Annotated in this window: 50 protein-coding genes and 2 pseudogenes (1 of these 52 cut by a window edge); 35 read left to right on the top strand and 17 right to left on the bottom strand. The window is 73.4% G+C overall.

From position 1 onward, the window contains the following. The 3 genes from ACFXGI_RS00260 to ACFXGI_RS00250 form a co-directional block, all read left to right on the top strand. Nucleotides 1–333: the 3' portion of a thiolase domain-containing protein gene (locus tag ACFXGI_RS00260; protein ID WP_384700940.1), read on the top strand. 843 nt of this gene lie to the left of the window's left edge; 333 of the gene's 1176 nt are visible here — the last part of the coding sequence; its start codon lies off the left edge, out of view; its stop codon occupies nt 331–333. Between the two features lie 245 nt (nt 334–578). Further along, complete coding sequence (locus ACFXGI_RS00255; protein ID WP_384701799.1) at nt 579–809, top strand: DUF397 domain-containing protein; 231 nt, start codon at nt 579–581, stop codon at nt 807–809. A 125-nt stretch (nt 810–934) separates the two neighbouring features. Then, complete coding sequence (locus ACFXGI_RS00250; protein WP_384700937.1) at nt 935–1444, top strand: hypothetical protein; 510 nt, start codon at nt 935–937, stop codon at nt 1442–1444. Nucleotides 1445–1665: 221 nt separating this feature from the next. Here the strand turns inward: ACFXGI_RS00250 and ACFXGI_RS00245 are convergent, their stop codons facing one another. Next, nucleotides 1666–2865, bottom strand: a complete 1200-nt coding sequence (locus ACFXGI_RS00245; RefSeq protein ID WP_384700935.1) for a low temperature requirement protein A — start codon at nt 2863–2865, stop codon at nt 1666–1668. A 26-nt stretch (nt 2866–2891) separates the two neighbouring features. Here ACFXGI_RS00245 and ACFXGI_RS00240 point away from each other — a divergent pair, with 26 nt between their 5' ends. The 5 genes from ACFXGI_RS00240 to ACFXGI_RS00220 all read left to right on the top strand — a co-directional run bounded on the left by ACFXGI_RS00240 (nt 2892) and on the right by ACFXGI_RS00220 (nt 7696). After that, a complete protein-coding gene (locus ACFXGI_RS00240; protein WP_384700932.1) occupies nt 2892–3296 on the top strand; it encodes an ACT domain-containing protein in 405 nt (134 codons plus the stop codon). Nucleotides 3297–3422: 126 nt separating this feature from the next. After that, nucleotides 3423–6260 carry an ATP-binding protein gene (locus ACFXGI_RS00235; RefSeq protein WP_384700929.1) on the top strand — a complete coding sequence of 946 codons (2838 nt, stop codon included), beginning with the start codon at nt 3423–3425 and terminating at the stop codon, nt 6258–6260. Nucleotides 6261–6294: 34 nt separating this feature from the next. Continuing rightward, nucleotides 6295–6498, top strand: a complete 204-nt coding sequence (locus ACFXGI_RS00230; protein ID WP_384700926.1) for a maleylpyruvate isomerase N-terminal domain-containing protein — start codon at nt 6295–6297, stop codon at nt 6496–6498. Nucleotides 6499–6624: 126 nt separating this feature from the next. Next, entirely contained in the window at nt 6625–6957 is a 333-nt protein-coding gene (locus ACFXGI_RS00225) for a hypothetical protein (protein ID WP_384700923.1), read from the top strand. A 238-nt stretch (nt 6958–7195) separates the two neighbouring features. Further along, on the top strand, nt 7196–7696 hold the full coding sequence (locus ACFXGI_RS00220; RefSeq protein WP_030865043.1) for a hypothetical protein: 501 nt from the start codon (nt 7196–7198) through the stop codon (nt 7694–7696). 32 nt (nt 7697–7728) lie between these two features. Here the strand turns inward: ACFXGI_RS00220 and kstD are convergent, their stop codons facing one another. Together kstD and ACFXGI_RS00210 are read right to left on the bottom strand one after the other, a co-directional pair. Further along, entirely contained in the window at nt 7729–9528 is a 1800-nt protein-coding gene (gene kstD / locus ACFXGI_RS00215) for a 3-oxosteroid 1-dehydrogenase (protein WP_384700919.1), read from the bottom strand. A gap of 204 nt (nt 9529–9732) precedes the next feature. Next, nucleotides 9733–10857: an aminoglycoside phosphotransferase family protein gene (locus tag ACFXGI_RS00210; protein ID WP_384700915.1), complete on the bottom strand. Its 1125-nt coding sequence runs from the start codon at nt 10855–10857 to the stop codon at nt 9733–9735. A gap of 230 nt (nt 10858–11087) precedes the next feature. On the opposite strand from ACFXGI_RS00210, the gene ACFXGI_RS00205 reads away from it, so the two are divergent. Beyond that, complete coding sequence (locus ACFXGI_RS00205) at nt 11088–12569, top strand: hypothetical protein (RefSeq protein WP_384700912.1); 1482 nt, start codon at nt 11088–11090, stop codon at nt 12567–12569. 105 nt (nt 12570–12674) lie between these two features. Here ACFXGI_RS00205 and ACFXGI_RS00200 read toward each other — a convergent pair whose 3' ends face one another. Further along, on the bottom strand, nt 12675–14117 hold the full coding sequence (locus ACFXGI_RS00200; RefSeq protein ID WP_384700909.1) for a PP2C family protein-serine/threonine phosphatase: 1443 nt from the start codon (nt 14115–14117) through the stop codon (nt 12675–12677). A 516-nt stretch (nt 14118–14633) separates the two neighbouring features. Between ACFXGI_RS00200 and ACFXGI_RS00195 the strand changes: the two genes are divergently transcribed. The 4 genes from ACFXGI_RS00195 to ACFXGI_RS00180 all read left to right on the top strand — a co-directional run bounded on the left by ACFXGI_RS00195 (nt 14634) and on the right by ACFXGI_RS00180 (nt 21045). Further along, nucleotides 14634–16865: a molybdopterin cofactor-binding domain-containing protein gene (locus ACFXGI_RS00195; protein ID WP_384700906.1), complete on the top strand. Its 2232-nt coding sequence runs from the start codon at nt 14634–14636 to the stop codon at nt 16863–16865. A gap of 28 nt (nt 16866–16893) precedes the next feature. Further along, a complete protein-coding gene (locus ACFXGI_RS00190; protein ID WP_384700903.1) occupies nt 16894–17349 on the top strand; it encodes a (2Fe-2S)-binding protein in 456 nt (151 codons plus the stop codon). A 204-nt stretch (nt 17350–17553) separates the two neighbouring features. Next, entirely contained in the window at nt 17554–19053 is a 1500-nt protein-coding gene (locus ACFXGI_RS00185; RefSeq protein WP_384700900.1) for a helix-turn-helix domain-containing protein, read from the top strand. A gap of 51 nt (nt 19054–19104) precedes the next feature. Further along, nucleotides 19105–21045: an APC family permease gene (locus tag ACFXGI_RS00180; protein WP_384700897.1), complete on the top strand. Its 1941-nt coding sequence runs from the start codon at nt 19105–19107 to the stop codon at nt 21043–21045. Here the strand turns inward: ACFXGI_RS00180 and ACFXGI_RS00175 are convergent. Further along, on the bottom strand, nt 20963–22225 hold the full coding sequence (locus ACFXGI_RS00175) for a helix-turn-helix domain-containing protein (RefSeq protein WP_384700894.1): 1263 nt from the start codon (nt 22223–22225) through the stop codon (nt 20963–20965). The two genes, ACFXGI_RS00180 and ACFXGI_RS00175, sit on opposite strands and share 83 nt — an antisense overlap. 155 nt (nt 22226–22380) lie before the next feature. On the opposite strand from ACFXGI_RS00175, the gene ACFXGI_RS00170 reads away from it, so the two are divergent. The 8 genes and pseudogenes from ACFXGI_RS00170 (at nt 22381) to ACFXGI_RS00135 (ending at nt 30185) form a co-directional block, all read left to right on the top strand. Beyond that, nucleotides 22381–22944: a TetR/AcrR family transcriptional regulator gene (locus tag ACFXGI_RS00170; protein ID WP_384700891.1), complete on the top strand. Its 564-nt coding sequence runs from the start codon at nt 22381–22383 to the stop codon at nt 22942–22944. A 123-nt stretch (nt 22945–23067) separates the two neighbouring features. Next, nucleotides 23068–23295 (top strand): annotated as a pseudogene (locus ACFXGI_RS00165) (helix-turn-helix domain-containing protein); the annotation flags it as partial. A gap of 281 nt (nt 23296–23576) precedes the next feature. Continuing rightward, a complete protein-coding gene (locus ACFXGI_RS00160; protein ID WP_384700888.1) occupies nt 23577–23996 on the top strand; it encodes a hypothetical protein in 420 nt (139 codons plus the stop codon). Then, on the top strand, nt 23993–24784 hold the full coding sequence (locus ACFXGI_RS00155; RefSeq protein ID WP_384700885.1) for a transcriptional regulator: 792 nt from the start codon (nt 23993–23995) through the stop codon (nt 24782–24784). Before ACFXGI_RS00160 ends, ACFXGI_RS00155 begins: the two co-directional genes overlap by 4 nt. 80 nt (nt 24785–24864) lie before the next feature. Next, a complete protein-coding gene (locus tag ACFXGI_RS00150; RefSeq protein ID WP_384700882.1) occupies nt 24865–25311 on the top strand; it encodes a roadblock/LC7 domain-containing protein in 447 nt (148 codons plus the stop codon). An 87-nt stretch (nt 25312–25398) separates the two neighbouring features. Then, nucleotides 25399–25773, top strand: a complete 375-nt coding sequence (locus tag ACFXGI_RS00145; protein WP_030157853.1) for a hypothetical protein — start codon at nt 25399–25401, stop codon at nt 25771–25773. Between the two features lie 178 nt (nt 25774–25951). After that, nucleotides 25952–29542: a CDP-glycerol glycerophosphotransferase family protein gene (locus ACFXGI_RS00140; protein ID WP_384700878.1), complete on the top strand. Its 3591-nt coding sequence runs from the start codon at nt 25952–25954 to the stop codon at nt 29540–29542. Nucleotides 29543–29699: 157 nt separating this feature from the next. Next, nucleotides 29700–30185 carry a VOC family protein gene (locus tag ACFXGI_RS00135; protein ID WP_384700875.1) on the top strand — a complete coding sequence of 162 codons (486 nt, stop codon included), beginning with the start codon at nt 29700–29702 and terminating at the stop codon, nt 30183–30185. Between the two features lie 6 nt (nt 30186–30191). On the opposite strand, the gene ACFXGI_RS00130 is transcribed toward ACFXGI_RS00135, so the two are convergent. Beyond that, complete coding sequence (locus tag ACFXGI_RS00130; protein WP_384700872.1) at nt 30192–30938, bottom strand: NAD-dependent deacetylase; 747 nt, start codon at nt 30936–30938, stop codon at nt 30192–30194. A gap of 176 nt (nt 30939–31114) precedes the next feature. On the opposite strand from ACFXGI_RS00130, the gene ACFXGI_RS00125 reads away from it, so the two are divergent. Next, complete coding sequence (locus tag ACFXGI_RS00125) at nt 31115–31546, top strand: hypothetical protein (RefSeq protein ID WP_384700868.1); 432 nt, start codon at nt 31115–31117, stop codon at nt 31544–31546. Between the two features lie 32 nt (nt 31547–31578). Next, on the top strand, nt 31579–32430 hold the full coding sequence (locus ACFXGI_RS00120) for a GNAT family N-acetyltransferase (protein WP_384700865.1): 852 nt from the start codon (nt 31579–31581) through the stop codon (nt 32428–32430). Between the two features lie 106 nt (nt 32431–32536). Here ACFXGI_RS00120 and ACFXGI_RS00115 read toward each other — a convergent pair whose 3' ends face one another. The 3 genes from ACFXGI_RS00115 to ACFXGI_RS00105 form a co-directional block, all read right to left on the bottom strand. Further along, the gene (locus ACFXGI_RS00115; RefSeq protein ID WP_384700861.1) at nt 32537–32980 is read right to left on the bottom strand and encodes an SSI family serine proteinase inhibitor; all 444 of its coding nucleotides are present in this window, start codon (nt 32978–32980) and stop codon (nt 32537–32539) included. Nucleotides 32981–33297: 317 nt separating this feature from the next. Next, nucleotides 33298–33759: a Crp/Fnr family transcriptional regulator gene (locus tag ACFXGI_RS00110; protein ID WP_384700857.1), complete on the bottom strand. Its 462-nt coding sequence runs from the start codon at nt 33757–33759 to the stop codon at nt 33298–33300. A gap of 173 nt (nt 33760–33932) precedes the next feature. Next, nucleotides 33933–34235, bottom strand: a complete 303-nt coding sequence (locus tag ACFXGI_RS00105) for a hypothetical protein (protein WP_030864982.1) — start codon at nt 34233–34235, stop codon at nt 33933–33935. Nucleotides 34236–34477: 242 nt separating this feature from the next. On the opposite strand from ACFXGI_RS00105, the gene ACFXGI_RS00100 reads away from it, so the two are divergent. Together ACFXGI_RS00100 and ACFXGI_RS00095 are read left to right on the top strand one after the other, a co-directional pair. Next, a complete protein-coding gene (locus ACFXGI_RS00100) occupies nt 34478–36412 on the top strand; it encodes a glycoside hydrolase family 5 protein (protein WP_384700854.1) in 1935 nt (644 codons plus the stop codon). 440 nt (nt 36413–36852) lie between these two features. Continuing rightward, nucleotides 36853–39585 (top strand): annotated as a pseudogene (locus ACFXGI_RS00095) (DNRLRE domain-containing protein). Between the two features lie 66 nt (nt 39586–39651). Here ACFXGI_RS00095 and ACFXGI_RS00090 read toward each other — a convergent pair. Then, nucleotides 39652–40059 carry a DUF3224 domain-containing protein gene (locus ACFXGI_RS00090; protein WP_384700851.1) on the bottom strand — a complete coding sequence of 136 codons (408 nt, stop codon included), beginning with the start codon at nt 40057–40059 and terminating at the stop codon, nt 39652–39654. A gap of 138 nt (nt 40060–40197) precedes the next feature. Here ACFXGI_RS00090 and ACFXGI_RS00085 point away from each other — a divergent pair, with 138 nt between their 5' ends. Next, the gene (locus tag ACFXGI_RS00085; protein ID WP_384700848.1) at nt 40198–41187 is read left to right on the top strand and encodes a helix-turn-helix transcriptional regulator; all 990 of its coding nucleotides are present in this window, start codon (nt 40198–40200) and stop codon (nt 41185–41187) included. Here the strand turns inward: ACFXGI_RS00085 and ACFXGI_RS00080 are convergent. Together ACFXGI_RS00080 and ACFXGI_RS00075 are read right to left on the bottom strand one after the other, a co-directional pair. After that, nucleotides 41184–42056, bottom strand: a complete 873-nt coding sequence (locus tag ACFXGI_RS00080) for a GNAT family N-acetyltransferase (RefSeq protein WP_384700845.1) — start codon at nt 42054–42056, stop codon at nt 41184–41186. The genes ACFXGI_RS00085 and ACFXGI_RS00080 overlap by 4 nt on opposite strands. 58 nt (nt 42057–42114) lie before the next feature. Further along, nucleotides 42115–42576, bottom strand: coding sequence for a hypothetical protein (locus ACFXGI_RS00075; protein ID WP_384700842.1), 462 nt, complete (start codon nt 42574–42576; stop codon nt 42115–42117). Nucleotides 42577–42673: 97 nt separating this feature from the next. Here ACFXGI_RS00075 and ACFXGI_RS00070 point away from each other — a divergent pair, with 97 nt between their 5' ends. Beyond that, nucleotides 42674–43009, top strand: a complete 336-nt coding sequence (locus ACFXGI_RS00070; protein WP_384700839.1) for a hypothetical protein — start codon at nt 42674–42676, stop codon at nt 43007–43009. A 12-nt stretch (nt 43010–43021) separates the two neighbouring features. Here ACFXGI_RS00070 and ACFXGI_RS00065 read toward each other — a convergent pair whose 3' ends face one another. Both ACFXGI_RS00065 and ACFXGI_RS00060 read right to left on the bottom strand, forming a co-directional pair. After that, complete coding sequence (locus ACFXGI_RS00065) at nt 43022–43861, bottom strand: MerR family transcriptional regulator (RefSeq protein ID WP_384701796.1); 840 nt, start codon at nt 43859–43861, stop codon at nt 43022–43024. A gap of 62 nt (nt 43862–43923) precedes the next feature. Continuing rightward, nucleotides 43924–44364, bottom strand: coding sequence for a hypothetical protein (locus tag ACFXGI_RS00060; RefSeq protein ID WP_384700836.1), 441 nt, complete (start codon nt 44362–44364; stop codon nt 43924–43926). Between the two features lie 422 nt (nt 44365–44786). Here ACFXGI_RS00060 and ACFXGI_RS00055 point away from each other — a divergent pair, with 422 nt between their 5' ends. Beyond that, nucleotides 44787–45533 (top strand): peptidoglycan-binding protein, encoded by a 747-nt coding sequence (locus ACFXGI_RS00055; RefSeq protein ID WP_384700833.1) that lies wholly within the window; start codon nt 44787–44789, stop codon nt 45531–45533. Between the two features lie 26 nt (nt 45534–45559). Here the strand turns inward: ACFXGI_RS00055 and ACFXGI_RS00050 are convergent, their stop codons facing one another. Beyond that, entirely contained in the window at nt 45560–46303 is a 744-nt protein-coding gene (locus tag ACFXGI_RS00050) for an SDR family NAD(P)-dependent oxidoreductase (protein WP_384700829.1), read from the bottom strand. Between the two features lie 166 nt (nt 46304–46469). Between ACFXGI_RS00050 and ACFXGI_RS00045 the strand changes: the two genes are divergently transcribed. Then, nucleotides 46470–47546 carry an RNA ligase (ATP) gene (locus tag ACFXGI_RS00045; protein WP_384700826.1) on the top strand — a complete coding sequence of 359 codons (1077 nt, stop codon included), beginning with the start codon at nt 46470–46472 and terminating at the stop codon, nt 47544–47546. Nucleotides 47547–47583: 37 nt separating this feature from the next. Continuing rightward, nucleotides 47584–48174: an HD domain-containing protein gene (locus ACFXGI_RS00040; RefSeq protein WP_384700823.1), complete on the top strand. Its 591-nt coding sequence runs from the start codon at nt 47584–47586 to the stop codon at nt 48172–48174. 48 nt (nt 48175–48222) lie between these two features. Here ACFXGI_RS00040 and ACFXGI_RS00035 read toward each other — a convergent pair whose 3' ends face one another. Further along, entirely contained in the window at nt 48223–48960 is a 738-nt protein-coding gene (locus tag ACFXGI_RS00035; protein WP_384700821.1) for an SDR family oxidoreductase, read from the bottom strand. Between the two features lie 130 nt (nt 48961–49090). Here ACFXGI_RS00035 and ACFXGI_RS00030 point away from each other — a divergent pair, with 130 nt between their 5' ends. Beyond that, on the top strand, nt 49091–49966 hold the full coding sequence (locus tag ACFXGI_RS00030) for a LysR family transcriptional regulator (protein ID WP_384700818.1): 876 nt from the start codon (nt 49091–49093) through the stop codon (nt 49964–49966). A gap of 2 nt (nt 49967–49968) precedes the next feature. Here the strand turns inward: ACFXGI_RS00030 and ACFXGI_RS00025 are convergent, their stop codons facing one another. Next, nucleotides 49969–51279 carry an ROK family protein gene (locus tag ACFXGI_RS00025; RefSeq protein ID WP_384700815.1) on the bottom strand — a complete coding sequence of 437 codons (1311 nt, stop codon included), beginning with the start codon at nt 51277–51279 and terminating at the stop codon, nt 49969–49971. Nucleotides 51280–51523: 244 nt separating this feature from the next. Between ACFXGI_RS00025 and ACFXGI_RS00020 the strand changes: the two genes are divergently transcribed. From ACFXGI_RS00020 to ACFXGI_RS00005, 4 genes are read left to right on the top strand one after another with little or no spacing between them, the layout of a single operon-like run. Then, nucleotides 51524–52840: an ABC transporter substrate-binding protein gene (locus ACFXGI_RS00020; protein WP_384700812.1), complete on the top strand. Its 1317-nt coding sequence runs from the start codon at nt 51524–51526 to the stop codon at nt 52838–52840. A 37-nt stretch (nt 52841–52877) separates the two neighbouring features. Beyond that, the gene (locus tag ACFXGI_RS00015) at nt 52878–53816 is read left to right on the top strand and encodes a carbohydrate ABC transporter permease (protein WP_384701793.1); all 939 of its coding nucleotides are present in this window, start codon (nt 52878–52880) and stop codon (nt 53814–53816) included. Beyond that, nucleotides 53809–54681: a carbohydrate ABC transporter permease gene (locus ACFXGI_RS00010; RefSeq protein WP_384700809.1), complete on the top strand. Its 873-nt coding sequence runs from the start codon at nt 53809–53811 to the stop codon at nt 54679–54681. The genes ACFXGI_RS00015 and ACFXGI_RS00010 overlap by 8 nt, the downstream gene beginning before the upstream one ends. A 22-nt stretch (nt 54682–54703) precedes the next feature. Further along, nucleotides 54704–56023, top strand: a complete 1320-nt coding sequence (locus ACFXGI_RS00005; protein ID WP_384700806.1) for a GH1 family beta-glucosidase — start codon at nt 54704–54706, stop codon at nt 56021–56023. Nucleotides 56024–56071 lie beyond the last annotated feature (48 nt).

The following is a 56071-nucleotide window of genomic DNA, read 5'->3' as shown; positions in this document are numbered from 1 at the left end:
GCGGTGGAGATGTACGTGCCGTTCTCCTGGTACGAGCCGATGTGGCTGGAGAACCTCGGCTTCGCGGCGGAGGGCGAGGGCTGGAAGCTCACCGAGGCGGGGGTCACCGAACTCGACGGAGACCTCCCGGTGAACCCCTCGGGCGGGGTGCTGTCCACCAACCCCATCGGTGCCTCCGGCATGATCCGCTTCGCGGAGGCGGCGCTGCAGGTCCGCGGCCTGGCCGGCGAACACCAGGTCCCGGACGCCCGCCGGGCCATGGGCCACGCGTACGGCGGCGGCGCCCAGTTCTTCGCGATGTGGCTGGTGGGAGCGGAGTCACCCGCCTCCTGAGCGGACTTCCTGACCGGACGCCCTGACCGGATTTCCTGAGCGGATTTCCTGAGCGGACCCGGGCCGCCGGGCGCGAGGGGCGGCGGGCGCCCGGCGGGCACGCGGTGGCGCGCGGTGTGGTGCCGCCGTGCCGGACCGGCCACGGGTGACTCACCGTGGCCTGTGCGGCACCCGCCGCGATGGCTACTCTGGCCCCCGGACGACGTACCGGGAGTACCGGGAGGAGCACGCACGTGGCCGAGAGCATGACTTCACAGCCTCTGGCAGCCGGCTGGGGCAAGCCGGAACTCGATCTCAGCGGGGCGGACTGGCAGTCGAGCAGCCGGGGATCGGGCGACGTCCAGATCGCCTTCGTCGAGGGGTTCATCGCGATGCGCAACAGTGAACGCCCCGAGAGCCCCTCGCTCATCTTCGCGCCGGACGAGTGGCGCAAGTTCGTACTGGGCGCGAGGGGCGGCGAGTTCGACCTGACGTAGCCGATGGCCCGCGGGTGCGGGGGCGAGGGGGCGGAGGCCGCGGGCGGCGCGACGCCGAATCCCCTTGCACCCCGCGGGGCGCCCCTGCATCATGGGCGCCATGGTGATCATCCGCCGAAAGGGCGATGCCGCGTAGACGGCCCGGCGCGCTGCGCGCCCTGCAGGGACCGTTCGAAGGGCGCCGCCCGCCCGCCTGGGCGCGGGAACTGCCCCCCGTGGACCGGTTGTCGCCGGCCGCGAGTGCCGGCGTTCAATGGGCTCTGTACGAGCAGAGCACGAGTTGCACCGATCTCGCGTACCTCTTGCGCCGGTACCGCGCCTTCCTGAACCGGCCCGGCGGCCGGTTGCGGCTGGTCGCCTCGCGGGTGCCGGCCTGCCCCTGCTGCGCGCTCGACGACGTGGCCGAGGTCCGGGACAGGCTGGGCGAGGTCTACCGGAGGCTGCCGCCGCAGGCCCGCACGGCGCTGGGCCGCGTCCTGTGCGCCTTGGACGCGGAGTTCCGGCGCCGCACCCTCCCGGACCCGGATCCGCCACCCGGCCACTGGGCCGACTGGATCGAGTACGTCGACGACTGGGCTCGGTGGCGCGGCATCCCGTACGCCTGGTGGCACCGCCGGATCTACGAGCACACCTGACCGGGCGGCCCGCGGGGGCTAGGGAGTGTCGTCGAAGTGGCGTCGGCCGCCCGGGAGGGCGGGGCCGGCGGGGTCTGGTGCGTGCGATCGCAGGGCGGAGGAGGGAATCGACGCGGTGGGGGCACCTCCCAGCGGTAGCTGGGGGATGTCGATGACCGACGACAACGCGGCGAGCGTGCGTGCCAGGCCCCGCCGGCCAGACGGGACTTTGACGACACGACCTAGGGCGTCGTCGGTCGAGCCGGTGCCGGCGTCCGGGGAAGCCGGTCCACCAGCACCCGCGGCACCGCCGCCGCCAGCACCAGCAGCCACACCAGCTGGACGGCCGCCGCATCCCGGGCCAGCGCCGCCGTCACCAGTACGGCGGCCAGCGACGGCCCCACCAGCAGCAGGCCCTCCCGCGTGCGGCGACCCGAGCCGATCGCCGCCACCCCCGCGAGCGCCAGGTACACCGCGAGGCTCCCGCAGAGCAGCCACCGCACCGACCCGGGAACCGGGTGGTCCGTGTACTCCACCGCGTTGCCGAGCGCCGCCGCCAGCGCGGCCACCGAGCCCGCGGCGAAGCAGTGCAGCGGCAGGACCAGCCGTACGGGAAGGACGTCCCACGCCAGCAGCGGCACCCCGTCCGCCCCGTGCCGCAGCGACAGCGACCACAGCAGGAGCAGCAGCAGGAACGCGCCGACGCCGACCCCGTACAGCGCCGCGTCCCACTCCACCTGCGAGGCGGCCGCCACCACCTGGGCCACCGCCTCGCCCAGCACGATCAGCTGGAACAGGCCCAGCCGCTCTCCGAGGTGAGGCGCGTCCATCAGCGCCGCCACCGGCTTGGGCGAAGCCCGCCGCCTGCTCGCCGCCTGCTCGGCGTACTGCGCCTCCACCCGGGCGGACAGCCGCTTGCCGGACACCGTGAACATCACCGCCAGGTCGATGGCCAGCCCCAGCGCCCACAGCACGTACCGGGCCGTCCCGTCGAACCACATCGACACGATCCACGGCGTCAGCCCCAGCCCCAGCTGTGTGATCGGCAGGTCCGGCACGTACTCGCCGCGCCGCTCCCACGCCTTGCCGGCCAGCGACCGCACCAGGATGTAGGCGAGGGCGAACGCCCCCGCCCGGTCCTCCCGTACACCGTGGACCGAGGCCGCCATCACCGCCATGCCGAACATCCCGGCCAGCACCGTCCACGTGCGGATCTCCTCGCCGCTGACGTTCCCGTAGACCGTGAACAGCATCCAGCCCGTCCAGAACGCCAGGAACATCACCGCGTACAGCGCCACGTCGCCCGGGCCGGGGCTGCCGTGCAGGAGGTGCGCCAGCTGGGCGACGCCCGCCACCGCCGTCAGATCGAAGAACAGCTCCAGCCAGGAGGCGTGCCGTTCGCCCGGCGCCGGCGTCGGCGCCGCAGGCACGGAATCGGTCATACCGGGATGATAGGTAGGGTGGCGGTATGAGCGGCGAGAGCGACCTGAGGAAACTGCTGAGCGGCATGCGCCCCGAGCTGCACGAGGGGCGGTACGCCTTCTGCACGGTCCCCGCGGCCACGGCGCCCCCGGCGGGAACCGCCCCCGTCGCCACCGTCCTGGAGCCCGAGGGGCTCACCCTCGTCCTGCGCCAGGAGGAAGCCGACGCCGCCGGACTCGCCTACGACTACACCGCCGGGTGGATCACCCTGCGCATCCACTCCGCCCTCGACGCCGTCGGCCTCACCGGAGCCTTCGCCGCCGAGCTCGCCGCGCACGGACTCAGCTGCAACGTCATCGCCGGGTACCACCACGACCACCTCTTCGTGCCCGCGGAGCGGGCGGCCGAGGCCGTGGCCGTACTGGAAGAACTGGCAATCCGTTCGATGTGATTGAGACACCGGTAAACGGCCCGGGTGAACGATCCCGAAGATTCCGATCTTTCTCTGCCGAACGCCTTCGCGCGTGCGTGCGCGGGCGTACTCTGATGCCCCCAACCGGCCTGGGGGGTACCAGCCATGACGGAACGCCCGACCCGCAGACGGCGCAAACTGTTCGAACGCGAGGCCGAACTCACCACCGTGGACGAGGCCCTGGAGCACCTCGGCGGCGCCGGTACCGGCACCGGCGCGGGCGGCGCGCTGCTCGCCTTCTCCGGACCCGCCGGCCTCGGCAAGACCACCCTCCTCGCGGAAGTGCGCCGCCGCGCCCTCGCCCGCGACTGCACCCTGCTGGCCGCCCGCGGCGGCGAACAGGAGCAGAGCCAGCCCTTCCACGTCGCCCGCCAGCTCATCCAGCCCCACCTGGCGGGCCGCCCCGAGGAAGAACTGCGCGCCGCCCTCGGCAGCTGGTACTCCATCGTCGGCCCCGCGCTCGGCCTGTGCGCCCCCGAACAGGGCGCCCCACCCGACCCCCAGGGCCTGCGCGACGGACTCGACTGGGTCCTCACCCACCTCACCGTGCAGCGCGCCCCCGTCGCCCTCGTCCTCGACGACGCCCACTGGGCCGACCCGGAATCCCTCTCCTGGCTCGCCGCCTTCGCCCCGCGCGCCGAGCACCTCCCGCTGCTCCTCGTCGTCGCGTACCGCCCCGACGAACTCCCGGCCCACGCAGATGCCTTCCGTACGCTGCCCGGCCGCGCCGGACACCGCCCGCTGGCCCTCGCACCGCTGACCGAGGCCGCCGTGTCCACCCTGGTCCGCGAGGCCGTCGGAGACCACGCCGACGACGCCTTCTGCCGGGAGGCCTGGGCCGTCACCACCGGCAACCCCTTCGAGGCCGTCGAGCTCACCGCCAAGGTCCGCGACAAGGGCCTCGACCCCACCTCGGTCAGCGCCCCGCTGCTGCGCGACCTGGCCGCCGCCCAGCGCGGCAGCGGCCTCGTCGCCCGCTTCGAGCGGCTCGGCCCGTCCACCGTCCGCTTCGGCTGGGCCTGCGCCGTCCTCGGCACCGCCATCCCGCAGGAACTCGCCGCCCGCGTCGCCGGGCTCGGCCCCGAGGAGGCCGCCGCGGCCACCGCGCGGCTGCGGGAGGCCCGCATCCTGTCCGGCGCCGGCGAAGTGCCCGACGCGGGGCTGGAGTTCGTCCACCCGCTCATCGCCACCGCCCTCTACCGGTCCATCCCCGACGCCCTGCGGGTGGCCCTCCACGGACAGGCCGCCGTCGCCGCCGTCGACGCCGGACTCGGGTCCTCCGCCGCCGCCCGCCACCTGCTGGAGACCCACCCCGAGAACGACCCCTGGGTGGTACGGACCCTGCGCGCGGCCGCCGCCGAGAACCTGCGCGCCGGCGCTCCCGAGGCCGCCCGCCGCCAGCTCGCGCGCGCCCTGCGCGAGCCACCGGACTTCGACGTGCGGGCCGCCGTGCTGTACGAGCTCGGCTGCGCCTCCCTGCTCACCGAACCCGCCAACACCGTCAACCACCTGAGGGCCGCCCTCGCCGAGCCCTTCGACGACCCGGCCCTGCGCCAGGGCATCGTCATCCGGCTCGCCCAGGTCCTCGCCCACAGCGACCGCCTCGCCGACGCCTCCGAATCGCTCGCGCGGGAGATCCCGTACACCCGGGACGTCCGGGCCCGGCTGCGCCTGCAGTCCGAGCAGTTCATGTGGGACGCCTTCGACGCCGTCGAGCCCGACTCCCCGGCGCGCTCGCGCCGGCTGGCCCGGCTCGCCGACAGGCTGACCGGCCGCGACCTCACCGAGCGGTACGTCATCGGACTGCGCGCCTGGGACGCCTGCCTGCGCGGGGAGCCGGTCGACGTGGTCCTGCACCACGCGGTACGGGCCCTGGGCGCGGAATTCAGCTGGGCGTACGAGGACCGGGGCTTCGAGGTGCCGGTGCTCACCGCCATGGTCCACATGTACGCGGACCGGCCCGGGCGGGCGGAGGAGCTGTTCGAGGCGGGCACCGCCGAGTTCGAGCGGCACGGCTGGCGCGGGGCCCACCTGTCGTTCGCGTACAGCCTGCGCGCGTACATCCGCTACCGGCGCGGGCGGCTCGCGGAGGCCGAGGAGCTGGCCCGGGCCGGGCTGCGGCTCGCCGAGCGGGTGGGGCGCGGCACGCCCGTGCACTGGTACGCCATCGCGATCCTCGCCACGACCCTGCTCGCGCGGGGACGGGTGGACGAGGCGTGGGAGCTGGCGCGGGAGCACGGGTTCGGGGAGTCCTTCCCGGCGGCGGTGGTCTTCCCGGACGCGCAGACCGTGTACGCGGAACTGCTGCTGGCCCGCGGCCAGGCGAAGGCGGCGGTGGCCGAACTGGAGGCCGTGGACCGCAGGCTCGGCCCGCGCGGGATCCGGAACCCGTCCTGGTGCCCGTGGCAGCTGCACCTGGCCCGGGCGGTGGCGGAGGAGGACCCCGGGCGGGCCCGCGACCTGGCCGAGGGCGCGGTCCGCCGGGCCCGGGCCTTCGGCGCCCCCTCGGGCATCGGCCAGGCGCTGCGGGTCGCCGCGGAGGTCGCACCCCCCGATGAGCGTCGGGCACTGCTGACCGAAGCGGTGTCCCTGCTGTCCGAGTCGCCCGCGGGGTACGAGCTGGCGCTCGCCCTCGCCGCACTGGGCACCGAGCTCCGCGACACGGCCCTGCTGACCCGGGCGGCGGTGACCGCCCGCGAGTGCGGCGCCGACGGCCTGGAGCGCAGCGTGGTGGACGCCGTGCTCGCGCTCGGCGGCGGACTGCCGTGCGCCGCGGTTCCCGAGGACGCCCTCACGGAGGAAGAGGCCGGGCTGGCGCGCCGGGCCGCCGAAGGCGACCCGGCGGTGTCCGGCCCAAGCCTGTCGGCGGTCTGCCGCAAACTCGGCACGGACCGCACCGGTCTCCATGAGGCGCTGGAGGTGTTCGCCCGCAGCTCAAGGTGATACGGCCGGTGGACGCGGGGGCAGGGTCAACCCCGTGGGCCACTCGACGGGGCTCTGCCCTTTCCGCAACGAGACGTCGGCCTTCGGGAAGGCCGTCCGGCGCGCGATCGACGGTGCCGGCGACACCCCGGTCGCGCTGGTGCCGTCCTGCCCCGGGTGGTCGGTCGCCGACCTGGTCGGGCACCTGGGCGCGGTGCACCGGTTCGTGGCCCACATCCTGCGCGAGCGCCACCCGTAGGCCCCCGACCACACCGATCCCACGATCTTCGAGATCCCGCGGGACCCGGCGGCACGGGCGGCCCGGCCGGCGGAAGCCGGAGGGCGAACCGATCCGGGGGCGGACGTGCCGGTGTGGACGTGGTCGGTGGATTCCACGGACCGCACGAGCGGCTTCCGGCTGCGCATGCAGACCATCGAGCCGGCCGTGCACCGGCGGGACGCCCGGTCCGCGACCGGGGCGCCGGAGCCGGTCGACGCGGCGATCGCAGCGGACGCGGTCCCGCAGACCTTCGAGACGACGGCCCCGTTCCGGCGGGCCGCCGCCGGGGCCCCGCCCGGGGCGGGCGAGCGGTACCGCTTCCGGCGGACGGACGGCCCCGGGTCCTGGACCGTCACGTTCTCCGGGGACCGGTCCTGGTGGAGCACGGGGCCGTCGGCACGGTGGAGGTGGAGGCCGCGGGCGCGGCGTCGGACCTGATGCTGTTCCTCTGGCGCGGATCCCTGCATCCGCCCTGCGGGTCACGGGCGACGCGGAGCCACTGCCGCACTACTTCGCCCTGGTCCCGCCGGTGTGACCACCGCCCGGTCCCGCGGCGCGGTCCGAGCGCCCGGTCCCGCAGTCCGGTCCGGACCGCCCGGCAGGGAGGTTCGGCCGAGGGGGCGGGTGCGGTGGGGCCCGGGGCCGGAAATGCGGGGCGGGCACGTACCATGGCGGCATGTCCTTCCTCCGCCGCAACCGCGCCGCCACACCCGCCGGCCCGGACTTCGACGTCCTGGCCATGGACCCGGGGGACTGGCCGGGCAATCTCGGGGCCGGGCTGCTGCCCGCGCCCGACGGCAGCTGCCAGGGCGTCTTTCTCCGCTACGACCTGTTCGGCGGACGCGGCCCCGCAATGATCATCGGCAACCTCCCCGAGGGCTCCCCGGCCCGGGAGATCACCGACGGCCAGGTCCCCTTCGAGGTGGCCCAGCTCCTCGACGCCCTCGAGAACGACGAGGACGTCGAGGTCACCGGCATCGAGGACTGCCCCGTCATGCAGGGCGACAACCTCCTCATCGTCCGCAAGGTCAAGCTTTCCGAGGGCCGGATCAGCTGCGTGCAGTTCGACCGCAGTGACAACGTGCTGGTCACCATCGCCAGCTGGGACCGGCCGATCACCGACGACCTGTACGCCCTCCTCAAGCCGCTCCCCGCCGAACTCTTCCAGCAGGGCTAGGGCCTCCAGGACCTGATCCGGAGCACACCCCCCTAGGGTGTGGTCGTGTCCGCGATGTCGTTCGCCGCCACGTAGCCGAACGTCATCGCGGGGCCGATCGTCGATCCCGCCCCCGCGTAGCTGTGGCCCATCACCGCCGCGCTCGCGTTGCCCGCCGCCCACAGGCCCCGGATCACCGAGCCGTCGGGGCGCAGCGCGCGGGCCCGCGCGTCCGTGACGATGCCGCCCTTCGTGCCCAGATCGCCCGGCACGATCTTGAAGGCGTAGAACGGCGGCGCCCAGATCGGGGCCAGACACGAGTTCGGCTGCACGCCCGGGTCCGTGTAGTAGTGGTCGTACGCCGTGTCCCCCCGGTGGAAATCGGGGTCGGTGCCGTTCCAGGCCTGGGCGTTGAACCGGTTCAGGGTCGCCCGCAGCGCCCCCGCCGGGACCCCGATCTGGCCCGCCAGCGCGTCCCAGGTCCACGCCTTCTTCGCCGCGCCCGCCTCGTACCAGGCGTCCGGGAAGACGATCGTCGGCAGGATGTCCTTGAACAGGTACTTGTTGCGGTAGTTCTGATCCACGATCAGCCAGGCCGGGATGTGCGAGCCCGTCGCCCCCCGGTCCTTCTCGTACATCACGTGCACCACGTCGCTGTACGGGGCCGCCTCGTTGACGAACCGCGCACCCGCCCGGTTCACGATCAGCCCGCCGGGCAGCGTGCGCTCGGCCAGGCAGAAGTACGGCTCCCCGGGCAGCGGGATCGACGGCCCCCACCAGGCGTCCTCCATCAGCGCCAGAGCCGCCCCGGCGCGCTGCCCCGCCCGGATCCCGTCACCGGTGTTCTCCTTGGCGCCGACCGACCACTGGGTGCCGATCGGCTGCTGCTGGTACTGCGCCCGCATCTCCGCGTTGTGCTCGAAGCCGCCCGAGCCGACGACCACGCCCCTGCGGGCCCGTACGACACCCCGTACGCCCTCTCTCTCCACCACCACCCCGGTGACGGCGCCGCCCTCCTGCACCAGCTCGACCAGCGGGCTGTTCAGCCACACCGGAACGCCCGCCTCCAGCAGCCCCGCCCGCAGCCCGGCCGCCAGCGCCTGGCCCATCGTCAGCGGCTTCTGCCCGCACAGCGCGGCCTTGGTCCCGCGCGCCAGGCACTCCGCGGACACCGCGAGGCCCCTGGCGCTCACGGCCGCCAGGTTCAGCCACTTGTACTCCTGGCTGAACACCACCATCCCGGCCGGCACCGGCATGTACGCCGGGTTCAGCCGGGCCAGTTCGGCGCCCAGGATGTTGCCGTCGATCTGGTCGGGCTCGATGGACCGGCCGTTCGGCATCCCGCCCGGCAGGTTCGGGTAGTAGTCGCTGTACCCGTCCATGTACCGGAAGCGCAGCGGGCTGTTGGCCATCACGAAGTCCAGCATCCGGGGACCGTTGGCGAGGAATGCCGTCTGCCGGTCCGCCGGCGAGCCGTCGCCGACGACCGCCGCCAGGTAGGTCGCCGCCTTCTGCGGGGTGTCCGGCACCCCCGCCGCCAGGATCACCGAGTTGTTCGGCAGCCAGATCCCGGCCCCGGAGCGCGCCGCCGAACCGCCGAACGTCGGCGCCTTCTCCACCACCAGCACGCTCAGGCCCCGCTTGGCGGCGGTGAGCGCGGCGGTCATCCCGGACGCCCCGGAGCCGACCACGACCACGTGGTACTCGCCGAGCGGGAGCCCCGTACCGGATTCGGCGGCCCGCGCGAGGGGCTCCGGCAGGACGGCCGCGGCGAGCACCCCCGCCCCGGCCCCGGCGAGGACCGTCCGACGGGAAGGAGGGGTGGGACATGCGGACTCAAGTCTTGCGGACATGGGCGGGCTCCAGCGGAGTGGGAAGGCGGGGACGGTCGGCGGCTCCAGCAATTCTGATGCTGAGTCAGAAAAGGTGTTCGGGGGATCATGTGATGTCAAGGCATGCGCAGGGGTGGCGAGATGGCCCGGAACGCACGAAATCCCGTGGTACGCACACCAGGTGCGTACGGCACGGGATTTTCGTACGGGGTCGGGCCGCCGGGGTCAGCGGGTTCCGACCGCCGCGCGCACCGCCCTGCGGGCCATGCCGCAGTCGTCGTGCAGACGGCGCAGCAGGAGCCGTTGCTCCTCGCCGCAGGACAGGGAGCCGACCGGAAGCGGGTGGCTCGGGGCGGTCGCCAGCATGGAGCGCTGGACCGCCGTCTCGCACATGCGGATCTCCCGCGTCAGCACCAGCATCAGGTTGACCAGGAACGCGTCCCGCGAGGCCGGACCGGCCGACTGGGCGAGCCGGCTGATCTGGCTGCGGGCGGCCGGGGCGTCGCCCAGCACCGTCCACAGCGTGGCGAGGTCGTAGCCGGGCAGGTACCAGCCCGCGTGCTCCCAGTCGAGCAGCACCGGCCCCGCCGGGGACAGCAGCAGGTTCGACAGGAGCGCGTCACCGTGGTTGAACTGCCGCTGGACGCCCGCCAGCTTCAGCCCGCACAGCAGCTTCTGCAGATCGCCCAGATCCCGGTCGGTCAGCAGCCCCAGCTCGTGGTACCGCGTCACGCGCTGCCCGTAGTTCAGCGGGTCGCCGAAGAGATCGGTCGGCGGACGCCACTGGTTCACCCGGCACATCGCACCCAGCGCGGCCCGTACGTCGGCCCGCGGCGGGGCCTCGACGGGGTGCCTCTGCAAAGCCGCGACCCGGCCCGCCATCCGTTCGACCACCAGCGTGCAGTTCTCGGGATCCGCGGCGATCAGCCGCGGCACCCGGACCGGCGGGCGGTGTCGGACGAACGTCCGGTACGAAGCTATTTCGTGCCGGTACCGCTCGCGCCATTCCGACGAGTGGTCCAGTAAAACCTTGGCGACCGCGGTCATCCGGCCCGTCGTCCCGACCAGGAGGACCGACCGGCCGCTGCGCCGCAGCACCTGGACCGGCGCGAACTCCGGACAGATCCGCTGCACCGAGGCCAGCGCCGTGCGCAGTTGCGCACCCTGCGGTCCCGAGAGGTCGATTCTTCCGCTGAGAGGCTGCGATCCGGCACCCGGCATCCGCCGCGCCCGTACGGCGCCCTGCGCCGGTGCCGCCTGGCGGCCGGGATCGAGGTAGGGGCCGCCGCCCGCCTGGAGCGTGCGGTGCGGCCGGACCGGGGCGGACACGGAGGACGTTGCTGCGTACATGGCGTTACGGATCCCTTCGTGCGCCGACGAGTTGCGTACGCCACCCCGCCGGTCCCGTACTTCACCCTGGGGAGTTCCGCCCGGAGACCGGGTCGGGGAGGCGCATTCCTACCTGACACCGGGCCGTGGGTGGCGGACCACGAAGCGTGCCCTGGCGAAGCCTGGCGAATATGCACGGGGCCACTGACGGCGGGCTAGTGTCAAATCAGCCGAGAACCTGGGGGCTTGACGTGAGCAAAGGACCAAACACCCGCTTGAACGACTTGTTCGGCCTGGCCGGCTGGTCGAAGGGTGAGCTGGCGAGGATGGTCAACCGGCAGGCGGCGGCCATGGGCCACCACCAACTGGCCACCGACACCTCGCGGGTGCGGCGCTGGATCGACATGGGGGAGACCCCGCGCGAACCGGTTCCGACTGTACTGGCAGCCCTGTTCACCGAGCAGCTCGGTCGTGTCGTGACCATCGAGGACCTCGGGTTCGTACGGCAGCGGCGCACCACCAAACGGCAGCCGGACGGGGTGAAGCAGAACCCCGACGGAATGCCCTGGGCGCCCGAACGCACAGCCGCGGTCCTCACCGAATTCACGGGAATGGACCTCATGCTCAACCGTCGCGGTCTGATGGGCGCGGGTGTCGCGCTCACCGCAGGCTCCGCCCTCACCCACGCCATGAACGACTGGCTCCACACCGATCCCGCCCCCGCCAAGGCCCCGCAGAACTTCGGCGACTCCTACCAGGCAGACCCGATCGGCTACGACCGCTACGAAGCCGCCCCCATCGGCTCCCAGGAGATCGCGGCGCTGGAACGCTCCGTGGAGGTGTTCCGCGCCTGGGACGCCTCCCGCGGTGGCGGCCTGCAGCGCAAGGCCGTGGTCGGGCAGCTCAACGAGGTCGGCGGCATGCTCGCGTACCACCACCCCGACCACCTCCAGCGGCGGCTGTGGGGGGTGGCGGCCAACCTGGCGGTGCTGGCGGGCTGGATGTCCCACGACGTGGGCCTCGAACCCACCGCGCAGAAGTACTTCGTCATCGCGGCGCACGCCGCCCGCGAGGGCGGGGACCGGCCGCGGGCCGGCGAAGCACTCTCCCGGGCCGCGCGCCAGATGGTTCACCTGGGCAAACCCCACGAGGCCCTGGACCTGATGAAGCTGGCCCAGTCCGGGTCCGGCGAGCAGACCCTGCCCCGGACCCGCGCCATGCTGCACACCATCGAAGCCTGGGCGCAGGCCGCGATGGGCAAGGGCCAGGCCATGCGCCGCACCCTCGGCGAGGCCGAGGACCTGTTCGTCTCGGACAAGGGCGACGTCCCCCCGCCGTCGTGGATGCAGAACTTCGACGAGGCGGACCTGCACGGCATGCAGGCCCTGGCATTCCGCACCCTCGCCGACCACGATCCCTCGGTCGCGCCGATCGCCCAGCGGCACGCCCGGGAGGCGCTGCGGCTGCGCTCCGGCGGTCACCAGCGCTCGCAGATCTTCGACTACATCTCGATGGCCTCGGCCTGCTTCATCGCCGACGACCCGGAGCAGGCCGACCGCTACGCCCGGCTCGCGCTGGTCTCGATGCACGAGACCTCCTCGCACCGGACCTGGGACCGGCTGCGCGAGATGTACCGGCTGACCGGGCAGTACGCCGGGTACGCAGGGATCGAGGACCTGCGCGCGGAGATCGAGCTGGCCCTGCCGAACAGTCCGACGCAGCACACCGTCTAGCGGTGCCGCGGGCACCCCGCGCCGACGCGTGCAGCACCGGCATCCGTACGGAGAAGAGAAAGGCCGCGCCTTGCGGCGCGGCCCTGAAGAGCCGATACCCGGCGCTCAGCCGCCGACCCAGGCGACCAGGACGCAGGCGTCGGCCTCACGTTCACCCACACCGAACTCCTCGACCACCATCCGCACGCAGTCCCGCGCCGACCGCGCGCCCGTGAACCGAGGCGCGAGGGCCAGCAGCCGCTCGGCGCCGTCCGCCCGGCCGAACTCGATGCTGCGCGGCGTCAGTCCGTCCGTGTGCAGGACGAGCACGTCGCCCGGTTCCAGCCGTTCCTCGGCCTGCCCGTACGCCGCCCCGGAGGTCGCGCCCAGCAGAACGCCCTCCGGTGGCTGCAGGGCGCGGCCGGAGCCGCCGCGGAACAGCAGCGGGGCCGGGTGACCGGCCTGCGCCCAGGACAGCACACGGCGCGCGGGATCGTAGCGGCAGCACACGGCCGAGCCGAGCGCCGGCTGCGCCGAGGCCTCAAGGAGCTGGTTGAGCCAGCCCATCAGCGGGCCCGGCTCGATCCCGGCCATCGCCATGCCGCGCAGGGCGCCGAGCATCATGGCCATCCCGGAGGTGGCCGTCACCCCGTGCCCGGTCAGGTCGCCCACGGTCAGCAGCGAGCGGCCGTCGGGCAGTTCGAGCGCGTCGTACCAGTCCCCGCCGACCAGCGCGCCGGTCGCGGCGGGCAGGTAGTGCGCGGCGACGTCGAGCGCGCCGGTGGTGTGGTGCGGGAACCGCAGGGAGCCGTGCCACGGGGGGAGCACGGCTTCCTGCAGCTCGACCGCCAGCCGGTGCTCGGTCTGCGCGATCTCCCGCCGGCGCTGCAGCGAGTCACGGGACTCGCGTACGGCGCGCTGGCTTCGGCGCAGCTCACTCACGTCCCGGAGCACGGCCCACATGGAGGCCGTGCAACCGTCGGAGTCGAGTACCGGCTCGCCTCGCATGTGCAGCGTCCGGACTCGGCCGTCGGCCCGGACGATGCGGAACTCGCCGTCGATCGGCCTTCCGTCGACCAGACAGGCCGTCACCATCGAGGTGAGCAGCGGCTGGTCGTCGGAGAAGAGCGTGGAGCCGAGTTCGTCGAGGGGGAGCGGGCCCGCCTCGGGCGAGCGGCCGAAGATCTGGAACAGCTCCTCGGACCAGTTGACTTCGTCGGTGAGCAGGTTCCACTCGGCGCTGCCCACGCGGGTCTGCTGCGCCTCGGGTCCGGCCGCGTCGTACCCCGCCGCGTGCTCGCAGAGCCCACCGGGCCCGTCGAGTACCGGCTCGGCCGGCAGGCCCTCCTTGAGCTGGCCCAAGTGTTCGCCCAGGTCGTCGAGCTGGTGCACGGCGAGGTCGCACAGTGCGCGCTGCCAGCGGCCCTGCACATCGTCGTCGTCGACCACCGTGTCGCGGCGCACCGCGTCCACCTCGCCGCGGAGCCGTCGGGTCTGCGAGATCAGCGCGTCCACGGACCCCGGCTCGGGCGGCTGCGCGGGATGGTCCGCGAAGAGGTGGGACGGCATGAGAACTCCGATACAGGCGGCGCGGTACGGCCATGTCTGAAGGAAGGACCGGTTACGACTGTTGCACAGGCGGCGATGACCCGTAAGGCGTTTGGCAACATCCGGAACGGCCTTGCTTCAGGCATATGCCAAGGGCCTCCCGGGCCCTCCTCGGCCTGTACGAACGATTCCGGTCACCCCTTCCGGCGCTCTTTCGGCGGTCTCCGGATGCCCGACGTGGCGTCGGCGCGTACGGCCGCCTCTCCGCCCGCCGGCCCCCCGCGGCCGGAAACCGGCTCTGTGGAGGGACCGGATCGATCGTACGGGCGAGGCGTACGACACCCTCGGGCCGCGGAACTCGTACAGGAGCCGGACCGGCACCCCCGCGGGGATACCCCCCGAACGAAGGACCCCGCCCGTGCGCGGCCTGGACGGCACCCCGCTTCCCAGCTCATCGCGTGATCGCTACGCTACGTGTCGGTAACGAGCCGGGGAGGGTCCGCGCACGCGGATCCGCGCAGGGTGGGGACACATGACATGACCGGGCAGAGCCCCCAGACGGCCGGGCGGAGCCGCCGCTCCTTCCTCACGCACCTCGTCGCGGCGCCGACGCTCGCCCTCGTCACCCGGGCCGGGGCCGACGCCCTCGCCCCGCAGGCCGCCCATGCCGTGGTCCCGAGCCTGCCCGCCCCGGCCGATCTGGTGGACCTCGGCGACCTGTTCATCCTGGCCGGCGCGCCCACCTCCGCCCTGCTGGCGCTCTCCGTGGAGGCGGACGGGACCATCCGCTTCCGGCTGCCGCGCGAGGAGGTCGGCCAAGGCCTCACCACCGCCGTCGCCATGCTCGTCGCGGAGGAGCTCGACGCGCCGCTGGCCGCCGTCCGCGTGGAACTGGACGACGCGCGGCCGGAGCTGCTGTTCAACCAGCTCACCGGCAGTTCCAACTCCATCCGCTCCCTCTACGGGCCGGTCCGGCAGACCGCCGCCACCGCCCGGGCCCGCCTCGTCGCCGCGGCCGCCCGCGGCTGGAACCTCTCCGCCTCCTCGCTGACCACCGCGAGCGGCGTCGTACGGGCCCCCGACGGCCGAACCGCCGCGTACGGGGGCCTCGCCGCGGCCGCCGCCGACCCCGCCCTGATCGTCCTCGGCGCCACCCCGAAGAAGGCGGCGAAGCACTCCCTGGTGGGCAAGCCCACCGGCCGGATCGACGCCCGCGCCATGGTGACCGGCGCCCAGCAGTACACCCTCGACCTCGACGTGCCCGGCGCCAAGCCCTGCGTGGTGCGCCGCCCGCCCAGCCTCGGCGGCAGCGTCAAGGGCGTCGCCAACCTCGCCGCGGTCCGGGCCATGCCCGGCGTACTGCACGTGGTCACCGTCCCGACCGGGGTCGCCGTCGTCGCCGAGACCTTCGGCCAGGCCCTCGACGCCAAGGCCGCTCTCCAGGTCACCTGGGGTCCCGGCCCCGCCGACCAGCTCTCCGACGAGCAGATCCGGGCCAAGCTGCGCGCCGCCACCCCGCCGCTGCTGGTACCGCCGCTGCTCACCCCGTACGTGGACGCGGAGTTCGACTTCGCCTTCGTCAGCCACGCGCCCATGGAGACCAACTCCGCCGTGGCCGACGTACGGGAGGACCGCGCCGAGATCTGGTCCGGGCTCAAGTCCCCGATCGTGGCCCGCGAGACCATCGCCGCCGACCTCGGCCTGCCGCTCGACAAGGTGACCGTGCACGTGGTCCAGGCCGGCGGCTCCTTCGGGCGGAGGCTCTTCTTCGACGCCGCCCTGGAGGCCGCCCGGGTGTCGAAGGCCTGCCGCCGTCCCGTCCGGCTGATGTGGACCCGCGTCGACGACACCCGGCACGGCCGGATGCGCCCCGCCACGCACCACAAGATCCGCGCCACGCATCTGCTGGGCGAGGTGCTCTCGTTCGAGCACCGGGTGGCCGCCGCCGAGACCGACTTCCGGCACGGGCTCGGCGAGATCATCACCGCCACCGCCGCCAGCCTGCCGCTCGGCATCGGCAACGCCACCCTCGCGCAGACCCTGTTCCACACGACGATCAAGTCCCCCTACCACTTCGGACTCACCACCCACGGGCTGAGCGAGGTGCCCACCGGCATCCCGACGGGGTCCTGGCGCTCGGTGTACTCCGCCAACACCCGGGGCGCCGAGGAGATCGTGGTGGACGAACTCGCCGCGCGGACCGGCAAGGACCCGTACCGGTTCCGGCGCACCTTCCTGAAGACCGACGCCCAGCGCGCCGTGCTGGACAAGGCGGCGACGGAGGGGGAGTGGGGACGGCCGATGCCGACGGGCTGCGCGCAGGGCATCGCCTTCCACGAGGAGTACAAGTCCCGTACGGCTTGCCTGGTCGAGATCGACGCCCGCGACCCGGAGCACGTCCGCGTCACCAAGGCCGTGATCGCGGTGGACGTGGGCCTGCCCGTCAACCCGCGCGGACTGGAGGCCCAGATGATCGGCGGCCTCACCGACGCGATCTCCACCACGCTGAAGGCCGGGCTGCACCTGGACAAGGGGCTGCCGCTGGAAGGCAGTTACAGCCAGTTCCACTGGGCGCGTCAGCGCGACACCCCGCAGGACGTACGGGTCTTCGTACTGCCGGCGACCGGGGAGGAGCCCGGTGGCGCGGGCGAGCTCGGCGTCCCGGCGGCGGTCGGCGCGATCGCCAACGCCTGGGCCAGGGCCACCGGTGCCAAGCCGCGCAGCTTCCCCCTCGACTTCGACGTCGACTTCACCCCGTACCCCCGCTAGCCGCCGGCCCAGTTCAGGAGAGTCCGCCGTGCCCTCGCACACCTTCACCGTCAACGGGCAGAGCGTCACCGTGGACGCGCCCGACGATCTGCCCCTGCTGTGGGTGCTCCGCGACATGCTGGGCGTCCGCGGCCCCAAGTACGGCTGCGGCGTGGACGTCTGCAAGGCCTGCACCAGCCATCTCGACGGGGTGGACGTCCGCCCGTGCGTGGTGCCCGTCTCCGCGTGCGCCGGCAGGACGGTGACCACCATCGAGGGGCTGGCGGACGGGGACGTCCTGCACCCCGTGCAGGAGGCCTGGCTCGAACAGGACGTCGCCCAGTGCGGGTTCTGCCAGCCCGGCCAGATCATGGCCGCCGTCGCGCTGCTCAAGCGCACCGGTACGCCCACGGACGAGGACATCGACGCGATCGCCAACATCTGCCGCTGCGGCACCTACTTCCGCATCCGGGAGGCCATCCGCAGCGCGGCCGCCCGGATGTGAGCGCTGCGGAACCGAGAGCGCGAGGGGCCCCGGGGACTCCCCCGTCGGTCCCGGGGCCCGACCGCTGGAGTCGAACCTAGGCGGTCGGCGGCGGGTTCGCAGGGTCCGCCGTGCACAGTGACCGGGCGGTACGGGTATCGGCGGGCACAGTGACCATCCGGGTGGCCGGACCGATCCGGGTGGCCGGACCGAAGGGAGCACCCCATGTCCCACCTCCCCCTCCCGCGAATGCCCGCGCAGCGGTCCCGCGACCGGTCCGAGGACATCCTCAAGGTGCACCGGATCGCCCACTCCGGCGGCTCGGCCGCCCTGTTGGAGTGGCTCGCCGCGCGGCTGGGCGGCTGGACCGGTGTGGTGGAGGACGGCGCATCGGGTGCGGCTCCCGAGCTCGCCGTCCGCGGAGCCGCGGAGCTGCGGGCCCGGGGCGCGCGCTCGGCCGTCCTGCACGGCGAGCGCACGGCCGCACTGCTGTTCGCGCTGGACGGGGGCCGCGCGCTGGCCTCCCTGGTCGACCTCCCGCACCACCCGGGGGCGCCCGTGCTGCTCGCGGACTCCGCCGCCGTGCTGGCCCTCGTCCTGCGCGCCGAGGAGGCCGAGCGGCGCGAGGAGAGGGCCGGGATCGCCGAAGAGCGGGCCCGCGAGGCCGTCCTGCACCTGCTGATGAACGGCCGGCTCTCCACCGCCCACCAGATCGCCGACGCGCTCGTCCCCCCGCTGCCCGATCCGCTGCGGATGTACGTCGTGGAATGCCGGTCCGGGCAGCGGGGCGAGGTGGCCCGGCTCTGCGAGGAGCTGACGGGCGGCCGGGCCTGGACCGTGCGCTGCCCGGTGTACGTACGCCACCTCATCGCCTTGGTCCCGGCCGCCCTCGCGGCGACCTCCGCCGAGCACGACCCGCTGTCCCAGGCGCTGGTGGGCGTGGCCCGGGACTGCGTGGTCGGGGTCAGCGGGCACCTGTGGCTCCGCGAGGCCCCGGCCGCGTACACCCAGGCCTTCCACGCCCTGGCCGTGGCCCGCGGCCGCGCCGGGCGGCACGCCCGCTTCGGTCCCGGGCCCGAGCCGGAGCTGGCCGCGCACGCGGCGGGGACCGGCTGGGCCCGGGCGCTGCTCGCGCCCCTGCACACGTACGAGCCCCGGCGCCCCCAGGACCCCGGCGCACAGGAACTGCGGGCCACGGCCCACGCGTGGCTGAACTTCGGCCCGCACGCCACGCGGCTGCTGAAGATCCACCGCAACACCCTGGCCATGCGGCTGCGCCTGATCGAGTCGGTGCTCGGCACGGACCTCGCGCGGCTGCCCGAGCAGGCGGAGCTCTCGTTCGCGCTGCGGCTGACCCCGGGCGGGCCGGGCGTTTCCCCGGACGCATCCCCGGGTTTCGGGGCCGCAGGCGCTCCCGCCGATCTGGACGGCGTACTGCGCCACCCCGACCTGGCGGCCTGGGCCCGTGCGCATCTGGCGCCGCTGACCGGGCGCGAGGCCCCGCCCGGCGCCCGCGAGACCGTACGGGCCTGGCTGCGGCACGACGCGCACCTGGTCCCGGCGGCGGCCGCGCTCGGCATCTCCGTTCCGGGCGCGCGCAAGCGGCTGACCCGGATCGAGGCCCTGTTGGAGCGCTCGCTGCTCCAGTCGCCGAGCGCCCGCCACGACCTGTGGCTGGCCCACCGGGCCGAGGAACTGGCAGGGCTCGCCGGGCCCGCGGCATGACACAGTCCCGATAAGGGTCAAACTGCATGAAATATGCACGATCATGCCGGGATGAGGCGTATCAATCTGAAGCGCGTGCTGGTGGGTGAACCGCTCGACACCGCACGACTGGGCGAGACCCTGCTGCCCAAACGGCTCGCGCTGCCGATCTTCTGCAGCGACCCGCTCTCCTCCGTGGCCTACGCCACCGAGGAGATCCTGCTGATCCTCGCCCTCGGCGGCGTCGCGCTGCTCCACCTCGCCTGGTACGCGGCCGCCGCCATCGTCTTCCTGATGATCGTGGTCGTCGCCTCCTACCGGCAGACCTGTTACGCCTATCCCGGCGGCGGCGGTGCGTACATCGTCAGCTCCGAGAACCTCGGCCAGACCGCCGCCCTCACGGCCGCCAGCGCGCTGCTCGTCGACTACGTCATGACCGTCGCCGTCTCCGTGGTCTCCGGCGTGGACGCCATCACCTCCGCGATCCCCTCCCTCAGCGACCACGAAGTCGGCCTGTCGGTGGGGTTCGTGGCGCTGTTGGTCTTGATGAACCTGCGCGGCGTACGGGAGTCGGGCCGCATCTTCGCCATCCCGACCTACGGGTTCGTTCTCGTCATCTACGTCATGTTCGCCGTGGCGGCCGTCCGGCTCGCGACCGGTGACACCATCCGCGCCGAGTCCGCCGACCTCCCGATCACCGCGGAGGGCACCTTCACCGGCCTGGGCCTGGTGCTCCTCGCGATGCGCGCCTTCGCCTCCGGCTGTACGGCGCTCACCGGTGTCGAGGCGATCAGCAACGGAGTCCCCGCCTTCCGGAAGCCCAAGAGCCGCAACGCCGCCAACACCCTGGCCGCGATGGGCGTCCTGTCGGTGACCATGTTCCTCGGCATCACCATCCTGGCCATGGTCTACGAGGTGCACGTCGCCGCCGACCCGACGGAACTGGGCCTGCCCCCGGGTACCCCGATGTCCACGGCGCTCGCCCAGATCGGCCGTGCCACCTTCGGGAGCTGGCACTTCCTCTTCTACCTGCTCCAGGCCGTCACCGCCGGCGTGCTGATCCTCGCCGCGAACACCGCCTTCAACGGCTTCCCGATGCTCGCCTCGATCCTCGCCAGGGACCGGTACGCGCCGCGCCAGCTCTTCAACCGCGGCGACCGGCTCGTCTACTCCAACGGCATCGTGCTGCTCGCGCTCGTGGCCGTCGCCCTCATCGTCGCCTTCGACGCCCAGCTGACCCGCCTCATCCAGCTCTACATCATCGGCGTCTTCGTCTCCTTCACCCTCTCCCAGGCGGGCATGGTCCGGCACTGGCGCCGCGAGCTCGCCTCCCGGGCCACGCCCAAGGCGGAGCGGATCCACATCCACCGCCGGCTGGCGATCAATGCGGTCGGCGCCACCCTGACCGCCGTGGTCCTGGTCATCGTCCTGCTCACCAAGTTCACGCACGGCGCCTGGCTCGTCGTCATCGCGATGCCCCTGCTCTTCTTCGGCATGAAGGGGGTCCGCCGGCACTACGACCGGGTCTCGGCCCAGGTCACCGTCGCCCCCGGGATCAAACCGCGCAAACCCTCCCGCCACCACGTGCTCGTGCTCGTCGCCAACGTGCACGCCCCGACGCTGAAGGCACTCGGCTACGCACAGGCCCTGCGGCCGGACACCCTGACCGCCGTCACGGTCGCCGCCGACGAGGAGGAGGCGCGGCGGCTGCGCGAGGCCTGGGCGGAGCACGACCCGGGCGTACCGCTGAAGATCCTGCACTCCCCGTACCGCGAGGTCGTCGGGCCGGTGCTCGCGCACGTGCAGGAGCTGGCCGCCGCCGAGGGCACGGACATGCTGTCCGTGGTGATCCCCGAGTACGTGGTGGGGCACTGGTGGGAGCAGCCCCTGCACAACCAGAACGCGTTCCGGCTGAAGGCGAGGCTCCTGTTCATGCCGGGGGTCGCGGTGATCGACGTACCGTACCTGCTGGAGTCGGCCCGGCCGGCGGAGCCTGCGGAGCCGGCGCGGTAGCCGGGTCGTTCACGCGCTGGAGGACGGCCGCATGGGCCAGTGCCAGCTCCACCACGTGCGCCGGGTCGGAGAGCGAGCGGCCGGTCAGCCTCTCCAGGCGGCGCAGCCGGTTCGAGACGGTGTTGCGGTGGCAGTACAGCCGCTGGGCGGCGTACGTCGTCGACCCATGGCAGGTCAGCCAGGTGCCCAGCGTGGTCAGCAGCACCCGGCGGTCCTCGGCGGGCAGCGCCAGCACCGGGCCGAGCACCACTTGCCGCAGCCGGCCCGCGAGTTCGGCCTGGGAGGCGACCAGCGCGGTGGGCAGCCGCTCGTCGAGCAGGGCGGTGCACGGACCGCCGGACGCGGGGGCGGTACGCAGCGCGAGCGCGGCCAGCCGGTGCGCCCGGGCCAGGTCCGCGGGGCTCTCCACGACCGGGCTGACCCCGGCCCGGGCGCCGAGCGGGCCGAGCAGCTCCCGTACGGACCCCAGGGGATGGTGGCCCAGCTCCACCAGACCGGTCTCCCCGTCGGCGCGGATCCGCCACAGCACGCGCGGGCCGGCCGCCTCGGGGGGTCCGGCCGGCGCGGGCTCGGAGCCCGCGCCGGCCGGCGCGCCCGGAGCACCCGGAGCGAGCACGACGACGGCGAAGCGGCCGCGTTCGGGAAGACCGAGCCGGGCCGCGGGCCCTTCCGGCGGCCCCGCGCCGTCGAGCAGCGCGTCCAGCAGGGCCGCCCGCTGCTCCCGGTCGCGCTCGGAGTCGGCGGTCTCCGCGCGGCGGTACGCGTCGGCCACCGCGTCCGTCAGCCGGTCCAGTACGTCCCACAGCACGGCCGCGGCCGGCAGCAGCCGGGGCAGCGCCGCCGGATCGTGCGCGGCCACCGCCTCGCCCAGGGTCTGCCAGACCATGCGGCCGCCGCGCCGGTAGGTGCGCAGCAGCGAGGCGAGCGGCAGACCCTGTTCGGCCAGGAGCGCGCCGGTGGCGCGGGCGTCGTCGAGCTCCACGGGCAGCCCGCGGATGCCGCGGTCCAGACCCTCGACGCACTGCCGCAGGCCGAGGCGGATCCGCTCGCGCAGCTCGGCCCGGCCGAGCAGGGCGGCGTACGCCGGGTCCTCGGCCAGCGTCCGCTCGGCGAGCCGGTCCGCCGTCACGGTGATCCGGCGGGACAGGTCCTCTCGTATCTCCTCGATGATCCGCTCCATGACGGGCAGCGTGACACGGGTGAGGGGCCGGTGGGGAGGGCCGGGACCGAGCCGGGTCCGCTAGCGTGTCCGAATCACCGCGTGTGAAGTGGCCACGCGCCGCGCCCGCGCACCACCGACCCGCCGCCCCCGCCATCACCGTCAGGGAACCGCCCATGCGCCAGAACCCGGAGCGCCGAGCCGCACTCCTCGACGCCGCGATCGAAGTCCTGGCCCGCGAGGGCTCGCGGGGCCTGACCCTGCGTGCGGTGGACGCGGAGGCGGGCGTACCGACGGGCACCGCGTCGAACTACTTCGCCAACCGGGCCCAGCTGCTCGTGCAGATCCTGCACCGCACCCGGGAGCGGCTGATCCCCGACCCGGCGGACCTGACCGGCCCGCTCGACACCAAGGTGCTGCTCATGCGGCTCCTGGAGCGGATGCGCCGCGAGCGCAGCGTGCACATCGCGATGCTGGAGCTGCGTCTGGAGGGCATCCGGCGCCCCGAACTCCAGGCGGAGCTGGCCGCGTTCCAGGGAGCCGAACTGGAGGCGAACGTCGCCTGGCACCTGGACGCCGGCCTGCCGGGCGACCGCCGGGGCGTGGTGCTGCTCTACCTGGCGATGCTGGGCCTGATCGTCGACGACCTCACCGTCCCGGCCCTCCTCGAACCGTACCCGCCGGCCGACCTGATCGAAGCGATGGCCGAGCGCCTCCTCGGCACGCGGAATCCCGGCTGACGCAGGGGCGCGGCCGGGGCGTGGTGATCTTATGTCCGGATGTGCGCGAGTCAGCTGGGATTGCGGGCCGCGAGCGACTTTCATGGGGGTGCCAGGACTCGTACCGGAGCAGGGGGAGTATTCATGGTCACCGACGGCGGTCAGAAGGACAGCGAGAGCGCACCCACCCTGATCGGATCCGTGCAGCGGGCGCTGCGCCTGCTGGAGGCGATGTACGCCGAGGACGGGGCGACGGCGAAACGCCTCGCGCGGCTCACCGGGATTCCGCTGCCCACGGTCTACCACCTGCTGCGCACCCTCAGCCACGAGGGGTACGTCGAGCGCGAGGGAGGCGCCTTCCGGCTCGCGGAGCACCTTCCGCTTGCTTCGTGAGCCCCTGGCCGCCCCCCTGTTGAGACCCTGGTGAGACCCGCGCGCCCCGTGAGCCGCACGCGCCCTCTTGCGTGACCGACGGCCGTGATCAACATTCGTGATCAGAAGTCGACGCGTTCCGGCCAAGCAGCCGCGTGGTTCTGTGCATGTTCCCGCGGAAAATGCCAGAAGCCCCTTCCGCACAGGGGAACGTGAGTAAGTTCCCTCCTGTCGCGCCGTAGACCGTGCACCTCGCACGTCTGGCCGGGAGGGGAGCCCGCGTGCCCGGGATCGACGAATGCCTGCTCGAAGCCATGGCCCTGCCTGGTGCGCGGGGGGCCGCGCTGGTCGACTGGAGCAGCGGACTGGCCCTCGGCACCGCCGGGGACTCGCCGGTCGGAGACCACGAGACCACCGCCGCCGAGACCGCCGAGTTGGCGCGGGCTGCCGCCGAGTACGAGTCCTTCGCCCAGCCGGCACCGGATTCCGCATCGGGCGGAGCCGCGGGCGAGACGGGGCCGGGCCTCCCGGTGGAGGACCTGATCGTCACCACCCGCACCGGCTACCACGTCCTGCGCTTCGTCGAGACCAGCTTCGACAGCAGCGTCTTCCTCCACCTGTGGCTGGACCGGACCGACGGCAACCTCGCCCTCGCCCGGCACAGACTCCGCATCCTCGCCGAGGGGCTGGTCCTCAGATGACCGCCGCCCAGATCAGCGGCCTCGCCGCCGTCGCCGTCTCCCCCCTCCTGACCCGGCTCGCCGCCGAACGCGCCACCGGCGCCCTGCTCCGCGACCGCGGCACCCTCTTCCTCGAGGACGGCCGCATCGTGCATGCCGAGAGCCCGGCCACCCCCGGACTCGACGTCCTCCTCACCACCGGCGGCGGCCTCGCGCCGGAGCGCTGGCGCGAGGCCGTGGACCGGGCCGGCGCCCGCCGCCAGGTCGCCCGCTTCCTCGTGGACAGCGGGGGCCTGGCCGGCGGCGAACTGGAGATCTGCCACCTCGCCGCCATCTTCGACGCCGCCTTCTTCGCCCTCTCCCCGGGCACCGGCCCCTCCCGGTTCCGCCGCGGGGCCACCCACTGGATCGGCTCCGTCCGCTCCGTCCCGGCCGCCGCCGTCGAGCGGGAGACCCGGCGCCGGCGGGAACTGCTCGACGCCGTGTGGCCGTACCCGCTGCTGGACACCTCGCCCGTGGTGCCCCGGATCGCCGCCCCCGGCCAGACCGTCACCGCCCGCCAGCGCCTCCTGCTGGCCCGGGCGGACGGGGTGCGGACCCCCGCGGACCTCGCGTGGGTGCTGGGCCGTCCGGCCTTCCACACGCTGCTCGACGTACGGCGCCTCGCGGCGGCAGGGCTCGTCGAGACCCCGCACGCTCCGGTCCTCGCACCGGTCGAAACACCCCTGCCCGACTGGATCACCCAGACCCAATCCCCGGACGTGGCGCTGCTCCGCCGGTTACGCGACGCACTGGAGGCAAGCCTGTGAGGCTCCCGCTGCGACCGGCTCTGCGCTCAGAGCGCGCCGACCGCCCCGAGCGGAGGCAGCCAGAGAGGAGAAAGGCCGACATGAGCACGGTGATGGTGCCCCCCGAGGCCGAAGCGGACATACTCGCCGAGCTCCGCAGGCTGCGCGCCCGGGTCCCCCAGCTCACCGGCGCCCTCGCCGGCAGCGCCGACGGCCTGGTCCTCGCGCAGGACAGCGCGGCCACCGAGGTGGAGTCCGTCGCGGCACTGACCGCGGCCGCCCTCGGCGTGGCCCAGCGGCTCAGCGACTGCACCGGCCAGGGCGGATTCCGTGAACTGCTCATACGTGGCGAGCACGGATACGTCGCCACCTACGCGGCGGGGGACGCCGCCGTCCTCACCCTGATCGCGGAGCCGCGCGTCAACGTCGGCCGGCTCCACCTGGAGGCCCGTCGCTCCAGCCTGCGCATCGCCGAGCTCATCGACCAGGTCCTCGGGCGCCGCGGCCCCGAGATCCCGCACGTCCATGTCCGTACGGACCAGGCGTAGTCGGTGCAGACCGGGCGTGAAATGTGCAAATGCCAGAAAACCACCTGAAATCCGTCACAAACCCAGAGAAAGAATGAGGAGCCACTCATGGCCAACGTGGAAACCGCACTCAAGGAAACCCTCGCCACCATCGACGGCGCGATCGGCGCGGCCCTGGTCGACTACGGCAGCGGCATGGCCCTCGGCACCATCGGCGGAGGCAAGGACCTCGACCTCACGGTGGCCGCGGCCGGCAACACCGACGTGGTCCGCGCCAAGGTCCGCACCATGGAGATGCTCGGCCTGAAGGACGAGATCGAGGACATCCTGATCACCCTCGGCACCCAGTACCACCTCATCCGGCTGATGAAGAGCCGCGACTCCAAGGGGTTCTTCCTCTACCTCGCGCTCGACCGCGGCCGGGCCAACCTCGCGATGGCCCGGCACCAGCTCACGAAGATCGAAGCGGAGCTCGAAGTCTGAGCAGACGTTCGGTCGGACTCGACGCCGAGGTGGCGGGCGGCTGAATTCTTTGCCGTCCGCCCCGGGGGGCATGGGGCGTATGTCCAGGATGGGGGGACTTTATCATCCTGTTACCGAGTAGGATGCTCTCATCACCTGATCATCGAAATAGCTTGAAACGCTGGAGAACCCGCCACCCATGCCCCCGCGCCTGAGCATCGTCGTCCCCGTCTACAACGTCGAGCTCTACCTCGACGAGTGCCTGGAGTCCATTGCCGCCCAGACGTTCGCCGACTTCGAGTGCATCCTCGTCGACGACGGGTCCACCGACACCAGTGCCGTCATCGCCAAGGCCTTCGCGGCGCGGGACAAGCGTTTCCGGGTCGTCATGCAGGAGAACGCCGGACTCGGCGCCGCCCGCAACGTGGGTGCCCGCCACGCCTCCGAGGGCAGCGAGTACCTGGCCTTCGTCGACAGTGACGACACGATGCCGGACTACGCGTACGAGCGCCTGATCGCCGCCCTCGACGAGACCGGCTCGGACTTCGCCGGCGGCAACGTGAAGCGCTTCCGCTCCGTCGGCATGCAGCAGTCCTGGGGCCACCGGGCCGCCTTCGCCAAGACGCAGCTGAAGACCCACATCTCCAAGTTCCCGGCGCTGGTCACCGACCGCACCGCGTGGAACAAGGTCTACCGGCGCAGCTTCTGGGACGAGCACGGCTTCCAGTACCCCGAGGGCATCCTCTACGAGGACGCCCCCGTCAGCATCCCCGCGCACTACTTCGCGTCCAGCGTCGACGTCATCAGCGACTGCGTCTACCACTGGCGCGTGCGCGAGACCGGCGAGCGCTCCATCACCCAGCGCTCCACCGACCCGGTCTCCCTGATCGACCGCGTCACCTCCGTCCGCCTGGTCCGCGAGGCCCTCAAGGCCAAGGAGGGCGCCAAGTACACGCGCTACCTGCGCGACTACGACTACAACGTGCTGAGCGAGGAACTCCCGCTCATCTACAAGTACGTCGGGGAGGGCGGCGCCGACTTCCGCGCCGCCTTCGTCAAGGAGGTCGGCGGCCTCGTCCGCGAGATCGGCACCGGCCCCTGGTCCGACCTGACCGTCGCCGACCGCCTCAAGGCGTACCTGGCCCGCGAAGGCCGCGTCGAGGACTTCATCGCCCTCACGAAGCACCAGAGCGACTACTCGTACAGCGTCCCCGTCAAGGGGCTGGCCCGCCCGCAGGCCGACTACCCGTTCCTGCACGGCCGTCCGCCCGTCCCCGCCAAGATCCTCACCCTCGGCCCGCGCGAGCGCCGCGTCGTCAGCCGCCTCGAGCAGGCCGTCTGGAGCGACGGCAAGCTGCTGCTGCGCGGCTACGCACTGCCCGGCCACCTCGGTGCGGAGAGCCGCCTCGGCTCGCGCAAGATGCTCGTCTTCCGCGAGGGCGGCAGGCGCCGCCGCACCGTCGTCACCGCCCGTACGGTCGCCTCCCCGATGGCCACCGTCAACGCCGCGCACCTCGCGCTGCGGCACGCCGACTGGGCCGGCTTCACCGCCGTCGTCGACCCCACCGCCTTCCAGTCGGGCGGCAAGTGGACCGACGGCATATGGACCACCTCCATCGCCGTCACCGGCGCCGGCGGCCTGCACCGCGCCCGCCTCAAGAGCGGCGAGTCCGACACCGGCCAGAACCCGCCCGCCCACTGGGTGACCCCGGACGTCCGCATCGTCCCCAACGCCACCGGCGCCCTCACCATCCAGATCGAGACCGTCCGGGCCCGCGCCCTCGACGTCCGCACCTCGGGCGATGACGCCGTCGAGGTGTCCGGCGAGCTCGCCGCCGAGATCGGCGCCGGCGCCACCCTGCGCGCCGAGCACGTCTCCACCGCAGCCGTCCTCACCTGGCCCGTGGAGACCGCCGCGGCGAGCGGCTCCGGCGGGGCGGGCCGGATCCCGTTCACCGTGCGCGTACCGCTGGCAGAGCTGGCCGCCGTACCGGACGCCGAGTGCGAGCCCGGGGAGTGGACCCCCGAGCCGTGGAGCCTGACCGTGGTCGGCGCTGACGGCACCGAGCACCGCCTCGCGCACGACGAGCGCGGCGGCTTCGCCGGCCTGGTCGTCCCCCTGCCCGGCGGGGGCGCCGACCGCGCCCTCTTCGCCAAGCGCGGCAACACCGGACACCTGACCCTCTCCGTGCAGCCCTCGCCGCCGCTCGTCGACTCGGTCACCGGCCAGGACGGCACCCTCACGATCAAGGGCCGGTTCGTCGCGCCCGTCGACGAGCCGTACGAGCTGGTCCTGCACGACGCGCACGGCGCCGAGTTCAGCTACCCGGTCACCCGGGACGGCGAGCGCTTCGAATCCACCTTCGAGCCCGTCCTCCCCGAGTCCTACGCGGGCCGCACCACGCTGCCGAAGGGCCGCTGGTGGCCCACCCTGCGTCCGCTCGCCCAGGGCGGCACCACCGCGGGTCTGCTCGGCGTCGACCGCGGCGCCCCTGTGCAGTTCGCGCCCACCGCCCTGCAGGCCGGACCGCACGCGATCACCGTCGAGGGCCGCCGGATGCGGGTCGAGGCCCGCTTCTACGACCGCATGGTGCTCGTCGCCGACCCGCTGCTCAGCCCGCACGACCGCTCCCGGTACGCCCAGCGCGTCACGCGGTACGAGACCTACCCGGCGCAGCGCGCCCTGCCGGTCAAGGACATCGCCGTCTACGACACCCACCAGGGCAACGGCACGGGCGACGCGCCCCGCGCCGTCCACGAGGAGCTGCTGCGCCGCGGCGAGAAGCTGGACCACGTCTGGCTCGTCCGCGACGGCCGCGCCGAGGTCCCCCCGACCGCCCGCGCCGTGCAGTACGACAGCACCGAGGCCTGGGAGGTCCTGGCCCGGGCCCGCTACTACGTCGTGAACGACAGCGTGCCGCAGCGCTTCCGGCGCCGCGCCGGCCAGGTCGTCGTCCAGACCTGGCACGGGACGCCGATCAAGGAGATCGGCCACGACTTCATCCACGACTACTACACGAGCCCCGAGATCCTCGAGGGACTGGAGCACGACAGCGCCCAGTGGTCGCTGCTCGCCTCCCCGAGCTCGTACGCCACACCCCTGCTGGGGCGCGCCCTTGGCTACCAGGGCGAGGTCATCGAGTCCGGCAGCCCGCGCACGGACGCGCTCGTCAAGCCCGACGCGCAGCGGATCGCCGAGGTCCGCCGCCGGCTCGGCCTGCCCGAGGGCAAGAAGGTCGTCCTCTACATGCCGACCTGGCGCGAGAACCGCGAGGGCTGGTCGGGCGGCTACAAGCTCGACCTGCAGATCGACCTGGACGCGGCGCGGCGCGAGCTCGGCGAGGACCACGTCCTGCTGGTCCGCGGCCACCACCACGTCACCGAGCAGGTACGGGACACCGTGCGCGACGGGTTCGTCGTCGACGTGTCCCGCTGGCACGACGCCACGGACCTGCTGCTCGTCGCCGATGTGCTGATCTCCGACTACTCCTCGGCGCTGTTCGACTTCGCGCTCACCGACCGGCCGATCCTGCTCTTCACGTACGACCTGGAGCACTACCGGACCACGCTGCGCGGCTTCAACTTCGACCTGGAGGCGAAGGCCCCCGGCCCGCTGCTGGCGGACTCGGCGAGCCTGATCGAGGCCGTCCGCAACGCGGACGCGGTCGGGGCGGAGTTCAAGGAGGCCCGGGCCGCGTTCCGCGCCGAGTTCTGCGACCTGGACGACGGCGGCGCCGCCGAGCGCGTGGTAGACCGGATGCTCTCCATGGGGGCCGAGCCCGCGGTGTAAGCCGTTGGAGTGCAATCAGGAAGCGTTGCCGACCGGCCCCGGGCCCACCGATGAATTTCGGGCCCGGGGCCGGTCTGTATGTCTGTAGGGGAGCGAGACGGTGCGGCACGCACGCGCGTGCGCACGGACTCCGCCACGCACCGACCTGGAGGCAGTCATGAGCAGCAGCAACGGATTCACCACGTGTCTGTGGTTCGACGGCGACGCGGCGACCGCCGCCGAGTACTACGTGTCCGTCTTCAAGGACGGGAAGATCGGGCGGACGGGCTACTACAACGAGGCGGGGCCGGGCCGGGCCGGCGATGTGATGGTCGTCGAGTTCGAGATCAACGGCCAGAAGTTCATCGGCCTCAACGGCGGCCCGCAGTTCCCCTTCACCGAGGCGATCTCGTTCCAGATCCACTGCGCCGAGGAGACGGAGTCGGACTACTACTACGACGAGCTGACGAAGGACGGCGGCCAGGAGTCCGCCTGCGGCTGGGTCAAGGACAGGTTCGGGGTGTCCTGGCAGGTCATCCCGCCCGGCGCCATCGACCTGATCACCGACCCGGACCCGGGGCGGGCCACCCGCGCCACCGCGGCGATGATGAAGATGAAGAAGCTGGACGTGGCGGAGATGCGCCGGGCGGCCGATGCCGGCTGATGCGGGCTAGTCCGTCCAGGCCGGGCCGAGGTCGCCGACGCGGGCCAGCAGGGCCGGGAGGGCGGTCCCGATCGGCTCGCGGATCACCTCGTCGGCGAGGGAGTCGTACGGGGTCTCCTCCGCGTTCACGATGATCAGGCGGGCACCCGCCTCGGCGGCCATCCCGGCCAGTGAGGCGGCGGGCTGCACCTGGAGCGTCGTCCCGACCGCGATGAACACGTGGGCTGCCTTGGCCACGGCCACGGCCTGCGCCAGCACCTCGGGGTCGAGCCGCTGGCCGAACATCACGGTCGCCGACTTGAGGATCCCGCCGCAGGCCGGACAGGCCGGGTCGGGCTCCCCGGCGGCGACCCGGGCCAGTGTCTCGTCCATCCCCGACCGGGCGTGGCAGGCCGTGCAGACCACCGAGCGGGCGCTTCCGTGCAGCTCGAACACCTTGCGCGGCGGCATACCGGCGAGCTGGTGCAGTCCGTCCACGTTCTGCGTGATCACCCGGACCGGGGTGCCGGAGCGCTCCAGCTCGGCCACGGCCAGATGCGCGGCATTCGGCTGCGGCGCCAGGGCCCCGACCTCGGCGCGCATCCTCCAGGAGCGGCGCCGGATCTCCGGATCCGCCATGTAGTACGAGTACGTCACCAGCTTCTCGGCCTCGGGATCCCGGCGCCACAACCCCTGCGGCCCCCGGTAGTCCGGAATTCCGGAGTCGGTGGACATCCCGGCCCCACTGAACACTGCGACGAGCGGCTTCCCCATGTCCCCGACCCTACGTACGACCGGTCCGCAGCCGCGACCGCATTAACGGGGCGGGCGGCACGTACGCGGCCGACGCGTCCGAGAGGGCTCTTCCTGCGGTGAATCCCGCCCCCCACAGGAGTGAGATCCGCGGCCCACCCCTGCCCGCGAAGACGCCCGGCGGTTACACATCCCGCATGAAGACCACCCCGTACAGTCTCGGTGCCCTGCTGCTGGCCCTGCTCGCGCTGCCGGCCCCGACCTCCGCCGTCGCCGCGGCCGATCCCACCCCCGTCGGCGCCCGCCACCGACACACCGCCACGGAGATCAGCACCTTCCTCTCCTCCTTCTACGGCCACCACGGCCCCTCCGCGCCCGACCGCGACCAGCGCGTCTCGCAGCAGCTCAAGGAGAAGCAGGCGCACGCCCCCCACTCCGACGTGTTGCTCTGCGCCCAGAAGGAGCCCCAGGAGATCGTGGTCGGCGCGGTCACCGTCGCCCAGTCGGCCGGGGTCGGCTGGGCCACCGTCACCACCCACTGGGGGGCGGACAGTACCGACACCTTCACCGCGTACGTGCGCCTCGACTCCCGGCCGATCAAACTCGACGACGTGATCTGCGCCGGCTGACCGCCCGTACGCCGTCTGGTACAACACCGGACATGACGGGATTCGAGATCGGCGGCGCGAGCGCCGCCGACATGGAACTGATCCGCCGCTGGGCCGACGAGGAAGGGTGGAACCCCGGGCACTCGGACCGCTTCGTGTTCGCGGTCACCGATCCGGCCGGATTCCTCGTCGGCCGGGTCGACGGCGAACCGGCGGCCTGCATCTCGGCCGTGCGCTACGGGTCCGCCTTCGGGTTCATCGGCTTCTACATCGCCCGTCCCGCCTTCCGTGGCCAGGGTTACGGAATCCGGCTGTGGCGGGCCGGGATGGAGCGGCTCGACGGGCGGCTCGTCGGCCTGGACGGGGTGGTCGATCAACAGGACAACTACCGCAAGTCCGGGTTCCGTTCGGCCTGGAACAACGTTCGTCACGAGGGCGTCCTGCAGCCGAACGGCTCGGGTGGCGGCGCCGGGTTCGAGGTGGTCGACGCGGCGTCGCTGCCCTTCGGGCTGCTCGCCGCCTACGACCGCCGCTTCTTCCCCGCGCCCCGCGACGCCTTCCTGGCCGCCTGGACCGGGCTGCCGGGCCGTACCGCCTTCGCCGCGGTCCGCGACGGCCGGATCGAGGGGCTCGGTGTGATCCGCCCGTGCAGCGGGGCCTCCCGGGTCGGCCCGCTGTACGCCTCCACCCCGGAGGTCGCGTCCGCCCTGCTGCACCGGCTCGCGGAGCACACTCCCGACGGGGTGGTCGCCGTGGACGTGCCCGACGTCAATCCGGTGGCCACCGCCCTGCTGGCCGGTCTGGGGCTGACCCCCTCGTTCGAGGCCGCCCGGATGTACACCGGGCCCGCCCCGGAGGTCGAACTGGCCGGGCTGTACGGGGTGACGAGCCTCGAACTGGGCTGACGGGCGCGGGGCGCGGGGCGCGGGGCGCGGGGCGCGGGGCGGGCCCGCCGGCGGGATGCCGGGCGGCGGTCGCACGACGCCGCCCGGTCGGTCGCGTCGTGCCGGGTCAGAAGCCGAACAGTGCGCCGCTGGTGTGCCGCAGCCCGCACGGGTTGCCGAAGGTGTACGAGTAGCTCAGCCGGCGGCCCTGCCACACCCCGTCCGCGGTCACCGTCATCGGGTTCCACTCGCGGGTGCAGTCGACGCCCGGGCCGGGCGCCGCTACCGCGTCCAACTGGCGCGAGTGCGCGCGCAGTTCGGCGCATGCGGTGGCCGGGGACGGGTGCGTCCCGCCCGGGGTCGGCGCGCAGACGAGCGTGACGGCGCGCAGCACCGTGCCGCGCGTGGCGTTCTCCCCGGCGGTGATGCTCAGGACGAGGGCGGAGGGCGCGTACAGGCTCTCCGCCCCGGACGGTGCGGCGTCGGCAGCTCCGGGCCAGGCCAGGGCCGTGAGAGCGGTGAGCGCCATGGCGGCGGAACCGAGGCCGAGACCCTTTGCGATGGACCGCATTTCGAACTCCCTTGAGTGGTTGCTTCGGATAGCGGACAGGAGTCTTGCCGACACGGGCCGTGAACGCCCGTTCGCACCCTCATTTCTCGTCACCGATCGTGAGCGAATGTATGCAGACCGCAGCGGTGCGGGCGCGCTGACCTGTGGGGGAGCGGACCGCCGAAACGGCCGAACACACGCGCTGAAACATGCGCGGGGGCGGGTCCGGACCGGGTCCGGACCCGCCCGGGGACCGCGTCGGGCGCCCGCGAGACCTGCGCCGGGCCCGGCGCGAGCCCGTGCCGGCCCGCGCCGGGCCCGCGGCGCGGGCCGGTGGGCTAGCGGGCGGTCGCGATGCGCGGGGCGTAGAGGTCGATCAGCCGGGTGCGGGTCTGCTGGAGGCGCAGCGCGAGCACGCGTCCGACCCAGTGCCCGATCGCGGAGCCGAAGGCGGGATCGGCGTCCATCATCATGCGTACGGCGGTCGCGTCGAACTCGTACGAGCGCACCGGGGTCATCGCCTCGGCGCTCAGCTGCCAGGTGTACGGCGGGAAGAGCCAGGACCAGCCGACGAGTTCCCCGGGGCCGAGGTTCTCGACGGGGGCGGGGCGGCCGGCGGGCAGCGGGACCTGCAGCGTCACCGTCCCGGATCGCACGATCCAGAAGGACTCCGCGCGCGAACCCTCCTCGAAGATCCTCGCACCTTCGGGGAAATTGACCTCGCGTGCCTGGGACATCAGCCGCCCGCGGTATTCGGCGGAGAGGACGGCGGCGATTCGGATGGGGGAAGGTGTGCTCACGACGGCCTCCGATCAGGGCCCCCCGTTACCCCCCCAGTGTGACCGACACCCGGACGAATCCGGGCGCGGCGCATCACCCGGTTGTTCGAGTACCCCACGTGCGGCCCCGCACGCGCGTTCCACGGCCGCTGAGGCCGACTCCCGGAAGTCGGCCGGTGGCGCCCCGCGCGGGGTCATTCCTCGGCGTTGGCCTCCAGGCAGGCCAGCTCCATCGCGTCGAGGACCGCCTCGTGGCTGCGGCGGCTCAGCTCGGCGACGTTCTCGATCTGCGCCGTGGCCCAGGCGGCCAAGGTCATCACCAGGACGCGCAGCCCGTCGGTGCCGTGCTCGGCCAGGATCGCGTCTGCGACGATCATCGCGTCCTCGGGCACCTGCTCCGGCGGCTCCAGCCCGGCGAGCCCGCGCAGCATCGTGAGGGTGCGGCGGGAGATCTCCGGCGTCATCCTCGCCAGCCGCAGGTCCTCTTCTTCGTCCATCCGCCCCACCCTCCCGTTCGGTCCCGTCCCCCCAGGGCACGGTAGGCGCTGACGGCCTTGCGCGTGGCCGTTTCGCCAGGGTGACCACACGTGAGGAAGGAGGCCGGGTGGGCTGCCCGCGTCGCGCGGTCGGGGCGGTGGCGGGAAAGTCGGTGCCCACGTGGGTTCCATGGTCGCCGACCCGCCGGTAACTTGGCCGCGGCATCGGTCAGTTGCCCCACATCTCCCCTCGCAGGAGCGATATGAAGAGCCTCATCCGCGCGCTGTCCGGCGCCCTCGTGCTGCTGGCGGGGGTACTGCCGGCGGTGGCCGCACCGACGCCCGCCGCGGCCGCACCGGCGGCGCCCGCGCCGGTGTCCGCCACCGCGCCGGCGGCCGAGGCGTGGACCCCGCCGCTGTCCACCCGCGGCCGCTACATCGTCGACGCCCAGGGCAACCGCTTCCGGCTTCGCTCCGGCAACTGGGACGGGTCCCAGGGCTCCTGGAACGGCAGCGGCGACCGCAACGACCCCGCCACGCACCACGCCGGCCAGAACTCCAACGGCATCCCGATCGGCCTGGACCGGGTCCCGCTGCCCACCCTGCTGGCCGACTTCCGGGCCCTCGGGCTCAACAGCATCCGGCTGCCCTTCTCCAACGAGATGCTCCGCACCACCGTCCCGGTCCCGGACGCGGCCGTCGCCGCCAACCCGGCGCTGCGCGGCCGCACCCCGCTCCAGGTCTACGACGCCGTCGTCGCCGCACTCACCGACGCCGGTTTCGCCGTCATCCTCAACAACCACACCGTCACCACCCGCTGGTGCTGCGGTCTCGACGGCAACGAGCGCTGGAACAGCGGCCGTTCCACCGCCCAGTGGGCCGACGACTGGGTGTTCCTGGCCCGCCGCTACCGCGACAACCCGCGCGTGGTCGGCGCCGACCTCTACAACGAGGTCCGCCGCGACGTGCTCGACGACCCGAACTGGGGGCTCGGCGACAACCACGACTGGCAGGCGGCCGCCCAGGAGGCGGGTGACCGGATCCTCGCCGAGGCCAACCCGAACCTGCTCATCGTGATCGAGGGCATCAACTGGACGGGCATCCCCGTGGACGGCTTCGCGCACGGCCGTCCCGCCCTCACCCCCGTCCGCACCCTGTCGCACACCCTCGTCGTGTCGGACAAGCTCGTGTACTCGGCCCACTTCTACGGGTACACCGGCCCCCGGCACAGCGGCGCGACCGGCATCGGCGAGACCCACGACCCGCGCTACCAGGACATGAGCCGGGCCCAGCTCGAACAGACCCTCTACGACCAGGCCTTCTACGTCTCCGCCGAGACCGGCACCCACTTCACCGCGCCCGTCTGGGTCAGCGAGTTCGGCATCGGCGCCGACGAGACAGGCGCCCTCCCGCGGGCCTGGTTCCAGAACCTGACCGGCTATCTGAACACCGTCGACGCGGACTTCGCGTACTGGCCTCTCGTCGGCTGGAGCACCACCGCCCAGGGCGCCCCGGGCGGCGACTCCTGGGCGATGCTCCGCTACGACGCCTCCGGCCGCCGCTCGGGCGTACTGGACGCGGGCGACTGGCGTACGCAGCCGTGGACGGCCCTCGCCGGCGCCGCGGGGCGCACCGGACAGATCCCCGTCACCCCCGCCTGGTACCAGCTGACCACTGACCACCGCGACCACAACGCCTCGCTGCGCACGCGGGCCACCGGCGACTGGGACAGCGGGGCCCGCAAGGCGGTCTGTCCCGACGGCGCCCGGCTGGCGGGACTCGGTCACACGGCCGGGCGCGGCCTGTGCGGCACCTCCGACCTGCGGGCCCCGACGGGCGGGCACACCGTGGTCCGCGACGAGGCGTACGTCCCGCCGGGCGGTGACTGGGCCACCGGCTATACGAAGTTCCAGTGCCCGGCGGGCCAGTTCCTGATCGGCTACAGCCTGCGCGGCGAACGGGTCTCGGCGGCCCTGTGCGCCCCGAGCCGGACGGCTCTCCCGGCGGGCGGCCGCACGCTCTGGTTCGACCGCGGCGACAACCGCCCGCCCGGCGCCCCCGGCGGCGAGTTCGCGTACGGGGACTACAAGGGCCAGTGCCTGCCGACCGAGTACGCGGCGGGCATCGCCTTCACGACCCGCGCGGCCTCCCGCCCGGGTCCGGCAGCCCTCCTCTGCCGCCCCCTGCCGCCGGCCTGAGCCGCCGGTGTTCCCCGTCCCGGCGGGCCCGCCGCCATCGGCGCCGCGGCCCGCCGGGAGCGGCACCGCCGGCTCCCGCCGGGGCCGCCGATCGGGCCGGAGCACGGCGAGGCCCCACCGTGTGCCCCCGTCCGACGCGGTCACCTGAACGCCGAACGCCCCGACAGCCCCTCACCGGCGCCACGGCCGCGGCCGTCATCGCGGCCGCCCGCACGTACCTCACGCAGCGCATGTTCCCGACTGCCCGGCGGAAGTGATCATGGCTGGAAGAGGATGGGACCCCGGGAGGCGGCAATTTGGCATTCGATTGCGTCAAGTGGGGTGAACGAGGGAGCAAAGGGGCCTAGGGTGCGCCCGTACGCACGGTCGAAGGCGGCAAGTTCACGTCTGTTTTCGGCCATCACCGCACAGTGACACAGTGACACCGAACTGGGGGGTTCATGCGTAGATCCAGAGGGTTCGCGGCCGCTCTCGCCCTGTCCCTGGCAGGGACAGGCGCGGGCATAGGCCTCGGCCTCGTCCCGCAGGCGGCGGCCGTCACCCCGCCCGTGGCCTTCACCGCCGACCCGCTGTCCACCTGGCAGCCCAACGGCGTCGTCTGGGCCCTCGCCGAGGCGGGTGGCACCGTGTTCGTCGGCGGCACGTTCTCCGCCGTCCGCCCGCCGGAAGGCGACGGCTCCGCCGAGCAGCCCGCGGTGAACTTCGCCGCACTCGACGCCGCGACCGGCGCCCCGACCTCCTGCCACCTCTCCTTCACCGTCGGCGGCGGCACCGCCACCGTCCGCGCCCTCACCCTCTCCCCGGACAAGCAGACCCTCTACGCGGGCGGCTATTTCGGCGCCGTCAACGGCACCCCGGTCTCCAGCCTCGCCGCCATCGACGTGGCCACCTGCACCGTCAAGACGGGCTTCCGCCCCGCCTTCGCGGCCACCGTGCGGGCCCTGGCCGTCACGGACGACACGGTCTACGCGGGCGGCGACTTCCTCACCGTCGCCGGGCAGCCGCGCGAGCGCTTCGCCGCCGTCGACGCGGCCGATGGCGCGCTGCGGCCCTTCACCGCCGATGCCGACGAGCCCGGCCGCGCCGTCGAGGTCACCCCCGACGGCAGCCACGTCGTCCTCGGCGGCGACTTCTTCACCGTCAACGGCACGAACACCCACGCCCTGGCAGTCGTCGACTCCACCAGCGGTGCGCTCACCAAGACGTACGCCGGCTTCATCGAGACCAACTCCGTCGTCAAGGACATCGCGACCGACGCGACCGGGTTCTACACCGCCAACGAAGGCACCGGCGGCGGCGTCTTCGACGGCCGCATCGCCGTCAACCTCAGCGACTTCAACCAGCGCTGGCGCGATACCTGCCTCGGCGCCACCCAGGCCGTGCTCCCGTACCAGAACGTGCTCTACAGCGCCTCGCACGCCCACGACTGCTCCAGCGTGGGCGAGTACCCGGACGGCCAGCGCCACCACCTCCTCGCCCAGCCGACCACCAGCGTCGGCAAGCTGGGCTGGGCCCCCGACACCAACGACGGCATCGGCGAGGGCATCGGCCCGCGCGTGCTGGCGGTCGGCTCCAAGGGCGGCGTCCAGTACCTGTGGGTCGGCGGCGAGTTCACGACCGTCAACGGTTCCGCGCAGCAGAGCCTGACCCGCTTCGCGTCCACCGGCGACACGGGTGCGCCCACCGTCCCCGTCGCGACCGCGGCGAGCTTCAAACCCGGCGAGGTGCAGGTGCGCTGGCGTACCAGCCTGGACCTGGACGACAGCGCGCTGACGTAGCGGATCTACCGGAACGGCTCGGGCACGCCGATCGCCGCGGTCACGGCGGACTCGCTGTTCTTCAAGCGCCCGCAGGCCTCCTGGACCGATACCACCGTCGCCGCGGGCCAGTCGTACACCTACCGGGTGACGGCCACCGACGCGGCCGGCAACACCAGCGCCCTGTCGGCGACCGCGAGCGTGACCGTCCCGACCTCGGTCGACGGCTACCCCAACCAGGTCCGCGCGGACGGCGCCCAGCTGTTCTGGCGCTACGACGACGCGGCCCTGCCGAACGTCGCCGACTCCTCCGCGAGCGGCAGCCAGAACGGCGTGCACCTGAACGCCCCGGCCCTGCGCCAGACGCCCGGCGCGGTCTCGGGTGCGAGCACGGCGATCGGTTTCAACGGCACGGACACCCGGGTCTACGGGGACCAGCGCCAGAGCATCGGCAGCAGCTACACCATCGAGACCTGGTTCAAGACGAACACGACCCGGGGCGGCAAGCTCTTCGGCTTCGGCAACAACCAGGTGCGCGGCAGCAGTCAGTACGACAAGCACATCTACATGACCAATGACGGGCGCCTCGTCTACGGCGTGTACACCGGCGCCACCCGCACCATCACCACCGGCACCGCCTACAACGACAACACGTGGCACCACGTGGCCGCCACCCAGGGACCGGGCGGCATGGTGCTCTACGTGGACGGCGTGCAGAAGGGCACCCTGGCCGTCACCACGCACGAGAACTACGCCGGCTACTGGCACGCCGGCGGCGACAGCCTCGGCGGCTGGCCGAACCTCCCGACCGGCGAGTTCTGGACGGGCCAGCTCGACGAGACCGCCGTCTACCCGAGCGTCCTGAGCGCGGCCCAGGTCCAGAACCACTTCGCCCTGGCCACCGCGCCCGCCGACTCGGTCGTCCAGGTGCAGGCCGCCGAGGACACCTACGCCAATGCCGGCGCGCCGGACGCCAACTACGGGAGCTCGTCCTCGCTCGCCGTACGGGGCAGCTCGCTGTACACGAGCTACCTGCGCTTCAGCCTGCCCTCCGCGCCGGCGGGCACCGTCCTCAAGTCCGCCTCCCTCAGCGTGAAGACCAGCACGATGAGCGGAGCCGGCACGGCGGACACGGTCTCGGTGGTCCCGGTCACCGGCACGTGGACGGAGGCGGGCACCACCTACGGAAACCGCCCCGCCACCGGAACCCCGGCCCTCGGCAGCTTCGCCGGAGTCCCGGACGGCTCGGCGGTGCACACCACCGGGCTGAGCACGGCCGCCCTGGCGGGCGCGCTCGGTACGAGCTACAGCCTGGCGCTGACCAGCCCGGGTACGGACGCGCTGTGGCTGTGGTCCTCCGAGGCGGCGGCGAACGAGGGCACGCCGCAGCTGACGCTGACCTTCGGCGCACCGTAGCCGCGGCAGGCGGGACGAAGGCGACAGGGGGCGCGGGCCGTTGCGGTCCGCACCCCCTGCCGCCGTCTACGCCACCGTGTACCTGAACTCGTACGCGACGGACGTGTCGCCGTGCCGGTACGTGAACGCGCCGGAGCCCGAAAGCCCGGCCAGCTCGCCCGATCCGGAGCCGGGGACCACCTCGAACGTGCACCGGGTGCCGGAGGCGTCGAAGGTGCCGCGCTGCTCCAGGACGAACGCCCCCTTGCGGCCGTCGACGGAGCCCGACAGCAGCTCCAGACCGGTGTAGGAGCCGCTTCCCTCCCCGGTGTACGTGATCGTGTAACCGGCGTCGGTCGCCCCGGCCTCGATCCCGCCCGCGAAGGCGTTGACGACCGTCGAGCGGGCGAGGCGCGGGGTGGAGTCGGCCGAGCCGATCGGCTGCTCCTGCCAGTCGGCGAACGTGAAACGACCGGTGGTGGTACGGGCGGACATGGAGGACCTCCTGGTTCACGGCCGGACGGGATCGTTTCCCCCGGCGCGAGAACAGCCTGTCCGGGATACCTGACACCCTCTGTCAGGTACCGGCGTCCGGTATCCCGGCCGCACCGGCCCGCCGGACACAATGACCCCATGCGCGCCGACCGGCTCCTCTCCCTCCTCCTGCTGCTGCAGAACCGCGGTCTGATGACCGCACCCGAACTGGCCGCCGAGCTGGAGGTGTCGGTCCGCACCGTCTACCGGGACATCGAAGCCCTCGGCGCCTCCGGCGTCCCGGTCCAGGCAGAGCGCGGACCGGCCGGCGGCTACCGGCTCATGGACGGCTACCGCACCCGGCTCACCGGCCTCACCGACGCCCAGGCCGGCTCCCTCTTCCTCGCCGGTGCGCCCGGGCCCGCGCAGGACCTGGGCCTCGGCGCCGATCTGGCCGCCGCCCAGCTCAAGCTCCAGGCGGCGCTGCCCGCGGCCCTCGCCGACCGGGCCCGCCGCCTCCGGGACCGCTTCCACCTGGACGCCCCGGCCTGGTTCCGCGATGCCGACCCCGTCCCGCACCTCGCGCAGATCGCCCAGGCCGTCTGGGACCAGCGCGTACTGCTCACCCACTACCGGCGCTGGAGCGGCGAAGAGCGGTCCGGGCGCCCGCTGCACCCGCTCGGGCTCGTCCTCAAGGGAGGCATCTGGTACCTGGTGGCACGGGCCGCCGACGAGCGCGTACGCAGCTACCGGGTCTCGCGGTTCCTCGCCGTGGACACCGCGGAGGAGGGATTCGAGCGTCCGGCCGGCTTCGGACTCGCCGCGTACTGGGCGGAGTCCGCGCGCCGGATGGAGCAGGCGACCCGGCAGGGGACCGCCCGGCTGCTGCTGTCCCCGCGCGGGATCCGGCTGCTCCCGATGCAGTTCGGCGCGTCCGGCGTACGGGCGCTGGCCGGGGCCGGCCCGGCCGAGCCCGGGGACCCGGAAGGCTGGATCCGCGTGGACCTGGAGGTCGAATCCGCGGCCGTGGCGGACGGCGACCTGCTCCGCCTCGGCGCCGAAGCCGAGGTCCTGGCCCCGCCGGAGCTCCGCCGGGCCCTGGCGGACACCATCGCCGCCCTGGCCGAGCGGTACGCGCGCCCGGCTTAGGTCGCGGGCGCTGCCGGCGGGCGGTGCTCCCAGCGGATCTCGCCGTCCTCGAGGTGCGGGGTCGGGGCGAAGCCGCAGGCCGCGGCGACCGCCGCCGAGGCGTGGTGGCCGGGGTGGACGTGGGCGATCAGCAGCCCGACGGGGAGCTGCGCCAGCCACGCCGTGACGGCGCGGGCCGCCTCGGTGGCGAAGCCCCGGCCCTGCCAGGGTGCTCCGATCACCCAGGCCAGCTCGGCCGTGTCCCGTGCGGGTGCGACCGTGGCCTGCACGGTCCCCACCAGCGGCCCGTCCCCATGCAGCCGCAGCACCCAGTTGCACCACACGACCGCGGGGTCGGGAGAACCGGCCGCCAGCCGGTCGTAGCGCTCGCGCAGCGCATCGGCCGTGAGCGGGGCACCGCCGATGAACTCGTGCAGTACGGGATCGCCCAGTACGCGGGCCATCTCCGGGGCGTGCCCGACGCGCAGGGGGAGGAGCTCCAGCCGGGCGGAGCCGAGCCGACCGGCACCGACCGTACGGACCGGCGGTCGCCGGACCTTGGCGGACGCGCCCGCGCGGGGTACGCCGTCCACGGCGAGGCAGATCCCGAAGACGCGGTCACGTCCGGTCCAGCCGTTGACCCGGCCCCGGTTGTTGCTGATCTGCACGCGGCGGCGCGGGGTGTCCACGGCCGAGACCAGGTGCAGGTACACCGTGCCGGAGACCCGGGCCAGGACGATGTCCCCGGGCCCGACGAGCGCCGGGTCGACGGGCGCGACCCGGACCCGCTGCCTGCTGTGGATCAGCGGCACCATCGAGTCGCCGGTCGGCCGGAACTCCACGGTCTCGCCCCGGCCGATGCGGTCCGCCACTGCGTCGAGCATGCCCATCGGGCGAGTGTGCCCGGCGCGGCGGGTTTCCGGAAACCGCATTCTTTCCGGATCCCGGTCAGCGTGGCGGTTCCACCTCCAGGAAGCGGCGCCGGCGCGGTCCCCGGTAGAGCAGGCAGCCCCAGCCCAGGGGCTCCAGCGCGGCCGCACAGGCCGTCAGCCGCTCCTGCTCCGCCTCGGCCGCGCCCCCGCCGGGCGGCCCCGGCCAGGTCACCTCCACCGTCGCGGACCCGGACGGCCCGGACGGCCCGGGCGCCACCCGGTACCCCGTCCGCGTACGCCGGCCCTGCTCGTCCACCGCCGACGGCACGATCCCCGCGGCCTCGAGTACGAGGGCCACCGCGCGCGGCATCTGCCGCAGCTCCCAGGGGGCGGGAACCGCCGTCCCCGCCGGGCCGTTCACCAGGCGGCGGATCTGCAGCAGGCCCTCGTACGCCGTGCGGACCTCGGCCTCCCGCGCCGCGGTGGCGGGCCGCTCCGGTCCGTCGCCGGTCGAGGGCTCGAAGGACGTGTCCACCACCCACCGCCCTCCACCCGTGCGTTCTGAGTACCTCACACCCGACGACCTGAGTATCCGCCCCGATTCCCCGCGAACCCGCCGCTGGTCGAATAGGGGCATGCCCTTCGACGCCACCGCCACCGCCGCCGCTCGCCCGCGCCGCATGCAGCACGTGACCACCGCCGGCTCCGCCCTGGCCGTGGCCCTGCTCCCGCTCGTGGTCGGCGTCCTGGTCGCCAAGGGCATCGCCGCCGACCCGCACACCCCGGTCAACGCCCTCATCACGGGCGGCGGCCAGCGAGCGGGCCTCCCGCGAGCCGAGTGGCGCCGCCGGGGCCACGCCACGCTGCACCGCCTGCGCACGGCCCGCCGCCTCACCGCCCGCCGCCGCCCCGCCTCCGCCCCCACGTGCCCGCACCGCCCCGGCGCCGCACCCGTGAACCGCACGGCCTGACCGCCCCGCCGCCTACCCGGCGGGCGCGAGGGGCTCCTGGAGTTCCGTGACCCATTGGGTCCGGTCCTCCGGGCAGGCCAGGGTCAGTTCCCGCGCGTAGCCCGCCGAGCGGTGGCCGTTCGCGTCGATCCAGTGCGCGAGCGCCTGGGCGGTGGGCAGGATGCCGTCCATCGAGCCCCGGTGCACCACCGTCGCGGCCCGCTCCACCCCGGGCAGCTCGACCACCCGTACCGCACCCCCGAGGGCCTCGGCGCGGACCGAGGGCCCCACCGGCAGACCGGCGTGGACGAGGACGGCGCCGGCCTCCGCGCCCGGCGCGTCCTCGTAGTAGGCGATCCCCGGGCCGGTCGGGACCACCCCGGCGGCTTCGATCCGGCGGCAGAGCTCTTCGTAGAGCGGGCCGATGACCGGCCCGATGTCCTGCGGTTCGTAGCTCCCCGCAACCCCGGTCAGCTCGACGAGCCGGACGGGCGGGAGGCTCTTGACGACGATGTCGACACTGGACATGGATCCCTCGCTCTCGATGGTCCGGAGCCTCGTCTCGACCTGGGTCAGCCGGGCCGCCGCGGCGGCCATGGCCGACTCCAGTTCGGCCCGGCGCAGCCGCAGCATGCCGCGCAACTCCTCCGCGCCCAGCCGCTCGTCGAGGATCGACCCCACCTCTTCCAGGCTGAAGCCGAGCTCCTTGAGCGCGATGACACGGTTGAGGCGGGCGAGTTGCCCGGCCTCGTAGTAGCGGTACCCGCTGGCGGGGTCGACACGCGCCGGGCGCAGCAGTCCGATGGCGTCGTAGTGGCGCAGCATGCGGACCGATACCCGGCCGTGCTTGGCGAAGTCTCCGATGGTGAACATGACGTCCTCCAGTGCAGGCCCTGACACGGGGGGAGGGTCAAGTCCTGAGCGATATCTGCTGGTCAGCGGCCATACTGCCGGATGCACAGATCCACGATGGAGGGCGGTACGGCCCCCTCGGCGGCCGCGCACAGCTCGTCGGGGCGGGGCAGCAGCGGCGGGACCGCCTGCCGCGGGGTGCGCGGCGGCGCGGGCTTGGGCGGGCGCGCCCGACGGGGCGCCGCGGGCGGTTTCGCGCCGCGTACGGCGGGTGGCCGCTCCGGTGCGGCCCGGACCGGCGGCGGGGCCGACGGCTCGGGGAGCCGCCCCAGCGGCAGGGGCAGGGACTCCGGGGGAGTCGGCGGCCGGTCGGGGGCGGCCGACGCATCGGCCGTTTCCTGCGCGTCCGCGGCCGCCGAGGAGCCGCGCGCCGGAGCCGGAACCGCCTCCGGGCCCGCGGAGACGCAGCCGGTGCTCGCGAGCAGCGCGGCGAGGGACAGGGGCAGGGCCCGGCGTAACTGCATCCGACCACCATGCCGCACCGCGGGCCGCTCGCAGGCCCGCGCTCACGCGTCCGGGTGAAGCGGCAGCGGAGTCGGCCCCGGAGGCCTCACCGTCACGGTCCGGATGCCGAGGGCTACCGGGCTCGAGAAGTGGAACGGACGGATGGTGCAGATCGGACACCCGGCTTGACCGGGGCCATCCCGGGAGGAAAGAGTGCGCCGATCAAGCACTCAAGAACCACCGCATGAGCTGCACTTCGGAGATATCTCATATGTTCGTACCGGTCCGCGATTCGCTTGGCCCCATGACAACCCGAGGCGCCCTTCAGCCGGGCGCCGGCACGGGCACGGTCCTGGTCGCGCGGCGGCGCAGGGCCTGACCGGGAGGGTGGGGGCCGACACCGCACCGCCGCGCCGGTCCCCACCCCCGCCGGGAGACAACCGTGTCCCACCACTCCGATGAGAGCGCAGGCGCGCCCGACGACCGCCTGTTCGTACGCCCGTACGTGGCCCCCTCCGCGCGGCCGCCCCGGTCGGCCACGCCCGCCTGGCCGCACACCGGGCCCGTCCCCGTGTCCTTCCACGCGCCCGAAACCCGGGGTGGGAGCGCTGTCGCGGAGCCGGCCGGCGCGGCCGCCGCTCCGGAGCGCGGCAGCCGGGTCCCGCTGGTGGCCCTGGCCCTGCTCGCCCTCGCCGCGGCCGGCGGACTGGCGTTCTGGCTCACCGGACCCGACCCGGAGCCCCGGCGGGCCGTGAAGCCGCCGGAGTTGTCCATGCCGGTGCTCCCGGCGCGCAGCCCCGGAGCCGGGGCCGACGACGCCGAGGCCTCGCCCGAAGGGTCCGTACGGGCCTCCGCGCCCCCGGCGGCGGCATCAGGGCCGGGAACGGCATCGAGCCCGGGCCCGGCGGGACCCTCCGCGGGGCGGACCCCCGGGTCGGCGCCGCCGAGCGTCCCCTCCGGGGCGGCGTCCCCGGGAGGTTCCGGGACGCTGCGCATGGGCGACAGCGGGCCTGAGGTGCGCGCCCTCCAGGAGCGGCTCCACGGGCAGGGGTTCACGTACGTCTCGGTCACCGGCGAGTACGACAGCCAGACCAAGCGCGGGGTCGCGCAGCTGCAGCGCGACCGGGACATCAAGGGCGACCAGCCCGGGGTCTACGGCCCGGCGACGCGGGCGGCCTTCGGGGGCTGAGGCCGGAGCGGGCCGCACCCCCGAGGTCAGCGGCCGCCCGATACCCGCAGGACGGCGCCCGTCGTGTAAGAGGCGTCCGGGGACAGCAGCCAGGCCACGGCCCCGGCGACCTCCTCCGGCCGTCCGGCCCGCCCGAGCGGGATCCCGGCCGCCGCCCGGGCCGGCCGCCCGGGGTCGCCCATCGCGGCGTGCATGTCGGTCTCGATGATGCCGGGCGCCACCGCGTTGACCCGGATCCCGTCCGGGCCGAGCTCCTTGGACAGCCCCACCGTCAGGGCGTCGGTGGCGGCCTTGGTCGCCGCGTAGTGGACGTAGTCGCCGGGGCTGCCGAGCGTGGCGGCCGCCGAGGACACGTTCACGATGGCCCCGCCGCCCGCCGCCGCCATGTCCCGGGCGGCGCGGCGGCAGCACAGCAGGTACCCGAGCAGATTGACCTCGACCACGCGCCGCAGGTCCTCGGTCGCGGTGTCCGCGAGCCGGCCGAGCGGGCCGGTCACGCCGGCGTTGTTCACGAGCCCCGTCACCGCGCCGAACTCCGCCCCGGCGATGTCGAAGAGCCGCTCCACCCCGCACTCGTCGGCGGTGTCCGCGCGTACGGTCAGACAGTGTGCACCGGTCGCCCGTACGCGGCGCGCGACGGCCTCCGCGGCCGCTTCGTCGCGGAGGTAGCCGAGCACCACGTCGTGGCCGTCCGCGGCCAGGCGCCGACAGGTCGCGGCGCCGATGCCCCTGCTGCCTCCGGTGACGACGGTGACCGGACGACGTGGCACGGGGACCTCCTGGGTGCGGCGGACGGCGGCGCGGCGGGTCGGCGCGGGGGCGCGGGGGCGGGGCGCGTCAGGCTAACACCGGGATTTCCGCTGGACCAGCGCAAATGCCCGGCCGCACAGTGGATGCCATTGCACACGACGCCGTCACATTCCAGGAGTTGCGCACATGTCGACCTTGCGGGTCACCGCCGAAGAGCTGACCGTCCACGAGCATCCGAACGCCGACGCGCTGGAGCTGGCGCAGGTGGGCCTCTACCGGGCCGTCGTCGCCAAGGGGGCCTACCGCACCGGCGAGTTCGCGCTCTACATACCCGAACAGGCCGTGCTGCCCGCCGACCTGATCGCGGAGCTCGGCCTGACCGGCCGCCTCGCCGGAGGCTCCGCCGACCGGGTCAAGGCGGTCCGGCTGCGCGGCGAGCTGTCGCAGGGGCTGGTGTGCCGGCCGGGTGCGCTGGCCGATGTGGACCTGGCGCGGGCGGCCGAGGAGGGCGTGGACTTCGCCGAGCTGCTCGGGATCACGAAATGGGCGCCGCCCATCCCGACGACGATGAACGGCGAGGTGGAGGCGGCGCCCGAGCTGCTGCCGTGGGTGGACATCGAGAACCTGCAGCGCTACCCGGACCTGTTCGAGCCCGGCGAGCCGATCGTCCTCACCGAGAAGCTGCACGGCACGGCCTGCCTGTCGACGTACGTCGCGGACGGTGGCCGGGTGTTCGTCTCCTCCAAGGGTTTCGGCTCGAAGGGGCTGGCCCTGCGGGAGGACGAGCGCAACCTGTACTGGCGGGCGGTGCGCGGGCACGGCGTACCGGAGGTCGCCGCGAAGCTGGCCGAGCGGCTGGGCGCCACCCGGATCGGAGTGTTCGGCGAGGTGTACGGCGCGGGCGTCCAGGACCTGGCGTACGGAACGGACGCGCGCACGGCCGCCACCGGGCCGGGCTACGCCGTCTTCGACGTATCGGCGGAGATCGACGGACAGGTGCGGTGGCTGGACCCGCGGGAGCTGTTCCAGGAGGGTGAACTGCCCCTCGTGCCAAGGCTCTTCGAGGGTCCGTACGAGCTCGACACGGTGCTGGAGCTGGCGAGCGGCCGGGAGACGGTGTCCGGACGGTCGGTGCACCTGCGCGAGGGCGTGGTGATCCGCCCGGAGACGGAGCGCCACAGCCCGGTGGTCGGCGGTCGCGCCATAGCCAAGGCCGTCAGCCCGGCCTACCTCACCCGCAAGGGAGGCACGGAGTACGAGTGACCCCGACGCGCGCCGGGGCCCCGGGTAGCCTGGGGCGATGGCCGACTCCGACGCGCTGACCAGGGCCCTCGACGCCCCCGCGGACCCACCGCTGAGTGTGTTGCCGCCGGGTGTGGTCGAGTTGCTGCGCAACCTGCCCGCCCCACCCCGCCTGGCGGCGCACTTGAGACTCGTCCACGACGTGGCCGGCCAACTCGCCGACTGGCTGACCGCGTACTGCCCCGGCCTGCCCTTCGCCCGCGCTGCCGTGCTCTTCGGCGCGGCCACGCACGACGTGGGCAAGGCCGTCCACACCGCCGAGCTCAGAGGACCTGGCTCCGCGCACGAGGACGCCGGGCGGGAGCTGCTCCTCGCGCACGGGTTCAGCGAGGAACAGGCTCGCTTCGCCGCCACCCACGCCACCTGGGCGGCGCCCGGCATCAGCGTCGAGGAGCTGCTGGTGAGCACCGCCGACAAGGTGTGGAAGGGCAAGCGCGTGCCCGAATTGGAGGACCTCCTGGTCGGCCGGATCGCGCAGGCCGCGGGTACCGAGCCGTGGGCCGTGTTCCTCGATCTGGACGAGGTGCTCGGCCGGATCGCCGACGGCGCCGACCGGCGGCCGGCTTTCCAGGCCTCCTTTCCGGTCTGACCAGCGTCCGAAAGGAGGGCCCCGGCCCTCGGAGTCGGGGCCGGGGTCTCAGACGAGGCGCGCGCCGCCGTCCACGTGCAGGACGGTGCCGGTGACGAACGGGTTGGTGATCGCGTACAGCACCGACCGCACCACGTCCTGCGGGGTGCCGGTCCTCCTGGCCGGGTTGCGGTCCGCGACCCCGCGCAGGAACGCCTCCTTGTCCTCGCCGAGCCGGTCCCACGCCCCGGAGTCGATGATGCCGGGGGAGACGGCGTTGACCCGCAGCGGCGAAAGCTCGACGGCCAGCGCCTCCACGAGGAAGGACAGGGCCCCGTTGGCGGTGGCCATGACCACCCGCTCCGGGGCGGGCCGCCAGGCCGCGAAGCCGGAGAAGAAGGTGAGCGAGCCGCCCTCGTCCATCCGCCCCGCCAGGTGCTTGGCGAGCAGCAGCGGCCCGAAGACCTTCGCGGCGAAGGCCCGCTGGACGTCGGCGAGTACGAGACCCGACACCGGCCCGTTGGCGGGGACGGCGGCCGTCGAGACGACGTGGTCGACGCGGCCCGCGGCTTCGGCGAGAGCGGCGATCGACCCCTCGTCGGTGAGGTCGGTCGGCTGGATGCGGGCCGGTCCGGGCAGGGCGGCCGCCGTCGCCGACAGCCGGTCCGCGTCGGGGCCGGCGAGGACGAGCTCGGCACCGGCCGCCGACGCCGTGCGGGCCAGCGTCCGCCCGATGTGCGAGCCGGCGCCGACGACGACGAGCCGCTTGCCGTCGAGGGAGTCCTGGAAGAGAGCAGCAGTGGGCATGGGATGTCCTGAGGTCAAAGTTCTGAGTTCTGAGGTCCTGTGTCGTGTACCTCCACGACTCCACGACTCTCCGTCCAGCGGATCCCATACGTCCAAGACATCGTTTCTACCGTCGCCATAAAATCTGCTCATGACCACCCTGCGGCAGCTCGAATACCTCGTCACCATCGTCGACACGGGCTCCTTCACGCGGGCCGCCGAGCTCCTGCACGTCTCCCAGCCGGCCCTGTCCCACCAGGTCCGCGCGCTGGAGCGGGATGCCGGCGGGCCCCTGCTGGAGCGGCTGCCGCGCGCGGTCCGGCTGACCCCGATGGGCCGCGCCATGCTCCCGCACGCCCGCGCCGCGCTCGCCGACGCCGAACGGGCCCGGACCGCCGCCCGCCGCGCCGTCGGCCTGGACGGCGGCGAGATCCAGGTCGCCGCCGTCTACTCGGTCACGCTCGGGATCCTGCTCCCTGTGCTGCGCACCTGGCACGAGCGCCACCCGCAGGTACGCGTCCGGCTGATGGAGTTCCCGCACACCGACGCGCTGCTCGCCGCGATGACCGCGGGCCGCGCCGACCTCGCCGTGGGGCCCCGGCCCGGCGAATGGGGCGGCCCCGTAACGGAGTTGGTGGAGGAGGAGTTCGTACTGGCCGTCCCCGCCGGGGATCCGGCCCCGGACCGGGTGCGCCTCGCGGACCTGGCGGACCGCTCATGGGTGCACTACGCCCCCGGCAACGGCCTGGCCGAGGTGGTGGACCAGGCCTGCGCGGCGGCCGGATTCCGGCCGCGTGCCGCCGTACGGACCGAACAGACCGCGGCGGCGCCGCTGTTGGCCGCCACCGGGCTCGGCCCGGCCCTGGTCCCCGAGAGCGTCGTGCCGTCCGGCTTCGCGGGCCGGGTGCTGCGCCCCGAGCCGCCGGTGCGCCGGATGCTGGCCGCCTACACGCGCCCGCACCCCGACCCGCTCACCACGGCCTTCCTGGACACACTCGCCCGGCACGCGGCGGACGGCGGCTCCTGAACTCAGGGCCGCCGGGCCGGAGCTCCGGCGCGGACCGCGAGGGACGTGCGCCAGCCCGGGGCCTCCGGCTGCGGGGGCCGGGGCGCGGGGCGGCCGCCCGTGGCGAAGAACGCCGACAGCGGGAGCGTCGCCGCGCCGACCGTGACCGCGTCCGGGCCGAGAGAGCCCAGGCCGATGGTGACGCGGTCGGCGGGATGGCGCAGGGAGTACCGGGCCGCGTGCTCCCGTACGGCGGGCAGGATGTGCGGGCCCAGCAGCAGACCGGCCCAGCCGCCGATCAGGATGCGCTCCGGCCGGAACAGGTTGATCACGTCCGACAGGCCCGCGCCGAGGTACTCCGCGGTCTCCTCCAGGACCTCCAGGGCCACCGGATCCGCCGCGACCGCCGCCGCCAGCAGCGCCGACAGGGCCTCTTCCTCGTCCGCCGCGTCCGCGGCGCCGCCGCCCCGTTCCGCCCAGCGCGCCAGCAGGGACTCCGCCCCCGTGTACGCCTCCAGGCAGCCCAGTGCCCCGCACCGGCAGCGCCGTCCCCGCACCGAAACCGTCAGGTGCCCCCATTCCAGCGGGGTGCCCTCCGTCGTCTCCCCGTCGGGTGAGCCGTCCGTGATCAGGCTGGCGCCGACGCCCGAGCCGAACAGGACGACGACGGCCTCGCGGGCGCCGCGCCCCGCCCCGAACCACATCTCGGCCTGGCCGAGCGTGCGCGCGCCGTTGTCGATGATGTACGGGACCTCCGGCGGCACGGCTCCGGTCGCCCGCAGCAGCGCCTCCAGCGGGACCGCGTCCCAGCCGATGGTCTGGCCGTGGACGACCGTCCCGCCCGGCGCCTCGCGGTCCACTATGCCGGGGACGCCGACGCCCACTCCCAGCAGCCGGTCGGTCCCGACCCGGGCCTGTGCGAGGACGGCGGTGATCCCGGTCCGGACGTGGTCCACGATCGGGCCGACGTCGTAGCAGCCGCGGGGCTGCAACGGCAGCTCGGTGCGCGCGAGTTCGGTGAGGGCCAGGTCGAACAGCTCGACGCGTACCCGGGTTTCACCGACGTCGACCCCGATCATGTGGGCGCTGTCGGGGGCCACGCGCAGCAGGGTGCGCGGCCGGCCGCCGTCCGAGTCGACGACGCCGGCCTCCTCCAGGAGTCCGTCCGCGACGAGTTCGCCGACCACGTTGCTGACGGAGCCGGAGCTCAGCCCGGTGGCGGGCCCGAGTTCCTGCCGGCTCATCGGCCCGCCGAAGTACAGCCGCTGGAGTACGGCGCTGCGGTTGCCGCGCCGCAGGTCCCGTACCGTACGGCCGCCACGCCCTGTGGTCATCTGGCTCCTTCCGTCCTGCCGTCCGCCCTGTCGTCGCTCGCAACATACCCCTGCGGGACCTCTTGACGCGACCCTTTCGCAAGGCTTAACTCACGTCCTGAATTAAGGGCTTGAGGCGCTCGGCTCCCATGAGGCGGGTGCCGCCGAGGCGTCCCGCCGAAGTATGGCCGCCGAAGCACCGCCGCCCGAGCCGAGAACACCCGCCGGCCTTCCCCCCGACCCTGCCGAAAGGGGCCGATCCGCCATGCGCAGAACCCGAGCCGCCGCTGCCGCCGTCACCGCCTCCCTGCTCGCCGCCGCCACCGCCTGTGGCGGCGGCACCGCGGACGCCGGCCGCGGCTCCAACACCGCCCCCGAGGAGCTGACGTACTGGGCCTCCAACCAGGGCCCCGACCTCGCGGCGGACCAGGCGACCCTCACCCCGGAGCTGAAGAGGTTCGAGGAGCAGACCGGCATCAAGGTCAAGCTCGAAGTCGTCCCCTGGTCGGACCTGCTCAACCGGATCCTCGCCGCGACCGCCTCCGGTCAGGGTCCCGACGTCCTCAACATCGGCAACACCTGGTCCTCCTCCCTCCAGGCCACCGGCGCCCTGCTCCCGTGGAACGCCGAGAACTTCGCGGCGATCGGCGGCAAGGACCGCTTCGTGGAGTCGGCCATCGGCTCGGCGGGCGCCACCGGCCAGGACCCGGCCGCCGTACCTCTGTACTCCATGGCGTACGCGCTCTACTACAACAAGAAGATGTTCCGGGAGGCGGGCGTGGCGAAGCCCCCGGCCACCTGGGACGAGATGGCCACCACCGGCCGGCAGCTGTCCAAGGACGGCAAGTGGGCGCTCGGCGCCGAGGGGGCCAACCCCTCCAACAACATCCACCAGGTCTTCGTCCTCGCCAAACAGCACGGAGCGGACTTCTTCGACGCGGCCGGCAAGCCCGCCTTCGACTCCCCGGGCGCGGTCGACGCCGTCAAGCAGTACGTCGACCTGATGGCCAAGGACAAGATCATCGCGCCGGGCAACGCCGAGTACGCCCAGAACCAGTCGCTCCAGGACTTCGCCAACGGCAAGACCGCCATGGTCCTGTGGCAGAGCGCCGCCTCCTCCTTCAAGAGCCACGGCATGAAGGAGGGCGACTGGGGCGTGGCCCCGGTCCCGGTGCCCGCGGGCGGCACACCCGGCTCCGGCGGCAACACCAACTCCATGGTCGCCGGCATCAACCTCGCCGTCTTCAAGAACACCGACAACATCGACGGCTCGCTGAAGTTCGTGAAGTTCATGACCAGTGACGAGGAGCAGAAGATCCTCAACAAGACGTACGGATCCATCCCGCCCGTCAAGGCCGCGCAGAGCGACCCAGCCTTCGCCACCGACGACCTCACCGTGCTCCGCACCACCCTGGGCACCAGCGCCGCCCCGCTCCCGCAGGTCCCGCAGGAGTCCCAGTTCGAGACCGCCGTCGGCACCGCCGTCAAGGAGCTCTTCGCCGACGCCGCGGCGGGCCGCCCCGTCACCACCGAGTCGGTCAAGGCCAAACTGACCAAGGCCCAGCAGCAGATGGCGAGCTGAGCCCGACCCGATGAGCACCAAGAGTCGCGTGAGCCGGATGAGCCGCACCGGCCTCAAGTCCGCACGCCCGCGCCGCAGTTCCGTCCCCTACCTGCTCCTCCTTCCCGCCCTGCTCCTCGAACTGCTCATCCACCTCGTCCCGATGGCGATGGGCATCCTGATGAGCTTCCGCGGGCTGACCCAGTTCTTCATCCGCGACTGGTCCCGTGCCCCCTGGACGGGCCGGGCCAACTACGAGCTCGTCCTCGACGTCGACCGGCCCGTCGGCGAAGCCCTCTTGCGGTCCTTCCTCACCACCTGCCTCTTCACCCTGCTCTCCGTCGGCCTGTGCTGGCTGCTGGGCACCGCGGCGGCGGTGTGCATGCAGGAAAGCTTCCGCGGCCGCGGCCTCCTTCGGGCCCTGTTCCTCGTCCCGTACGCCCTGCCCGTGTACGCGGCCGTCATCACCTGGGCGTTCATGTTCCAGCGGGACAACGGCCTGGTGAACCACGTACTCCACGACCAACTGGGCCTGGGCGGCGCCGAGCACACCTTCTGGCTGCTGGGCGACAACAGCTTCTGGGCCCTGCTGACCGTCTCCGTCTGGAAAGGCTGGCCGTTCGCCTTCCTCATCGTGACCGCCGCCCTCCAGAACATCCCAGGCGAGCTGTACGAAGCCGCCGCGCTGGACGGCGCCGGCATCTGGCAGCAGATCCGCCGGATCACCCTTCCCTCGGTCGGCGCGGTCAACCAGGTGCTGGTCCTGGTGCTGTTCCTGTGGACCTTCAACGACTTCAACACTCCGTTCGTGCTGTTCGGCAAGTCGGCCCCCGAGGCCGCCGACCTGATCTCCCTCCACATCTACCAATCGAGCTTCGTCACCTGGAACTTCGGCACCGGATCGGCCATGTCCGTCCTGCTGCTGCTCTTCCTGCTGCTGGTCACCGCCGGATACCTGCTCGTCACGACCCGCGGAAGGAGGAACGGACATGGCTGACCACCGCGGCCGCCCCTCGTCCCCACTGGCCCCGCCCCTCACCTTCCGGGTGATCCGCGCGGTCTTCCTCACCCTGCTCTCCGGCTTCGTGCTGCTGCCCGTCTACGTCATGGTCACCAGCTCCCTCAAGCCGCTCCAGGACGTCGCGGGCCGCTTCCGCTGGATCCCCGGCGGTCTCACCGTCCGCCCCTACATCGACATCTGGCACACCGTCCCGCTCGGCCGGTACTTCGTGAACTCCCTGATCGTGGCGGGCGCCGCCACCGCGGCCTCCGTCGTCATCGCCGTCTTCGCGGCCTACGCGGTCAGCCGCCACCGCTTCCGCGGCAAGCGCCTGTTCACCGTCACCGTGCTCTCGACCCAGATGTTCCCCGGGATCCTCTTCCTCCTCCCGCTGTTCCTGATCTTCGTGAACATCGGCAACGCCACCGGAATCGCCCTCTACGGCTCCCGCGGCGCGCTGATCCTCACGTACCTGACCTTCTCCCTCCCCTTCTCCGTCTGGATGCTCATCGGCTACTTCGACTCGGTGCCCCGCGATCTCGACGAAGCGGCCACCGTCGACGGCTGCGGACCGCTCGGCGCGCTGCTGCGGGTCGTGGTCCCGGCGGCCGTCCCGGGCATCGTCGCCGTCGCCGTGTACGCCTTCATGACGGCCTGGGGCGAGGTGCTCTTCGCCTCCGTCATGACGAACGACACCACCCGCACCCTCGCCGTCGGACTGCAGGGCTACTCCACGCAGACCGACGTCTACTGGAACCAGATCATGGCCGCCTCGCTCGTCGTCAGCATCCCCGTCGTCGCCGGATTCCTGCTGCTCCAGCGGTACTTGGTGGCCGGCCTCACGGCGGGAGCCGTCAAATGAACCCTTCGGCAGGAGCCGTCCGATGACCCTTTCCGAAACCCGTTCCGACACCAGCGGCGAACTCCGCGGTATCGATCTCGCCGCCCTGCCCGCCGAGTTCGCCTGGGGCACCGCGACCTCCGCCTACCAGATCGAGGGCGCCGTCGCCGAGGACGGCCGAGCCCCCTCCATCTGGGACACCTTCTCCCACACCCCCGGCGCCGTCGACGGCGGCCACACCGGCGACACCGCCTGCGACCACTACCACCGCTGGCGCGAGGACATCGCCCTGATGCGGGAGCTCGGCACCAACGCCTACCGGATGTCCGTCGCCTGGCCCCGCGTGGTCCCCGGCGGGGACGGCCCGGCCAACGCCAAAGGCCTGGCCTTCTACGACCGGCTCGTCGACGGCCTCCTCGACGCCGGGATCACCCCCTCCGTCACCCTCTACCACTGGGACCTGCCCCAGGCCCTCCAGGACCGCGGGGGCTGGCCCGAGCGGGCCACCGCCGAGCACTTCGCCGCGTACGCCGGGATCGTCGCCGCCCGCCTCGGCGACCGGGTCACCCAGTGGGCCACCCTGAACGAGCCCCTGTGCTCGGCCTGGATCGGCCACCTGGAGGGCAGGATGGCCCCGGGCTGGAGCGACCTGACCGCCGCCGTCCGCGCCTCGTACCACCTGCTGCTCGGCCACGGGCTCGCCACCCAGGCCGTACGGGCCGCCGCCCCCGGCGCGCGGATCGGCATCGTCAACAACCTCTCCACCATCGAGCCCGCCACCGACCGCGAAGCCGACCGCGCGGCGGCCCTGCGCATGGACGGCCACGTCAACCGCTGGTGGCTCGACCCGGTCCACGGCCGCGGCTTCCCCGCCGACATGCGCGAGGTCTACGCCGTGGACCTCCCCGAACGCCCCGGCGACCCGGCCGCCATCGCCGCCCCGCTCGACTGGACCGGCCTCAATTACTACTTCCCGCAGACCGTCACCGCCGACCCGGCCGGCCCCGCCCCGTACGCCCGCCAGATCGACCGGCCCGGCGTCCCGCGCACGGGCATGGACTGGGAGGTCGACGCGAACGGCCTGGAGACCCTGCTCATGCGGCTGACCGAGGAGTACGGGGCCCGGCGCATCCACGTCACCGAGAACGGCTCCTCGTACGAGGACGCCGTCGCCCCCGACGGCGGCGTCCACGACCCCGAGCGCGCCCGCTACCTCACCGGGCACCTCGCGGCCTGCGCCCGCGCCGCCCGCCGCGGCGCACCACTGGCCGGGTACTACGCCTGGTCACTCCTGGACAACTTCGAGTGGGCCTACGGCTACGACTGTGAGGATGTTGGGGTGCCGCTCCAAGCGGTGGCCTGACTCGCGCTACGACTGGCCCTGGTGCCTTGCGTTTGATCTGTCGGCCAC

Origin of the sequence: Streptomyces sp. NPDC059355, assembly GCF_042752335.1 — a bacterium.
Lineage (GTDB): Bacteria > Actinomycetota > Actinomycetes > Streptomycetales > Streptomycetaceae > Streptomyces.
Note: the sequence above shows the minus strand (reverse complement) of the source record. Positions and strands in the feature narration are given on the sequence as shown.

What these genes read in the sequence shown, in the direction of transcription:
- ACFXGI_RS00255 (WP_384701799.1), top strand. Translation starts at nt 579, where the DNA reads ATGACTTCACAGCCTCTGGCAGCCGGCTGGGGCAAGCCGGAACTCGAT.
- ACFXGI_RS00250 (WP_384700937.1), top strand. Translation starts at nt 935, where the DNA reads ATGCCGCGTAGACGGCCCGGCGCGCTGCGCGCCCTGCAGGGACCGTTC.
- ACFXGI_RS00245 (WP_384700935.1), bottom strand. Translation starts at nt 2,865, where the DNA reads ATGACCGATTCCGTGCCTGCGGCGCCGACGCCGGCGCCGGGCGAACGG.
- ACFXGI_RS00240 (WP_384700932.1), top strand. Translation starts at nt 2,892, where the DNA reads ATGAGCGGCGAGAGCGACCTGAGGAAACTGCTGAGCGGCATGCGCCCC.
- ACFXGI_RS00235 (WP_384700929.1), top strand. Translation starts at nt 3,423, where the DNA reads ATGACGGAACGCCCGACCCGCAGACGGCGCAAACTGTTCGAACGCGAG.
- ACFXGI_RS00220 (WP_030865043.1), top strand. Translation starts at nt 7,196, where the DNA reads ATGTCCTTCCTCCGCCGCAACCGCGCCGCCACACCCGCCGGCCCGGAC.
- kstD (WP_384700919.1), bottom strand. Translation starts at nt 9,528, where the DNA reads ATGTCCGCAAGACTTGAGTCCGCATGTCCCACCCCTCCTTCCCGTCGG.
- ACFXGI_RS00210 (WP_384700915.1), bottom strand. Translation starts at nt 10,857, where the DNA reads ATGTACGCAGCAACGTCCTCCGTGTCCGCCCCGGTCCGGCCGCACCGC.
- ACFXGI_RS00200 (WP_384700909.1), bottom strand. Translation starts at nt 14,117, where the DNA reads ATGCCGTCCCACCTCTTCGCGGACCATCCCGCGCAGCCGCCCGAGCCG.
- ACFXGI_RS00195 (WP_384700906.1), top strand. Translation starts at nt 14,634, where the DNA reads ATGACCGGGCAGAGCCCCCAGACGGCCGGGCGGAGCCGCCGCTCCTTC.
- ACFXGI_RS00185 (WP_384700900.1), top strand. Translation starts at nt 17,554, where the DNA reads ATGTCCCACCTCCCCCTCCCGCGAATGCCCGCGCAGCGGTCCCGCGAC.
- ACFXGI_RS00180 (WP_384700897.1), top strand. Translation starts at nt 19,105, where the DNA reads ATGAGGCGTATCAATCTGAAGCGCGTGCTGGTGGGTGAACCGCTCGAC.
- ACFXGI_RS00175 (WP_384700894.1), bottom strand. Translation starts at nt 22,225, where the DNA reads ATGGAGCGGATCATCGAGGAGATACGAGAGGACCTGTCCCGCCGGATC.
- ACFXGI_RS00170 (WP_384700891.1), top strand. Translation starts at nt 22,381, where the DNA reads ATGCGCCAGAACCCGGAGCGCCGAGCCGCACTCCTCGACGCCGCGATC.
- ACFXGI_RS00155 (WP_384700885.1), top strand. Translation starts at nt 23,993, where the DNA reads ATGACCGCCGCCCAGATCAGCGGCCTCGCCGCCGTCGCCGTCTCCCCC.
- ACFXGI_RS00150 (WP_384700882.1), top strand. Translation starts at nt 24,865, where the DNA reads ATGAGCACGGTGATGGTGCCCCCCGAGGCCGAAGCGGACATACTCGCC.
- ACFXGI_RS00145 (WP_030157853.1), top strand. Translation starts at nt 25,399, where the DNA reads ATGGCCAACGTGGAAACCGCACTCAAGGAAACCCTCGCCACCATCGAC.
- ACFXGI_RS00140 (WP_384700878.1), top strand. Translation starts at nt 25,952, where the DNA reads ATGCCCCCGCGCCTGAGCATCGTCGTCCCCGTCTACAACGTCGAGCTC.
- ACFXGI_RS00135 (WP_384700875.1), top strand. Translation starts at nt 29,700, where the DNA reads ATGAGCAGCAGCAACGGATTCACCACGTGTCTGTGGTTCGACGGCGAC.
- ACFXGI_RS00130 (WP_384700872.1), bottom strand. Translation starts at nt 30,938, where the DNA reads ATGGGGAAGCCGCTCGTCGCAGTGTTCAGTGGGGCCGGGATGTCCACC.
- ACFXGI_RS00125 (WP_384700868.1), top strand. Translation starts at nt 31,115, where the DNA reads ATGAAGACCACCCCGTACAGTCTCGGTGCCCTGCTGCTGGCCCTGCTC.
- ACFXGI_RS00120 (WP_384700865.1), top strand. Translation starts at nt 31,579, where the DNA reads ATGACGGGATTCGAGATCGGCGGCGCGAGCGCCGCCGACATGGAACTG.
- ACFXGI_RS00115 (WP_384700861.1), bottom strand. Translation starts at nt 32,980, where the DNA reads ATGCGGTCCATCGCAAAGGGTCTCGGCCTCGGTTCCGCCGCCATGGCG.
- ACFXGI_RS00105 (WP_030864982.1), bottom strand. Translation starts at nt 34,235, where the DNA reads ATGGACGAAGAAGAGGACCTGCGGCTGGCGAGGATGACGCCGGAGATC.
- ACFXGI_RS00100 (WP_384700854.1), top strand. Translation starts at nt 34,478, where the DNA reads ATGAAGAGCCTCATCCGCGCGCTGTCCGGCGCCCTCGTGCTGCTGGCG.
- ACFXGI_RS00090 (WP_384700851.1), bottom strand. Translation starts at nt 40,059, where the DNA reads ATGTCCGCCCGTACCACCACCGGTCGTTTCACGTTCGCCGACTGGCAG.
- ACFXGI_RS00085 (WP_384700848.1), top strand. Translation starts at nt 40,198, where the DNA reads ATGCGCGCCGACCGGCTCCTCTCCCTCCTCCTGCTGCTGCAGAACCGC.
- ACFXGI_RS00080 (WP_384700845.1), bottom strand. Translation starts at nt 42,056, where the DNA reads ATGGGCATGCTCGACGCAGTGGCGGACCGCATCGGCCGGGGCGAGACC.
- ACFXGI_RS00070 (WP_384700839.1), top strand. Translation starts at nt 42,674, where the DNA reads ATGCCCTTCGACGCCACCGCCACCGCCGCCGCTCGCCCGCGCCGCATG.
- ACFXGI_RS00065 (WP_384701796.1), bottom strand. Translation starts at nt 43,861, where the DNA reads ATGTTCACCATCGGAGACTTCGCCAAGCACGGCCGGGTATCGGTCCGC.
- ACFXGI_RS00060 (WP_384700836.1), bottom strand. Translation starts at nt 44,364, where the DNA reads ATGCAGTTACGCCGGGCCCTGCCCCTGTCCCTCGCCGCGCTGCTCGCG.
- ACFXGI_RS00045 (WP_384700826.1), top strand. Translation starts at nt 46,470, where the DNA reads ATGTCGACCTTGCGGGTCACCGCCGAAGAGCTGACCGTCCACGAGCAT.
- ACFXGI_RS00040 (WP_384700823.1), top strand. Translation starts at nt 47,584, where the DNA reads ATGGCCGACTCCGACGCGCTGACCAGGGCCCTCGACGCCCCCGCGGAC.
- ACFXGI_RS00035 (WP_384700821.1), bottom strand. Translation starts at nt 48,960, where the DNA reads ATGCCCACTGCTGCTCTCTTCCAGGACTCCCTCGACGGCAAGCGGCTC.
- ACFXGI_RS00030 (WP_384700818.1), top strand. Translation starts at nt 49,091, where the DNA reads ATGACCACCCTGCGGCAGCTCGAATACCTCGTCACCATCGTCGACACG.
- ACFXGI_RS00025 (WP_384700815.1), bottom strand. Translation starts at nt 51,279, where the DNA reads ATGACCACAGGGCGTGGCGGCCGTACGGTACGGGACCTGCGGCGCGGC.
- ACFXGI_RS00020 (WP_384700812.1), top strand. Translation starts at nt 51,524, where the DNA reads ATGCGCAGAACCCGAGCCGCCGCTGCCGCCGTCACCGCCTCCCTGCTC.
- ACFXGI_RS00015 (WP_384701793.1), top strand. Translation starts at nt 52,878, where the DNA reads ATGAGCCGCACCGGCCTCAAGTCCGCACGCCCGCGCCGCAGTTCCGTC.
- ACFXGI_RS00010 (WP_384700809.1), top strand. Translation starts at nt 53,809, where the DNA reads ATGGCTGACCACCGCGGCCGCCCCTCGTCCCCACTGGCCCCGCCCCTC.
- ACFXGI_RS00005 (WP_384700806.1), top strand. Translation starts at nt 54,704, where the DNA reads ATGACCCTTTCCGAAACCCGTTCCGACACCAGCGGCGAACTCCGCGGT.